At 34.4% G+C, this 57,671-nt stretch carries 57 protein-coding genes and 1 pseudogene (1 of these 58 running past the window's edge); 48 read left to right on the plus strand and 10 right to left on the minus strand.

Annotation, left to right across the window (positions count from 1 at the left end):
- Nucleotides 1-126: pseudogene (gene araD, locus F5ESL0230_RS00975) on the plus strand (L-ribulose-5-phosphate 4-epimerase); the annotation flags it as partial.
- A gap of 48 nt (nt 127-174) precedes the next feature.
- On the opposite strand, the gene F5ESL0230_RS00980 reads toward araD, so the two are convergent.
- Entirely contained in the window at nt 175-834 is a 660-nt protein-coding gene (locus F5ESL0230_RS00980; protein ID WP_122021233.1) for a hypothetical protein, read from the minus strand.
- 62 nt (nt 835-896) lie between these two features.
- Between F5ESL0230_RS00980 and yaaA the strand changes: the two genes are divergently transcribed.
- The 11 genes from yaaA to F5ESL0230_RS01035 all read left to right on the plus strand — a co-directional run bounded on the left by yaaA (nt 897) and on the right by F5ESL0230_RS01035 (nt 9,139).
- Nucleotides 897-1,664 carry a peroxide stress protein YaaA gene (gene yaaA, locus F5ESL0230_RS00985; RefSeq protein WP_122021234.1) on the plus strand — a complete coding sequence of 256 codons (768 nt, stop codon included), beginning with the start codon at nt 897-899 and terminating at the stop codon, nt 1,662-1,664.
- A 25-nt stretch (nt 1,665-1,689) separates the two neighbouring features.
- On the plus strand, nt 1,690-2,295 hold the full coding sequence (locus F5ESL0230_RS00990) for a histidine phosphatase family protein (RefSeq protein ID WP_122021235.1): 606 nt from the start codon (nt 1,690-1,692) through the stop codon (nt 2,293-2,295).
- A 91-nt stretch (nt 2,296-2,386) separates the two neighbouring features.
- Entirely contained in the window at nt 2,387-2,908 is a 522-nt protein-coding gene (locus tag F5ESL0230_RS00995; RefSeq protein WP_122021236.1) for a TetR/AcrR family transcriptional regulator, read from the plus strand.
- On the plus strand, nt 2,908-3,969 hold the full coding sequence (locus tag F5ESL0230_RS01000; protein WP_122021237.1) for an ABC transporter permease: 1,062 nt from the start codon (nt 2,908-2,910) through the stop codon (nt 3,967-3,969). The genes F5ESL0230_RS00995 and F5ESL0230_RS01000 overlap by 1 nt, the downstream gene beginning before the upstream one ends.
- A gap of 1 nt (nt 3,970) precedes the next feature.
- Entirely contained in the window at nt 3,971-4,648 is a 678-nt protein-coding gene (locus tag F5ESL0230_RS01005; RefSeq protein ID WP_122021238.1) for an ABC transporter ATP-binding protein, read from the plus strand.
- Nucleotides 4,649-5,121: 473 nt separating this feature from the next.
- Nucleotides 5,122-5,343 (plus strand): hypothetical protein, encoded by a 222-nt coding sequence (locus tag F5ESL0230_RS01010; protein WP_122021239.1) that lies wholly within the window; start codon nt 5,122-5,124, stop codon nt 5,341-5,343.
- A 128-nt stretch (nt 5,344-5,471) separates the two neighbouring features.
- Nucleotides 5,472-6,092, plus strand: coding sequence for a TetR/AcrR family transcriptional regulator (locus F5ESL0230_RS01015; RefSeq protein WP_122021240.1), 621 nt, complete (start codon nt 5,472-5,474; stop codon nt 6,090-6,092).
- Between the two features lie 139 nt (nt 6,093-6,231).
- Nucleotides 6,232-6,771 carry an NADPH-dependent FMN reductase gene (locus F5ESL0230_RS01020; protein ID WP_122021241.1) on the plus strand — a complete coding sequence of 180 codons (540 nt, stop codon included), beginning with the start codon at nt 6,232-6,234 and terminating at the stop codon, nt 6,769-6,771.
- 11 nt (nt 6,772-6,782) lie between these two features.
- Nucleotides 6,783-7,331, plus strand: a complete 549-nt coding sequence (locus F5ESL0230_RS01025; RefSeq protein ID WP_122021242.1) for an NADPH-dependent FMN reductase — start codon at nt 6,783-6,785, stop codon at nt 7,329-7,331.
- A gap of 85 nt (nt 7,332-7,416) precedes the next feature.
- The gene (locus tag F5ESL0230_RS01030; protein ID WP_122021243.1) at nt 7,417-8,208 is read left to right on the plus strand and encodes a tyrosine-protein phosphatase; all 792 of its coding nucleotides are present in this window, start codon (nt 7,417-7,419) and stop codon (nt 8,206-8,208) included.
- Between the two features lie 7 nt (nt 8,209-8,215).
- Nucleotides 8,216-9,139: an FAD:protein FMN transferase gene (locus F5ESL0230_RS01035; RefSeq protein ID WP_122021244.1), complete on the plus strand. Its 924-nt coding sequence runs from the start codon at nt 8,216-8,218 to the stop codon at nt 9,137-9,139.
- A gap of 67 nt (nt 9,140-9,206) precedes the next feature.
- On the opposite strand, the gene F5ESL0230_RS01040 is transcribed toward F5ESL0230_RS01035, so the two are convergent.
- Together F5ESL0230_RS01040 and F5ESL0230_RS01045 are read right to left on the minus strand one after the other, a co-directional pair.
- On the minus strand, nt 9,207-10,139 hold the full coding sequence (locus F5ESL0230_RS01040; RefSeq protein WP_122021245.1) for a C39 family peptidase: 933 nt from the start codon (nt 10,137-10,139) through the stop codon (nt 9,207-9,209).
- Nucleotides 10,140-10,432: 293 nt separating this feature from the next.
- Nucleotides 10,433-10,969, minus strand: coding sequence for a CvpA family protein (locus tag F5ESL0230_RS01045; RefSeq protein WP_122021246.1), 537 nt, complete (start codon nt 10,967-10,969; stop codon nt 10,433-10,435).
- A 156-nt stretch (nt 10,970-11,125) separates the two neighbouring features.
- Here F5ESL0230_RS01045 and rsmG point away from each other — a divergent pair, with 156 nt between their 5' ends.
- The 14 genes from rsmG (at nt 11,126) to F5ESL0230_RS01115 (ending at nt 26,533) form a co-directional block, all read left to right on the plus strand.
- Nucleotides 11,126-11,848, plus strand: coding sequence for a 16S rRNA (guanine(527)-N(7))-methyltransferase RsmG (rsmG, locus tag F5ESL0230_RS01050; protein ID WP_122021247.1), 723 nt, complete (start codon nt 11,126-11,128; stop codon nt 11,846-11,848).
- A 17-nt stretch (nt 11,849-11,865) separates the two neighbouring features.
- Nucleotides 11,866-12,714 (plus strand): nucleoid occlusion protein, encoded by an 849-nt coding sequence (gene noc, locus F5ESL0230_RS01055; protein WP_122021248.1) that lies wholly within the window; start codon nt 11,866-11,868, stop codon nt 12,712-12,714.
- A gap of 15 nt (nt 12,715-12,729) precedes the next feature.
- The gene (locus F5ESL0230_RS01060; RefSeq protein ID WP_118896590.1) at nt 12,730-13,509 is read left to right on the plus strand and encodes a ParA family protein; all 780 of its coding nucleotides are present in this window, start codon (nt 12,730-12,732) and stop codon (nt 13,507-13,509) included.
- Nucleotides 13,487-14,374: a ParB/RepB/Spo0J family partition protein gene (locus F5ESL0230_RS01065; RefSeq protein ID WP_090093728.1), complete on the plus strand. Its 888-nt coding sequence runs from the start codon at nt 13,487-13,489 to the stop codon at nt 14,372-14,374. Before F5ESL0230_RS01060 ends, F5ESL0230_RS01065 begins: the two co-directional genes overlap by 23 nt.
- Complete coding sequence (locus tag F5ESL0230_RS01070) at nt 14,367-14,642, plus strand: DUF951 domain-containing protein (RefSeq protein ID WP_090093727.1); 276 nt, start codon at nt 14,367-14,369, stop codon at nt 14,640-14,642. The genes F5ESL0230_RS01065 and F5ESL0230_RS01070 overlap by 8 nt, the downstream gene beginning before the upstream one ends.
- A 25-nt stretch (nt 14,643-14,667) precedes the next feature.
- Nucleotides 14,668-15,768, plus strand: coding sequence for a redox-regulated ATPase YchF (gene ychF, locus F5ESL0230_RS01075; RefSeq protein WP_118898266.1), 1,101 nt, complete (start codon nt 14,668-14,670; stop codon nt 15,766-15,768).
- Nucleotides 15,769-15,777: 9 nt separating this feature from the next.
- Entirely contained in the window at nt 15,778-16,560 is a 783-nt protein-coding gene (locus tag F5ESL0230_RS01080; RefSeq protein WP_122021249.1) for a DUF1129 family protein, read from the plus strand.
- Nucleotides 16,561-16,711: 151 nt separating this feature from the next.
- Nucleotides 16,712-18,436 (plus strand): ABC transporter ATP-binding protein, encoded by a 1,725-nt coding sequence (locus F5ESL0230_RS01085; RefSeq protein ID WP_122021250.1) that lies wholly within the window; start codon nt 16,712-16,714, stop codon nt 18,434-18,436.
- Between the two features lie 36 nt (nt 18,437-18,472).
- Nucleotides 18,473-20,302 carry an ABC transporter ATP-binding protein gene (locus F5ESL0230_RS01090; RefSeq protein ID WP_122021278.1) on the plus strand — a complete coding sequence of 610 codons (1,830 nt, stop codon included), beginning with the start codon at nt 18,473-18,475 and terminating at the stop codon, nt 20,300-20,302.
- A gap of 256 nt (nt 20,303-20,558) precedes the next feature.
- Nucleotides 20,559-21,923, plus strand: a complete 1,365-nt coding sequence (locus F5ESL0230_RS01095) for a DHA2 family efflux MFS transporter permease subunit (RefSeq protein WP_122021251.1) — start codon at nt 20,559-20,561, stop codon at nt 21,921-21,923.
- Nucleotides 21,924-22,313: 390 nt separating this feature from the next.
- Nucleotides 22,314-23,000: a response regulator transcription factor gene (locus tag F5ESL0230_RS01100; RefSeq protein ID WP_090093716.1), complete on the plus strand. Its 687-nt coding sequence runs from the start codon at nt 22,314-22,316 to the stop codon at nt 22,998-23,000.
- Between the two features lie 4 nt (nt 23,001-23,004).
- Nucleotides 23,005-24,153, plus strand: a complete 1,149-nt coding sequence (locus tag F5ESL0230_RS01105) for a cell wall metabolism sensor histidine kinase WalK (RefSeq protein WP_090093715.1) — start codon at nt 23,005-23,007, stop codon at nt 24,151-24,153.
- A gap of 50 nt (nt 24,154-24,203) precedes the next feature.
- Nucleotides 24,204-25,775: a UDP-N-acetylmuramoyl-L-alanyl-D-glutamate--2,6-diaminopimelate ligase gene (locus F5ESL0230_RS01110; RefSeq protein ID WP_122021252.1), complete on the plus strand. Its 1,572-nt coding sequence runs from the start codon at nt 24,204-24,206 to the stop codon at nt 25,773-25,775.
- A gap of 11 nt (nt 25,776-25,786) precedes the next feature.
- Nucleotides 25,787-26,533, plus strand: a complete 747-nt coding sequence (locus tag F5ESL0230_RS01115) for an aspartate/glutamate racemase family protein (protein WP_122021253.1) — start codon at nt 25,787-25,789, stop codon at nt 26,531-26,533.
- Between the two features lie 95 nt (nt 26,534-26,628).
- Here the strand turns inward: F5ESL0230_RS01115 and F5ESL0230_RS01120 are convergent, their stop codons facing one another.
- From F5ESL0230_RS01120 to F5ESL0230_RS01130, 3 genes are read right to left on the minus strand one after another with little or no spacing between them, the layout of a single operon-like run.
- Nucleotides 26,629-27,432: an ABC transporter ATP-binding protein gene (locus tag F5ESL0230_RS01120; protein WP_122021254.1), complete on the minus strand. Its 804-nt coding sequence runs from the start codon at nt 27,430-27,432 to the stop codon at nt 26,629-26,631.
- Entirely contained in the window at nt 27,425-28,327 is a 903-nt protein-coding gene (locus F5ESL0230_RS01125) for an ABC transporter permease (RefSeq protein ID WP_122021255.1), read from the minus strand. The genes F5ESL0230_RS01120 and F5ESL0230_RS01125 overlap by 8 nt, the downstream gene beginning before the upstream one ends.
- Nucleotides 28,328-28,354: 27 nt before the next feature.
- Nucleotides 28,355-29,320: an ABC transporter substrate-binding protein gene (locus tag F5ESL0230_RS01130; RefSeq protein WP_122021256.1), complete on the minus strand. Its 966-nt coding sequence runs from the start codon at nt 29,318-29,320 to the stop codon at nt 28,355-28,357.
- A gap of 525 nt (nt 29,321-29,845) precedes the next feature.
- Here F5ESL0230_RS01130 and F5ESL0230_RS01135 point away from each other — a divergent pair.
- A complete protein-coding gene (locus tag F5ESL0230_RS01135; RefSeq protein ID WP_122021257.1) occupies nt 29,846-32,392 on the plus strand; it encodes a sigma 54-interacting transcriptional regulator in 2,547 nt (848 codons plus the stop codon).
- A 68-nt stretch (nt 32,393-32,460) separates the two neighbouring features.
- Here F5ESL0230_RS01135 and F5ESL0230_RS01140 read toward each other — a convergent pair whose 3' ends face one another.
- Nucleotides 32,461-33,402, minus strand: a complete 942-nt coding sequence (locus F5ESL0230_RS01140) for an aldo/keto reductase family oxidoreductase (protein WP_122021258.1) — start codon at nt 33,400-33,402, stop codon at nt 32,461-32,463.
- A 188-nt stretch (nt 33,403-33,590) separates the two neighbouring features.
- Between F5ESL0230_RS01140 and F5ESL0230_RS08600 the strand changes: the two genes are divergently transcribed.
- Nucleotides 33,591-33,719 (plus strand): hypothetical protein, encoded by a 129-nt coding sequence (locus F5ESL0230_RS08600; protein ID WP_255409251.1) that lies wholly within the window; start codon nt 33,591-33,593, stop codon nt 33,717-33,719.
- 25 nt (nt 33,720-33,744) lie between these two features.
- Here the strand turns inward: F5ESL0230_RS08600 and F5ESL0230_RS01145 are convergent, their stop codons facing one another.
- Entirely contained in the window at nt 33,745-34,659 is a 915-nt protein-coding gene (locus F5ESL0230_RS01145; protein WP_122021259.1) for a proline-specific peptidase family protein, read from the minus strand.
- 161 nt (nt 34,660-34,820) lie between these two features.
- On the opposite strand from F5ESL0230_RS01145, the gene F5ESL0230_RS01150 reads away from it, so the two are divergent.
- The 17 genes from F5ESL0230_RS01150 to F5ESL0230_RS01230 all read left to right on the plus strand — a co-directional run bounded on the left by F5ESL0230_RS01150 (nt 34,821) and on the right by F5ESL0230_RS01230 (nt 53,566).
- Nucleotides 34,821-35,507 (plus strand): PAS domain-containing protein, encoded by a 687-nt coding sequence (locus F5ESL0230_RS01150; RefSeq protein WP_122021260.1) that lies wholly within the window; start codon nt 34,821-34,823, stop codon nt 35,505-35,507.
- 193 nt (nt 35,508-35,700) lie between these two features.
- The gene (locus F5ESL0230_RS01155; RefSeq protein ID WP_118898278.1) at nt 35,701-36,150 is read left to right on the plus strand and encodes a DUF3290 domain-containing protein; all 450 of its coding nucleotides are present in this window, start codon (nt 35,701-35,703) and stop codon (nt 36,148-36,150) included.
- Between the two features lie 12 nt (nt 36,151-36,162).
- Nucleotides 36,163-36,798 (plus strand): DUF421 domain-containing protein, encoded by a 636-nt coding sequence (locus F5ESL0230_RS01160; protein ID WP_199688754.1) that lies wholly within the window; start codon nt 36,163-36,165, stop codon nt 36,796-36,798.
- Nucleotides 36,799-36,811: 13 nt separating this feature from the next.
- Nucleotides 36,812-37,639 (plus strand): Sir2 family NAD-dependent protein deacetylase, encoded by an 828-nt coding sequence (locus F5ESL0230_RS01165; RefSeq protein ID WP_122021261.1) that lies wholly within the window; start codon nt 36,812-36,814, stop codon nt 37,637-37,639.
- Nucleotides 37,639-38,592: an exonuclease domain-containing protein gene (locus F5ESL0230_RS01170; protein WP_122021262.1), complete on the plus strand. Its 954-nt coding sequence runs from the start codon at nt 37,639-37,641 to the stop codon at nt 38,590-38,592. Before F5ESL0230_RS01165 ends, F5ESL0230_RS01170 begins: the two co-directional genes overlap by 1 nt.
- Nucleotides 38,593-38,687: 95 nt before the next feature.
- Nucleotides 38,688-39,551 carry a DNA/RNA non-specific endonuclease gene (locus F5ESL0230_RS01175; RefSeq protein ID WP_122021263.1) on the plus strand — a complete coding sequence of 288 codons (864 nt, stop codon included), beginning with the start codon at nt 38,688-38,690 and terminating at the stop codon, nt 39,549-39,551.
- 348 nt (nt 39,552-39,899) lie between these two features.
- On the plus strand, nt 39,900-40,985 hold the full coding sequence (locus tag F5ESL0230_RS01180) for an ABC transporter ATP-binding protein (RefSeq protein ID WP_122021264.1): 1,086 nt from the start codon (nt 39,900-39,902) through the stop codon (nt 40,983-40,985).
- Nucleotides 40,985-41,851, plus strand: coding sequence for a carbohydrate ABC transporter permease (locus tag F5ESL0230_RS01185; protein ID WP_122021265.1), 867 nt, complete (start codon nt 40,985-40,987; stop codon nt 41,849-41,851). The genes F5ESL0230_RS01180 and F5ESL0230_RS01185 overlap by 1 nt, the downstream gene beginning before the upstream one ends.
- A complete protein-coding gene (locus F5ESL0230_RS01190; protein WP_090093678.1) occupies nt 41,851-42,675 on the plus strand; it encodes a carbohydrate ABC transporter permease in 825 nt (274 codons plus the stop codon). The genes F5ESL0230_RS01185 and F5ESL0230_RS01190 overlap by 1 nt, the downstream gene beginning before the upstream one ends.
- Nucleotides 42,659-43,954, plus strand: coding sequence for an MBL fold metallo-hydrolase (locus F5ESL0230_RS01195; RefSeq protein ID WP_122021266.1), 1,296 nt, complete (start codon nt 42,659-42,661; stop codon nt 43,952-43,954). Before F5ESL0230_RS01190 ends, F5ESL0230_RS01195 begins: the two co-directional genes overlap by 17 nt.
- A 49-nt stretch (nt 43,955-44,003) precedes the next feature.
- Nucleotides 44,004-45,314, plus strand: a complete 1,311-nt coding sequence (locus F5ESL0230_RS01200) for an extracellular solute-binding protein (RefSeq protein WP_122021267.1) — start codon at nt 44,004-44,006, stop codon at nt 45,312-45,314.
- A 294-nt stretch (nt 45,315-45,608) separates the two neighbouring features.
- Nucleotides 45,609-46,913 (plus strand): extracellular solute-binding protein, encoded by a 1,305-nt coding sequence (locus F5ESL0230_RS01205; protein ID WP_122021268.1) that lies wholly within the window; start codon nt 45,609-45,611, stop codon nt 46,911-46,913.
- A gap of 108 nt (nt 46,914-47,021) precedes the next feature.
- Nucleotides 47,022-47,939, plus strand: coding sequence for a magnesium transporter CorA family protein (locus F5ESL0230_RS01210; RefSeq protein ID WP_122021269.1), 918 nt, complete (start codon nt 47,022-47,024; stop codon nt 47,937-47,939).
- A gap of 14 nt (nt 47,940-47,953) precedes the next feature.
- The gene (locus tag F5ESL0230_RS01215; protein ID WP_122021270.1) at nt 47,954-48,856 is read left to right on the plus strand and encodes a serine hydrolase; all 903 of its coding nucleotides are present in this window, start codon (nt 47,954-47,956) and stop codon (nt 48,854-48,856) included.
- A gap of 136 nt (nt 48,857-48,992) precedes the next feature.
- Nucleotides 48,993-49,556 carry a TetR/AcrR family transcriptional regulator gene (locus F5ESL0230_RS01220; RefSeq protein WP_122021271.1) on the plus strand — a complete coding sequence of 188 codons (564 nt, stop codon included), beginning with the start codon at nt 48,993-48,995 and terminating at the stop codon, nt 49,554-49,556.
- A gap of 14 nt (nt 49,557-49,570) precedes the next feature.
- Nucleotides 49,571-52,435, plus strand: a complete 2,865-nt coding sequence (locus F5ESL0230_RS01225; protein WP_122021272.1) for an MMPL family transporter — start codon at nt 49,571-49,573, stop codon at nt 52,433-52,435.
- A 129-nt stretch (nt 52,436-52,564) separates the two neighbouring features.
- Nucleotides 52,565-53,566, plus strand: coding sequence for a zinc-ribbon domain-containing protein (locus F5ESL0230_RS01230; protein WP_122021273.1), 1,002 nt, complete (start codon nt 52,565-52,567; stop codon nt 53,564-53,566).
- A gap of 42 nt (nt 53,567-53,608) precedes the next feature.
- Here the strand turns inward: F5ESL0230_RS01230 and F5ESL0230_RS01235 are convergent, their stop codons facing one another.
- Nucleotides 53,609-54,985 (minus strand): NAD-dependent succinate-semialdehyde dehydrogenase, encoded by a 1,377-nt coding sequence (locus F5ESL0230_RS01235; protein WP_122021274.1) that lies wholly within the window; start codon nt 54,983-54,985, stop codon nt 53,609-53,611.
- A gap of 82 nt (nt 54,986-55,067) precedes the next feature.
- Complete coding sequence (locus F5ESL0230_RS01240; protein WP_122021275.1) at nt 55,068-55,844, minus strand: alpha/beta hydrolase fold domain-containing protein; 777 nt, start codon at nt 55,842-55,844, stop codon at nt 55,068-55,070.
- Nucleotides 55,845-56,017: 173 nt separating this feature from the next.
- Between F5ESL0230_RS01240 and F5ESL0230_RS01245 the strand changes: the two genes are divergently transcribed.
- The 3 genes from F5ESL0230_RS01245 to serS form a co-directional block, all read left to right on the plus strand.
- Nucleotides 56,018-56,623 (plus strand): TVP38/TMEM64 family protein, encoded by a 606-nt coding sequence (locus tag F5ESL0230_RS01245; protein ID WP_182431376.1) that lies wholly within the window; start codon nt 56,018-56,020, stop codon nt 56,621-56,623.
- The gene (locus tag F5ESL0230_RS01250; RefSeq protein WP_122021276.1) at nt 56,623-57,156 is read left to right on the plus strand and encodes a GNAT family N-acetyltransferase; all 534 of its coding nucleotides are present in this window, start codon (nt 56,623-56,625) and stop codon (nt 57,154-57,156) included. Before F5ESL0230_RS01245 ends, F5ESL0230_RS01250 begins: the two co-directional genes overlap by 1 nt.
- Before the next feature lie 368 nt (nt 57,157-57,524).
- A protein-coding gene (serS, locus tag F5ESL0230_RS01255; RefSeq protein WP_122021277.1) for a serine--tRNA ligase crosses the window boundary here: on the plus strand, nt 57,525-57,671 show its 5' portion. Its footprint extends 1,161 nt past the window's final position; only the first 147 of its 1,308 coding nucleotides appear in the window; its start codon is at nt 57,525-57,527; its stop codon lies off the right edge, out of view.

Consider the following 57,671-nt stretch of genomic DNA (forward strand, 5'->3'; position numbering starts at 1 on the left):
TTAACTAGAGCAGATAGTCATGTGCCCCAGTATTTATTAGATAAGCATTACTATCGAAAGCATGGTCAAGGAGCGTATTACGGGCAAAATAATGCCCAGTCGCAGACCCATGCGAAAAGAAAATAACCTATAATAATAAAGAAAGGCTAGGTGAACCTAACCTTTCTTTTTGGTTTAAAATTTAGTTTCTTTAATATCATCTTCAGGCCGATGTTGTTGCACACGGATAATCTGCCATGGGAAATTACTGTTTGTTGCGGTTTCTAAATTAATAATTAAGCTACCATTTTGATAACTAAAAGTTAATGGTGTACGATTTTCAATCATTTCAATCCGATTAGGTTCTTGAGTAAGACCGTTAACTTTAATTTTTTGGGGGAATGATTTTTGGACATAAATATAATTTTGATAAGGCATATGCCGATTTTGTAAAATGAAGCTATTACCGTCAACCGTAAGATTGCAAGGTGTGCTTTCATTAAAAGCATGCCCAAAAATATGCATCCAGCTATTAATCTGTTCAAGCATCTCTTTAGTAGCTGCACTAAAGCTACCATCACTATTAACAGCAATGTTGATTATAGATGCTTTACCAACTTTACGGTTTTGGACTAATGTTTCAATAATATTTGTTGTAGCTAAATCTTCACCAGTTGCAATAGTAACTAAGTTAATGGAATATTTGGCACAAGGAATTTGTAATTCATTTTCTAAGTGGTCAGCAGCAATTGCCCGCACACCAATATTACGGGCCGTTTTAACTAAAAAGTCCGTATCTATCTCTTGGGCATTTTTTAGTTTAAAATTTAGGATGATAGCAAAATCAGGATTCATTAATTCTCTCTCCTTAGTATATATAGTATTAAGTTTAACCTAAAAGGAGGTAAATACGAAAGATGAAAATTATTATTTCCCCGGCAATGAAAATGAAAGTTGACCATGAAGCTTTTTTAGCTCAGTCGCAGCCAAGCATGATCAAAAAGGCTCAAGAATTAGTTGATTTTCTTAAGCAGTGCAGTTTTTTGGAGTTGAAAGCAATTTGGCAAGCTAGTGAAAATACAACCAAAGAAGGACAAGAACAGTTAAAAGTTATCGACCTAAAGCAAAACACGGAGTTAACTCCGGCAATTATTTCTTACTCCGGTATTCAATATCAATATATGGCACCAGACTTGTTTACTCAGCCAGCGCTTAAGTATTTACAGAAAAATGTGCGAATTTTATCAGGACTTTATGGCATATTACGCCCCTTTGATGGTGTTTGGCCTTATCGTTTAGAAATGAAAAATAAAGTTCGCGGCTTTAGTGAGCCTAATCTTTATAAATTTTGGGGTAGTACCTTAGCTGATAACCTGTTTAGCAATGATGATGTAGTGATTAATTTAGCTTCTAAAGAATACTGGTTAAGTATTAAGCCTTATTTAACTAGTCTAAGACAAATGATTACCATTGAATTTCAAGAAAAGAAACAGGGAAAATGGCAGACTGTTGGGGTTCATGCCAAGATGGCGCGGGGCGAGATGGTTCGCTTTATTGCAGAACATCAACTAACTGATCCCCTCGACTTACAAAATTTTAACGATTTTGGCTTTGAATTTGTTCCAGAAGTTAGTAGTCCAACTACATATGTTTTTAGAACAGAATTTGATTTTAAACGACGTTAAGTAAAAAACGGAGGTAATCGCAATCATGGAAATCGTTTTTATACGTCATGGTGAAACAGAATTAAATAAAACAGGTAAGATTCAAGGTGCTTATTTTGACTATGACTTGAATTCCCAAGGTAAAGCTTATGCCCAAAAAGCCGCTGCTGTTTTTAATCCGGGTAATTTTGATGTGGTTTTTTCAAGTCCAATGAAAAGAGCATTGACAACTGCTAGAATTTTTACTAAGGGACAAAAGGAAATTAATATCGACCAACGGCTAGTTGAACATAACTTTGGTGAATGGGACGGGCAACTGCTGTCTGAATTAGGTAAAAAGTACCCTGATGCTGTTGATCCCTGGGGTAAGGCAAGTGCTAGTTATGTTAAATATGCACCTAGTGGTGAAACTTTTGCTGAGCTAAATGAACGGTGCGCAAGTTTTTTAACTGAAATGCAGGAAAAATACGCTAATAAGAAGGTATTGGTTATTTGCCATGGTACATTAATTCGGATGATGTTTGCTCATTACTTTACAGCTGGTGATCTGAATTACTTTCAGACCATTGATAATTGCGCATTAGCTAAAATTTCTTATTGTAATCAAACGCCACGGATAAATTATTATAATCGCTTATTAGCGCCACAATAAGACCGTGCATTTTAATTGACGTAAATTAAATTTAAAAGTATGCTAATTATTAAAGTGACACTGTGTCACTTTTAAAAGAAAGTGTCAACAAATGGTCAAGTCAACTTTTATCAATTTGCCACAGGCAAAAAAAGATTTAATTCAACAGGCCTTATTAAATGAGTTTGGTACCTATCCCTTGCAAGAAGCACAAGTAGCTCGAATTGTAAAAGATGCCGGCATTGCACGGGGAACTTTTTATAAGTACTTTATTGATTTAAAGGATGCCTATCAGTATCTTTATCTTTGTGCTATGGCGGAGCTACATATACCGATCCAACATACTTCAGCTTACAAGCCACAACTTATTTATAATATGGTGGTAGATTTCATTAAGCAAACACAATGTAGTAAATATGTTAATTTAATTAGAATTCATATTCTATATAACGAAAGTATGGTCAATCACCCTTTTCCTAGTGCGCTACTAAGTCAATTAAGTGCACAAAACTGGAGTGCAATGGTCTTAAGTCATGGAGCAATTCGAATGATTTTTGAAAATCCGCAGCAAGAAAAGGTAGTATTAGAACGCTTTAGGTCTGGACTTGAATTATTAGAAAAAGGAGCAAATTAGTGTTTTTAGCAATTAAGGAAATTAAGCGAGAAAAATTACGATATGGCTTAATTATTTTGATGATTTTTTTAATCAGCTATTTAATTTTTATATTATCTTCTTTAGCAGTTGGATTAGCCAGTCAAAATACTCAAGCTTTAGAATCATGGGATATTAGGCAGGTGGTTTTGAATAAAAATGCCAATGTCAATATGAGTCAGTCTGTTTTAAATGAAACGGATTTAAAACATGCTAATTTAACTAAAGATGAAGCTTTACTAGGACAAACACCCGTAGTTGCCAAAAGTAAAAATAGACCACAAGTTTCAGCACAGTTTATTGGGATTAAAAAAGCGCAGTTTATTTATCAAGACCAAGAAATTATTGCTGGTCGAAAAGCTAATAATAGTAGTGAAGTTGTTGTTGATCAAGCATTTAAAGTTAAAGGCTATCAGCTAGGCGATTATTTACAGTTAAATAATTCAAAGAAAAAATATCAAATTGTTGGTTTTGCTAAAAATGCGAAGATTAACATTGCCCCTATAATTTTTGGTACTTTGGCAACGTGGAAAACTTTGCGTCAAGGAATGCCTAATATGCAAGCGTCAGCAATTATGTCAAGGCGCACTGATTACCGCAATAATCATGGCAACAATAAGACATATACAATTAAATACTTCATTAATAAATTACCGGGCTATATGGCCCAGAATATGACTTTCCAACTGATGATTGGCTTTTTATTTGTTATTTCTCTTATTATTATTGCCGTTTTTTTATATATTTTAACCATGCAAAAAATGCATAACTTTGCGGTAATGCGGGCCCAGGGTATTCCAAGTGCTACCTTAATTAAAGCAACCATTAGCCAAGCATTAATGCTAGTTATCATCGGCGTTATACTAGGGCTTTTGGCAATGACTTTAACAGCTAAACTACTCCCTGCAGCTGTACCAATGAGCTTTACGTCTGAAATTGTGTTAAGTGGTACTATTGGAATGATGATAACAGGCTTGATTGGTAGTTTGATTCCGATTAGATCAATTTTGAAAGTTGATCCAGTAAAAGCAATAGGTGGATAAGATGGCAGTGATTGAATTAAATAATGTACAAAAGGTTTACGGTAAAGGGGCAGCTAAAGTTGTAGCTCTTAAAGATATAAATTTTAAAGCGGATGAAGGCGATGTGGTCCTTATCATGGGGCCTTCTGGTGCAGGTAAAAGTACTTTTTTAACAATTGCTGGTTCGCTACAAAAGCCTACTTCTGGTCAAGTTATAGTAGGCGGAGAAGATATTTCCCATCTTTCAACTAAGCAAAGCAATAATTTAAGATTAACGCGTATAGGCTTTGTATTACAGGCATATAACTTAGTTCCTTTTTTAAAGGTAAAAGAGCAATTTCAACTAGTTGATCGGGTTAAAAAAGATAATAATATTAGTCTTGTAGTGCTAAAAAAATTATTAAAGCGATTAAAAATTAGTGATTTAGTTAATAAGTATCCAAATGAATTATCTGGGGGACAACAGCAACGAGTAGCTATTGCTCGCGCACTATACGCGAATCCGGAAATTATATTAGCTGATGAGCCAACTGCCTCACTAGACAGTGAAAATGTTGATGAAGTGGGCCAATTATTTAAAGAGTTAGCCAAGGATTATCATAAAGCAGTCATTTTGGTAACTCATGATCCGCGATTAAAGAAATATGCAGATTATATATATGAAATGATGGATGGAAAAATAGTAAATAATAATAAATAGGCAATAAAAAGTATTCAAACAAAAAAGCCCTAGTTTTTTAATGATTAAAAACTAGGGCTTTTTTGTTTAATAACATATATAGATTACTTATAAAATGAGAGGCTAATTTTGTTAGTTAAGATATCAATTTTAGAAAGCGCTTATCTTTATGATAAATGGCGCTATTTCAATTCAGAAAACGTGTTTTGTTCTTGACAAAGTAGTTTAAAGTTTACTATTCTAAGTATTAGATAATTAATTGTTATTTTTTAAAATCATATGGATAGTAGGCTGTAAAAAGGCAAACTTTCACGGTAAGCAATCTATTAGTGATTAAAAAGGCATAGAATTAAAGTTTATGCCAAAATAACAAGAAATTATAAATGTGTGTTTGTGTTAAATGTGTTACTTTGTACTTTTATCTATTGAACTGTAGCTTGTATAGTTTGGCGGGATGAAAAGTTTATTTGAGTTTGTTTTGATGAGGTATAACAATGAATGAAATTCCAGAAGATAAATCAGTTGAAGTATCAACTGATTATGAAAATCAAAGTATTAATATGAGATTTTCGGAAAACTTAACTGATGATCGTGAACGCGGTTATATTTTATCTGCTGCTTTCTTTTCCTTTTGCGCATCTCAAGGATTAAGCAAATCTGAAATAATCGATATGGTTTCATCTTATTATGATGAGTTTTTAAAAAATAATGCCTAAACTCCCGTTACATTGCTGAAATAATTTAATTATACTGTTTCAGTATTTGTTTTATAATTTTCTTTTATAAGTGAAACAGGACAAAAAATAAAAGAACAGTCACTTGGGTTAATTAAGGGAAAACCAAAATGGCGAGAAAAAAAGAAATAGGAAGAAATAAAATATTAAATGTTGCTTATAAGATGGTTGTCAAAGATGGCATAGAATGTCTTACTGCCCGTAATATTGCAAAAGCGGGCCATTTTTCAACGCAACCAATATATCTAGAATTTAGTAGTATGGAAGAACTACGTAAAGAGGTTCTGCGAAAAATAGCTAATAATTTAAAGAACAATATTTTACAAAAGGAATATACTAATAAGCCTTTAGTTGATATGGATTTATCTTATATTGATTTTGCTCAAGACCATGAAAAATTGTTTCGGGCAATGTTTGTTGATGGGAAATTTGGTAGTAAAATTATTTCTGATACATTAATTAATCTAGGAATTGAAAAATTTAAGCAACAATATGATGATAATGGTTACAGTAAGACTAAAATTAAAAATATCGTGATTGCTAATTGGATTACTACAATAGGTCTTGCTTCATTGATTGTTAATAAAATTGCTGCTTTTTCACAGTCTCAGATTGTTAACGTCTTAAAAGCACAAGTCAATGACGCAATTCGGAATGATTGGCTTAGCAGAAATGATAATATTTCATTATTTGATGTTGATGACACTAAGACGGAGAAAAAGGCAAGATAATTAGACAAGCGTTAACGTGAATATTTAATTTTTGGCATTTCTTTAAAATGCAGTAATTTGAGTGCAAGTTTATGTAAAATCAATATCAAAAATGTTACAATTATCTAATAGAAGTTAGTTTTCTGAAAGGTGGTTTTTTATGAAAATCCTTGCATTATCTGGCTCAAATGCCAATAATTCGTTTAATGAGGCATTGCTTAAGTATATTACTAAGCATTTTGCTGATAGATATGATTTTAAACTGGTGACAGTTAAAGGATTACCAATGTTTAAAGAGGGTGAAGAGATCCCCGCAGCTATTCAAAGTTTAAGTGAAGAAATTAAGGCCTCTGATTTAGTCTTAATCGGTTCACCAGAGCAACAACACTCGGTAACTAGCGCTATGAGTAGTGCACTTGAATGGTTATCGAGTTCTACACGTCCTTTTAACGGTAAGCCAATTGTTATTGTGTCAACTTCACCAATGCCTCAAGGTGCTGCTCGTTCCCAAAGCCGGTTAAAGAGTTTGTTGTCTGCACCAGGTTTCAATGCCCTAGTGTTTAATGGTGATGAGTTTATGATGGGCACTGCACCAAGCCAATTTGATGAAAATGGTGACTTAACTAATGAGTCTACTGTTGAATTCTTAGGTCACTTCTTCGATGAAGTTGACGAATGGTACGCACAAATTACTAAGTAGGAGGACCAAGAATGAAATTATTAGCAATTGTTGGTACAAATGCACCTTTTTCATATAATCGCTTTTTAGCTAAATTTATTGCTAAGCATTATGGTGATAAAGCTGATATTGAAGTAAAAGAAATTGATAAGCTAACCCCATTTTGTAGAACAGAAATGGCTGATGAATCAATTAAAGCTTGGATTGAGGACATTAAGAGCGCTGATGGTATTGTAATTACTACGCCGGAATATGATCATACTATTCCAGCTGCTCTAAAGAGTAGTCTTGAATGGCTGGGTTCACATGCTGGTCCAAATGTAATGAAAATGAAGCCAGTTGCTGTAGTTGGGGCTTCAGTAGGTGGCCAAGGTAGTAGTCGTGCGCAAGAAGATATCCGTGAAATTCTTCTTTCTCCTGATATGAGTGCTAATGTTTTACCAGGAAACGAAGTTTTAATTGGTCAAGCAGCAAGTAAGTTTGATAAAGAAACTGGTAACTTGACTGATGAAGCGACTATCAAGCAATTAGATGGTATGATGGACAGTTTCTTTAAGTTTGTTGAACAAGCAAATAAATAATTTTTTGCTAGATTGATTAGCAGAGAGTAAAATAATCGGATAGAAGTAACTATCCGATTATTTTTTTATTAGTAGAGGTATTAGTATGTCTGATCCAGTTGTTTTACCAGTCAAGTCTGTTCGCAACCCACGTGATTTAGGCGGATACGTTGGAATTGATGGAAGAAAAATCAAGTTTCATCGTTTATTAAGAGCAGGTAATTTTAGTAAAATAACTTTAAAGGACGAACAGTTTTTGTTGAACTACGGCTTAAAAAAAATAATTGATCTGCGATCACCGACTGAATGTAAAAAAAATCCTGACCGGAAATTACCAGGTGTCAAACATTATCATTTTCCACTTTCTGATGAAGCTAATTCTGGTGGCAGTAAGTTAGATATGCAAAAAGAATTTGCTAAGTATCGCTGTGATCAATATGCTGGCTTTAAATTGATGTGTCAGCGTTATCATAATCACGTGCTGACTAAAAGAGCGCAAGCTAGTTTTCACCAGATTATACAGACTATCAGTAAAACAGACACAGGGGCTGTCTTATATCATTGCTCAGAAGGTAAAGATAGAACGGGTTTAGTTACGATTTTACTTTTATATATTTTAGGCGTAGATATGGAAACGATTAGATGTGACTACCTATATTCAAACTATTTACTTAATGAATATAGGGCAGTACGTGATCAAAGCTTTAAAGAAAATGGCGAAAATGAAATGTTTCGAGCCAATATGCGTGTATTAGGGTCAGTGGCGAATACATATTTTGACACTAGTTTAATCGCAATTAATAAAAAATATGGTAGTTTGGATTCATACATCGTTAACCAATTAGGCATTGATCATCAGATGCAAGAACTGCTTAGAGAAAAATATTTGGAGAAATAAGAATAAAATGATTGAAGAATTGGCATTAGAACAAGCAGTGGGACAGCATCATGCTTTAGGCACAACCATTACTTTACAAATTTTTGGTACCAAAAAAACTAATATTATCGATAAATCCTTTGATTTAATTGATTATTATGAAGATTTATTAACAGTTAATCGGGATAAGTCTGAGGTAATGAGTATCAACCATGCTGCAGGAAAAAGTGCGGTGCAAGTATCTAGTGCAACTTACGATTTAGTTAAGTTGGCGGTAAATGAAAGTCGCCAAAATTATGGTTTCAATGCCTTAATTGGGCCACTTGTCAAATTATGGTCAATCGGCTTTAAAAATGCGCATGTACCGACGAAGGAACAGATTACCCAAAAAAAACAGTTGATTAATCCTTTTAATGTTGACTTAAATGATACTGATCAAACTATATTTTTACAGCAACCTGGTATGGAACTTGATTTAGGTGGGATAGCCAAAGGTTGGATTGCAGATCGCATTCGTGATTATTGGCGTGCTTTTGGTGTACATGCAGGTATTATTAATTTAGGTGGAAATATTTTATTGGTAGGTAAATCACCTAAACGGGCTAATGGACAATGGGTAGTTGGGGTACAAGATCCTAAAGCAGCTCGTGGTAAAAATATTACCTCGGAAATGGTACCAGAATGCTCAGCTGTAACAAGTGGTACGTATGAACGTTACCTTGAAGTTGATGGACATAAATATCATCATTTAATTGATCCACGAACTGGTTACCCTGTTGAAACTGATTTAGCGGGAGTGACTACTTTTACCAAAACTTCAGTTCAAGCTGAAATTGAATGTAAGCGATTATTTTTTGCGCAGCACCCGATTGACAAGTGGCACGATGACCCTAGTCGAATAGGAGCAATTTTTGTTTATAATGACGGACATCTTGAACGTGACAATTTTTAAAGTAGTAATTTTTATGTTGAAAAAGCCTAGGATATTTAAAATCCTAGGCTTTTTTGTAAAATAATAATTATTTGAGTGTAATTGCTTTATGGCAGAATTCATTTTGTAAAGCGGCTTTGGGTACCCAGGCAATCGCACCGTGGTCATATGCCATGTTTTTGCCACCACTACCAGCACGATCATTTCTAGAATAGTAGAGAGGGTCATAGACACGAAAATCCCCATGACGATAGCCAGTGATTACCTTACAGTGATTACGGACATAATCACCAGGCTTTTGGTATGAAGAAAAGCCGTAAAATAAAACAGGTTTTCCAGCTTGAAGATACATTTTAATATCATTAAGAGTTAGATTTTTTTTAGAAATATTAATAACATTCTTGCCTTTATCAAAAGTACGAGCATACTTACTTAATGCGCCTGGTTGAATTACATAGCCAAAGCCTACGCCAGTGTATACATTGCCTTTTTGACCACCTTTTGTTGGTTGCATTGGTAAATTATCCTGAATTTTTTGCAGTAAACTAGTAGTAATTTCTTGTCCTTGTGAGCCTAAGAGCATTGCCATTGAAGCACCAGCACATCCCCAAGGTGTTTTAACGGGGACATACTGGCTTACATAAGGAACCTTAATTAGTTTACTTTGGTTAGGTTTAGCTACAGCGTTTTGATTAATATAACCAATTGCGGGCTGATTTTTTTTGCTAATCCAGTAATACTTTTTACCATTATGAGTAGAAACATGCGAAACTACAAAATTTTGGTGGAAGTATTTGGCACTGGATTTTTTATTTTCAAATAATCCCTGATATACGCCATAGTTCTTTTTGATAACGGCCACGTTAAAAGGTTTAACCTTTTTAGAAGCTAGTTCAGTAGTTGGAGCTACTGAATCGGCACTAACTTTAGAGATTAAACTGTCATTAGCAACTGGAACATATAGCAGTAAAGCTACGCTGATAGTAATAATCTTTTTTAATATTTGCTTTTTATTCATCATAAATCTCTATCCTTTCTATATGTAGTTTACCTTAATTATTTGAGTTATGCATAAAAACTTTATTGTTCGTTTGTTTTAAATCATAAATACTTGGATCCATTCTAATAGTGCAAAAAATTAAGGTGAATTTTATAAAAGTGCTACTGCTAAATACGCTAAAAATTTATAAGAAAAGTCTTGGGGGCATTAGTAGTTAAAGTATATAAAAAGCAAGTAGAAAAACTACTTGCTCTGTCATAAGCTAGCCATATTTATGAGTTTAATATTCTGTGAGTGAAAAGCATAGTGCTCCATTATGCTGCCGTGCGACTAATGCTAAAAATCATGTTAAACATTCCGTTAGATAGTATTGGAGTATTGTAAATAATAAACCGGATAAATGCTGAATCGAGCGTTTGCTGAATAAACCAAGGATTTTGGAGCGCATTTATCATCGATAAAATAATGTAAACAAAGAAATAACTAGCAAATAAAGAAGCGATCCCGCCTAAGACGCCATCTAAAATAGTACCAAAGCTAGTTGAATGCGGGTTTTTATTTGGAACCCAACTTTTAAAGATTTTACTAATCCATTTGCCAACGAATAAAATGATGAAAAAGGCTAAGAAACGAAATAACATTAAGTTGGTTGCTGGGGTTAAAGTTGTTTGAATATTTTGTCCAGTAATCTGACCATAAATCCAATTGCCTAAAGGATTTTGAAAAAGAATAGCCATGATAAAAACGATGGCCGCAAAAATTAAATTAATAATTAGCTTGGTAAACCCAGTTTGATAACCTTTATATGTCTTAAAGGCTAAGTAAGTCAGAACAATTAAAGTAACAATCATTTTTTTCTCCTTTGAAGCTATTATAGCTTATTTTATGTGTTTAGACTTTGACGACAGTCAAAAAATATTCCATAATTATAGGGATGTATGGCTTTACAATAAGTCGTTTTTAGCGTTAAATTTATAGGGTGTGAAACAAGGTTTCACGGGTGAAAAATGAATCCTGAACAATTTGTCCAAGAATTATCAAAATGTAATTGTAAATTAAATGAAAAGCAAATCAACCAATTTAAGCAATACTTTACTAACTTGGTTGCTGCTAATCGGCATGTTAACCTCACGCGGATAACTGCTGAAAGTGATGTTTATTTGAAGCACTTTTTTGATAGTATTACGCCATTGTTGGTTTTTAACAATATTTTCAAAAATGAAAGTAAGATATGTGATGTAGGTGCCGGAGCAGGTTTCCCATCAATTCCACTTAAGATAGTGCAACCAGAAATTAAAGTTACAATTGTTGATTCATTAGGTAAAAGATTAACTTTTTTACAAAACTTGATTGAACAATTGAAGCTTAAAGACGTAACTCTTGTTCATAGTCGCGCCGAAGATATTGGTCAAGACAAGCTTTATCGCGAGCAGTTTGATATTGTAACGGCAAGAGCAGTGGCTAATATGGCAGTTTTAAGTGAATATTGTTTACCATTGGTCAAAAAAGGTGGTTACTTGGTGGCATTAAAAGGCCCAAAAGCTGAAAGTGAATTAAGTGCGGCTAAAAAAGCTATTGCTTTATTAGGAGGAAAATTGCTAGAAGTAAAAGATTTACAATTACCCAATAGTAGTGAAGAACGAACCTTAATTCTAGTACAAAAAACGAAGGAAACACCTAAAAAATATCCACGACAGGCGGGGACCCCACACCGCAAACCGATTCACTGATTAGGGAGGATTATTACATGTCATTTTTTTCTTCTTTACGGCATCATGATGAGATTCCTAAAGATAAACAAATTCAAGATATTACATTAAAAGAGATTGAGCCTAATTCGTACCAACCGCGGCATGAATTTTCAGATCAATCAATTCATGAATTAGCGGCAACGCTTGCTAAAGACGGCTTACTTCAGCCAATTATTGTGCGTGAAAAAGGTGAAAAGTACGAAATAATTGCTGGCGAGCGGCGTTTTAGAGCGGCGCAACAATTAGATTGGAATACCATACCAGCTATTGTTAATAATATGACTGATAGTCAAGCTGCTTCACTGGCTTTAATTGAAAATTTACAACGTGAAAATTTGAACCCGATTGATGAAGCACAGGCTTACAATAATCTAATGAAGATGAATAATTTAACACAGACTACTTTAGCGCAAAATATTGGTAAGTCGCAATCTTATGTAGCTAATAAATTGCGCTTATTAAAATTAACGCCTAAAGTCCAAAGTTATTTGATAAGTGGAGAAATAACGCCGCGGCATGGCCGTTGCTTAGTTGGGTTGAGTGAAAAAGACCAGGGTCGGGTTTTAGACGAAATTTTAGCTAATAATTTGAATGTTAGTGATACCGAAAAGATTATAAAAGATGTTGATGGCTATTTTGCCAGTAAAAAAGTTAAAGCGCAGGAAAAGGATGAAGCTGAAAAAACGCAGCGGGCAGTTAACCGAATCCCTAAAGATTTGAAGGTCCAAATTAATACCATCAAACAAGCGGTAAAATTAGCTAAAGACTCAGGGATTAAAGTTAAAGTTAAAGAAAATAATAATCCTGATGATTATAAAATTACAATCGAATTAAAAAGAAAGTAGGAAGGCATGGAGAATATGGTAAGTGTGATTTCGGTGGCTAACCAAAAAGGTGGGGTTGGCAAAACGACGACGACCATTAATTTGGCAGCTTCGATTGCCAAACGTGGCTATCACGTATTAATTGTTGACATTGATCCTCAAGGCAATGCAACTTCTGGGTTAGGAATTGAAAAGTCAGAAATCGATGAAGATATCTACAGTGTTTTAATTAACGATGTACCACTAAAAGACACGATTTTCCATACTTCAACTGCCAAACTAGATTTGGTTCCGGCTACAATTAATTTGTCAGGAGCCGAAACTGAATTGATTAGTATGATGGCTCGAGAAACGCGCCTGAAGTCCGCTTTAGATACAGTAAGTGGAGACTATGATTTTATTTTTATCGATTGTCCCCCGTCTTTAGGGCAATTATCAATCAATGCTTTCACAGCTTCTGATTCTATTCTGATTCCCGTTCAAAGTGAGTATTATGCAATGGAAGGCTTAAGCCAGCTGCTAAATACAATTCGATTGGTTCAAAAGCATTTTAATAAAGATTTGGGTGTTGAAGGCGTACTTATGACAATGCTAGATGCGCGAACCAACTTGGGAGCAGAAGTAGTTAAAGAAGTTAAGTCGTATTTTTCAAATAAAGTTTATCAGACGATTATTCCAAGAATTACTAAGCTAGCTGAAGCTCCCAGCTATGGTGAAGCAATTACTGAATATGCCCCTAATTCACGGGGGGCAAAAGTTTATGATGATTTGGCTAGGGAGGTGCTGAATAACCATGGCAAGAGACTCAAAAAGTAAGGAAACCAAAAGACATGGCGGTTTAGGACGGGGCATCGAGGCTTTATTTGAGGATGAGCCGCAGATTGAAGAAGCTGAAGAGGAAATTCAAGATCTTGCCTTAAGTGAGATTAGACCGAATCCATATCAACCTCGCCGTAATTTTGACGAAAAAACTTTGAAGGAACTAGCTGATTCCATCAAAGAAAATGGAGTTTTTCAACCGATTATTGTGCGTAAATCTGTAAATGGCTATGAAATTATTGCAGGTGAAAGACGTTGTCGGGCATCTAAGATTGCTAAAAAGACTACGGTTCCAGCAATTGTTCGTGCTTTTACTGAAAGCCAGATGATGGAAGTTGCTGTTTTAGAAAACTTACAACGTGAGGACTTGACCCCGCTTGAAGAAGCTCAAGCGTACGATATGCTTCAAAAAAATCTCGGCTTGACACAAGAAGAAGTCTCTAAGCGTATGGGTAAGTCACGTCCATATATTGCCAACTATTTACGCTTATTGACCTTGCCTAATAAAACTAAGCATTTGTTACAGCATGGTGATTTATCAATGGGGCAGGCTCGGACCTTGCTCGGGTTAAAGAATAAGGACAAAATTGATGAAGTAGCCAAACAGGTTGTTAAAGAAGGCATGCCTGTGCGTAAAGTTGAAGCACTTGTTGCCAAATTGAACTCACAAAAAACGCATAAAAAGGCAGTGCAAAAATCAGCGTTTATTAAGGCTAGCGAACATCGTTTAGCTGATAAGTTAGGTTCGAATGTTAATATTTCTGAAAGTAAAAAGGGCAGCGGACGTTTAGCTATCTCTTTTTCTTCTGTTGATGAATTGAATCGAATTCTTGATATTTTAGGTGTTGATCTTGATGAATAAAAATATTCAATACAATTTAGCTGATACTGTATTGATGAAGAAGCCACATGCTTGTAAGATTAATAACTGGGAAATCTTGCGATTAGGTGCGGACATTCGTTTGAAATGTATGGGCTGTGGTCATATTGTTTTGATGCCACGCTCAAAATTTGTCCATAATTTCAAAAAAATTTTGGCTAAGGCTAATGATCCGGTCAATTTGAAAAATGAACAATATGAGCTAAAAAATACAATAGTTCAACCAAATTTAATCCAAGATAATAAGTGATTTTGATAAAAAGAAGAGGATAAATATGTCATTAACTGCTGGAATTGTTGGCTTACCTAATGTCGGGAAGTCTACTTTATTTAATGCAATTACTAAAGCTGGTGCTGAGATGGCTAACTACCCATTTGCTACCATTGAACCAAATGTTGGGATGGTTGAGGTACCGGATAAAAGATTAGCTAGAATCCAAGAATTAGTTCCTGCTAAAAAAATTGTCCATACTACTTTTGAGTTTACTGATATTGCAGGGCTGGTCAAAGGCGCATCTAAGGGTGAAGGACTAGGCAATAAATTTTTAGAAAATATTCGCCAAACTGATGCAATTATCCATGTAGTCCGGTCATTTGAAGATGATAATATTACTTCAGTTACTGGCAAAGTTGATCCTGAAGAAGATATTAATACAATCAATTTAGAATTAGCGATTTCAGATTTAGATGCAGTTAATCGGCGCATTGATAAAGTTAAAAAGTTAGCGCAGCAAAAAGACAAAGAAGCTAAGGCTGAATTACAAGTTTTACAAAAGATTAAGCCCGTTCTAGAAGAAGGTAAAGCGGTACGCTCAATTAGTTTTAATGATGAAGAAGAAAAAATAGTAAAGGGTCTATTTTTGTTAACCGCTAAGCCGGTAATTTACGTTGCTAACATTGCAGAAGAAGCAATGGCTAATCCTGAAGCTGACCAATATTACCAAATTGTAAAAAAGCATGCTGACAGTGAAAATGCTGGTTGCATTGGTGTTTCTGCAGCAACTGAAGAAGAAATTGCTGGTCTAGATGAGGATGAAAAAGCTGAATTTTTAGAAGCCGAGGGTGTGAGTGAGTCAGGATTGGATCGACTAATTAGAGCAGCTTATCATCTTTTGGGATTGCGTACGTTCTTTACAGCAGGTGGACCAGAGACACGAGCATGGACCTTTCATGAAGGCATGAAGGCACCCCAAGTTGCTGGTGTAATTCATTCTGACTTTGAACGAGGCTTTATTAGGGCAGAAGTTGTCTCATTTGCTGATTTAAATAAATATGAGACCATGCAGAAGGTCAAGGAAGCTGGTAGGTTGCGTCTTGAGGGGAAAGATTATGAAGTGCAAGACGGTGACATTATTGAGTTTAGATTTAATGTTTAGGAAAAGATAATGGCTGAAAATAAAAATGCTGAGCAAACAAAAATTGATGCAAATCAGCAAGAAAAATTAAAAGAAAAAGTTGCGGTTCAAAATAAAGATGATCAAATTAAACAGATGAGTTCCCAGGAACTGCGAAAAGAACTTAGTAAAAAGAATGCTGATTATATTTTTCGTTTACAAAAAGAGTTAGAAACCCAAGGTAAAATGAGCCAAGAAGAAGCGCAAAAGCGTATTGACTTACTGTTGCCTGAAATAGTGCTAGCACAACACCATGGGCGACCAGCTTCTAATTTTTATACAATGTCGCCAAAATTAAAAGCAGCTGATTTAATTAAGCCAAAAGAGAAAACAGCTGCAGATATTCCCTTTTGGCAATATGCAGTTGATGGTGCATTAATTTATGTGGTACTTTTTGTTGGTATCTTTGGGGTACTAGCACTCTTTCAGACTAATTCTAAAGCCAATGCACAAATGGGCATTTTAACTTTAATTAGTGTCGGCGCTGGTATGGGAGCACTGATGACCAAATATAATGAATTAATTTTGCCTGCAACTGGTAAAAGCAATAAAATTCCTTGGTCTAAGTTGATTTTAGGTCTAGTGACAATGATTTTAGGGTTACTAGCTTTGATGTGGCTATTGTCGCTACCTGCACTAAAAGTAATAAATCCAATATTACCTGGTGCAGCTAATATTATTATTGCAATTGTTGTTTATGGTATTCGTTGGTTATTTAGAAGACATTATGAACTGATTGGTTCGGTCTTTTCACCAGTAGCCAGAAACAAATAAAGTGCTTTTTGTCAAGAAAAGAGCTATACTTAAATAACTTTATATATAAAAAGGATAAACAGACACCGATGAGTCTGTTTATCCTTTTTAAAATAAATTGCTCTTAGAAAAAGTATAAATGTCATTTTGACTTAATAGAAAGAGGTATTTAATGATTAATACGCTGCGTAAATCTATTAGGCAATACAAAAGATTGTCTTTGCTGTCGCCGCTATTTGTTACCGGAGAAGTTATTATAGAAATGCTGATTCCATATTTAGTTGGTATTTTAATCGATAATGGAATTATGAAGGGTAATATGCCATATATAACTAAGTGGGGTTTGGTGCTGTTTGCAATTACAATTACTTCTCTTATTTTAGGAGCGAGTGCTAGCTATGTTTCGGCCCATGCTGCGGCTGGGTTTGCTGCTAACCTGCGCAAAGATATGTTTTATCATGTACAAGATTATTCGTTCGAAAATATTGACAAATTTTCTAGTGCGAGTTTAGTAACGAGAATGACAACTGATGTTAATAATGTCCAAATGTCATATCAAATATTAATTAGAATTGCAGTTAGAGCACCAATGATGCTAGTCGTTTCCATAATTATGTCATTAATTATTAGTCCACGGCTATCATTAATTTTTGTGGTAATTGCTCCAATTTTTATTCTTCTACTGGCCTTGGTTATCAAAAGTGTTAATCCTTATTTTCCCAAAATATTTAGGGGATACGATCGGATGAATGAAGTTGTGCGTGAAAATGTTCGGGGCATTAGAGAAGTTAAGACTTTTGTGCAAGAAGAGCAACAAACAAACCAGTTCAAAAAAACGTCAGGTTTTATTTATAAATTATTTTCTACAGCGCAAAAGATTATGTCGCTCAATTCAATGATTGTTATGGCCGTTTTGAATATTTCTAATTTAGCTATTTGTTGGTTTGGAGCGAAAGAAATTGTTGGCGGTAGCTTACAACCAGGACAACTTATTTCAATGTTTTCCTATTCCAATTCAGTTTTAAATAGTTTAAATATTTTAGCAATGATTTTTACCCAATTAGTTATTTCGGCAGCTAGTGGGCGAAGAATTGCGGATGTAATCAATGAAAAGCCATCAATTGAAAATCCACGTAAACCACTAACGCATTTAACTAATGGTGAAGTAATCTTTGATCACGTCAACTTTAAATATGATCAAGAAGATAAAAATTTAGCTTTAAGTGACATTAATTTAAATATTAAGTCAGGCGAAACTCTTGGTATAATCGGTCGAACAGGGTCTTCAAAATCCACGCTAGTGGCAATGATACCGCGGCTTTACGATACAATTTCAGGAGCTGTCAGAGTTTCTGGGCACAATGTTAAATCATATGATTTAAAAACACTGCGTGATAATGTAGCGATGGTTTTACAAAATAATGTTCTGTTTTCGGGAACGATTAAAGAAAATTTAAAGTGGGGTAATGAAAATGCAACTGATGAGCAGATTTTAGCTGCTGCGAAAATTGCTCATGCAGATGATTTCATTAGTGAAATGCCCAATCAATACGATACAATGGTTGAACAAGGTGGTAGCAATGTTTCTGGTGGACAAAAGCAGAGAATTACGATTGCTCGTGCCCTCCTTAAAAAACCCAAAATTTTGATTTTGGATGATTCAACTTCAGCAGTTGATACTCAAACGGAGCGAGAAATCAGAGAATCTCTAGCTAAAAATATGCCAGATACTACCAAGATTATTATTTCACAAAGAATTGTTTCAATTAAAGATGCAGACCGAATTGTAGTAATGGATGAAGGTAAAATTCAGGATATTGGCACGCATGATGAATTAATGGAACGTAATGATTTATACAGTTCAATTGCAAAATTCCAAGAAGAACAGAAAAAGTAGGTGATAAATTTGGATAAAGCAGTAGAAACTAAGAAGATGACTGGTAAGCGTTCAACCACCTTATTACGGTTGCTTAAATTAGTTGCCAATACCAGTCCCTGGATGCTGATTACGTCAATAATTGCGATTATTTTGTCAGCTGGATCAACCGTTATGGGTTCTTTATTCATTGAACGTTTAATTAATGAATACATAATGCCGTTACTTAAACAATCTCATCCTGATTTTGGTCCTTTATGGCAGGCAATTGTAGTAATGTTTGGCTTTTATGCCATTGGCTTTATTGCTAGCTACTTTTTTACGATGTTAATGGGAGTTTTAGCTCAAAAGGTGCAATATCGCGTTCGTAACGAAATGTTTGAGCATATGGAAATATTACCAATTGCGTATTTTGATGAAAATGATTTTGGCGATATTATGAGTCGTTATACCAATGATATTGATACCTTAATGCAAATGATTTCGCAATCAATTCCACAATTTATGAATTCCTTATTAAATATTGTTTTCGTGTTAGCAGCAATGATTAGCTTGAGTTGGCAGTTAACGATTTTTACTTTGATAATTTTTGCATTATCAATTGGTGTTGTACGATTTTTGACGTCACGATCAGCGCATTATTTCCAATTACAACAAAAAGAATTAGGTCAAGTTAATGGTTATAATGAAGAAATGCTTAACGGCTTGAAAGTTATCAAAGTTTTCAGTCATGAACCAGAAGTAGAAGCAGATTTTGAAGTTTATAATAAAGAGCTAGAAAATGCAGCTGGTAAGGCTAATACTTATTCAACGGTTTTATTTCCAATTATGGGTAATATTGGCAACTTGTTATATGTACTAATTGCGGTTATTGGCGGCGCAGTTGCCATTAACCATATTGCACCTCTATCACTAGGTGTTATTGGGGCCTTTTTACAGCTATCTAAACAATTTGCTATGCCAATTGCACAAATTTCTCAGCAGTTAAATTCAATAGTTATGGCTTTAGCTGGTGCAAAAAGAATTTTTGATTTAGAAGATCAACCAGTTGAACTAGATGATGGCGATGTAACAATAACTAAAGATGAAAAGGTTAAGGGCACCTGGTATTGGAATGTGCCACAAAATGATGGAACAGTTAAGCAGGTAACTGTTAAAGGCCACATTGTTTTTGACCACGTAGACTTTAGCTATGCTCCTGACAAACAAATTTTATATGATATTTCGCTAGATGCAAAACCAGGGATGAAGGTCGCTTTAGTTGGTGAAACTGGTGCAGGTAAAACAACGATTTCTAATATGGTCAATCGCTTTTATGAAATTGATTCAGGAACTATTACTTATGATGGTATTCCAATTAAACGGATTAAAAAAGATGATTTACGTCATTCTTTATCGATTGTCTTACAAGAAACGCATATGTTTACAGGAACGGTAATGGACAATATTCGCTTTGGTAATATGAATGCTAGTGATGATGATGTCTATCAAGCAGCTCATTTGTCTCATGCCGATGAATTTATTCATCACTTAGATGAGGGTTACCAAACTGTTATTGATGGTGAAGGCGGAGATTTGTCGCAAGGACAGATGCAATTATTAAGTATTGCGCGAGCAATGATTGCAGATGAGCCAGTAATGATTTTAGATGAGGCAACCTCAAGCATTGATACACAGACAGAGCAGTTGATTCAATCGGGGATGGACAATCTTCTTGCTGGTAGAACAAGTTTTGTTATTGCGCACAGATTATCTACAATCGTTAATTCTGATTTGATTTTAGTACTTGATCATGGTCATATTATTGAAGCAGGTAATCATGAGCAACTGCTGAAGCAAAAGGGCTACTACTACGAATTGTATACTGGTAAAAAGGAAATAGAATAAAAATTATTTAATTAAGGGTCAAGCTCTCTAAGAGTTTGATCCTTTTATAGTGGCTTTTATCTTACTATCTTGTTAAAAGTAATTTTTAGCTAGTAAAGCCTGACTTTGATGCTAGAATATGATTTTTAATTAAATAAAAAACTTACGAAGAAATTTTCTTTTTGATAAGATAATCAAGTTGCGCTTAGAAGCACAAAATGTAAAAGGAGTTTTTTATGGAAAATAATCAAGCAAAGTTCAGCGCCCTTGGTTGGCAATGATGAGTATGATTATAGGCGCCTTTGTGGGCATGCTATCAGAGACCTCATTAAATATTGCACTACTACAATTAATGAAATCATTTCAGCTAAATTCAGGTACTATTCAGTGGCTGGTTACCGGCTATATGTTAGTAATTGGTGTCATTTTGCCTTTTTCAAGTTTATTAACTAAGTGGTTTTCTACCAGACAAATCGTAATTATTGGTTTGCTGGATTTTATATTTGGCGTCATCATAGCTGCTACAGCACCTAATTTTATAATTTTATTAATAGGTCGAATGATTCAGGGATTAGGGACAGGGCTAATCTTGCCCTTAGTGTTTACAGTAGCGATGCTAATTTTCCCGTCATCTAAAATGGGGACTGCGGTGGGTGTTTGTGCCCTAGTCATTATGCTAGCGCCAGCGATTGGCCCTACTATTACTGGTATTATTTTGGGTAAGTTAACTTGGAATTGGATTTTTTGGTTTTTTATGCCCTTTTTAGTAGTAGCCTTAATTTGTGCTATTATTGGCTTACCCAATACTGGTAAAATTACTCGACCAAAGGTAGATATTCTTTCATTACTTGAATCCGTTGTGGGATTTGCTAGTTTAGTAATGGGAGTCAGCTTTGCTTCAAATATGGGCTGGACGGCGCCAACTGTTTTATTAATGTTAGCTATTGCTGCGATTGTTTTATTTCTATACACATATTGTAAATTACATTTAGAACAACCAATTATTAATCTTCACGTTTTTAAGAAATTAGCTTTTGCACAGGGGGCAATCTGTGTTATGTTGGATTTTGCGATTATTTTATCAGCAATGTATTTGTTGCCACAATATTTGCAAAGAAGTCTATTGTTGCCTGTTGCCCTGACAGGAATTATTATGTTACCTGGTGGAATTATCAACGCCTTAGTGTCAGCTTTTGCAGGTCGACTATATGATTCTGTAGGAGCAAAAATACCTGCTGTATCAGGTTTTACTATTGCTATTATTGGGCTAATCATGTTAATTTTTTCAAATCCCACTTCAAGTATTATTTATGTTATTGTAACTCATATTATTATAATGATTGGTTGTCCCTTAGCGATGTCCCCAGCACAAACCCATGCTTTGAATGCTTTAAAAGGGACAGAATCAGCTGATGGCAGTACTATTTTAAATACTATGCAACAGATTATTGGCGCCGTTGCCACCGCTCTTGCGATTAGTTTTTTAAGTTGGGGTCAAAATACTTACCAAGGCACTGATAAAGCCGCACAATTTACTAATGGTGTACATTATGGCCTATATTTCACTTTGATTTTGGCAGTTATTGGCTTAGTTGTCGCATTTACTCTAAAGTCAACTCGGCATGTTGAAAATAAAAATTAATGCCTATAATATAAATTAAGGGTTAATTATTAAATTTTATAATTACATGGTAACTGTTAAAGTTAATTATACTTTGGTCTTAACCTAATTAAGCGGCAGATTATTTAATAATTTGCCGTTTTTTAATACTTTAAACTACTTAATAGGTTAACTTTTAAGGATTATTGAATAAGTAACTAAATTATTATCAATTTATAGCTTAGGTATAAGTTGCTTTTGCTATAAATTTTGAGTATCATTTAAAGAATTTTATAAAAAGCTAAAGATAAGTATGAATAATTAGATGTTTCTTGTTAAATAAGCTAAAATATTAGCCAAATTCTGCTACACTATAGGTGAGTATGAATTAAATAAGAATAATTATGCATAAAAGAGAAGGGAATGACCCTGATGAAAATTTTAGTAGTTGATGATGATAAAGAAATTGTTGAATTATTAAGTATTTACCTTAAAAATGAAGGCTATACGCCAATTGTTGCTTATAGTGGTAAAGAAGCGATAACTAAACTCACCACTAGTTCTGATATTTCTTTAATGATTTTAGATGTAATGATGCCCAATATGAGTGGAATTGACGTAATTAAGGAAGTTCGTAAAGATTCCGATATCCCTATTATTATTGTTTCAGCTAAGACAGGCGACATGGACAAAATTCAAGGATTGATAACTGGTGCTGATGATTATGTTTCTAAACCATTTAATCCACTTGAAGTAATGGCACGGGTACGTTCGCTTTTGCGGCGTAGTCAAAAGCAAGTTAAAGACGATGAACCTGATGTATTAGAAATTGGTCCGCTAGTTATTAATCGTGACTCCCATGAGGTAAAGACCATAGCGGGTAAGGATATTCAATTGACTGCGCTAGAATTTGGCATTTTATATTTGCTATCTAGTCATCCTAATCGTGTTTTTTCTGCTGATGAAATTTTTGAACGAGTTTGGCAACAGGAATCAATCGTTTCAGCTAAGACTGTAATGGTTCATGTGTCACATTTACGTGATAAAATTCAAAAAGCAACTGATGGTGAGGATGTGATTCAAACAGTTTGGGGCGTTGGCTATAAGGTTGAGGCTTAAGTAGATGAAAAAAGAACGTGTTAAGCTGACGGCCACAGAAAAAAGTGAGTTGTTTGCTGAAGGCGTAATAACAGTAGTCTTGTTACTATTATTAAATCTGTCAGTTGATATTTTAATAAATTTAACGATTTTACAAAATAAAAGTTTGGCTAATGGCATTTACTTTTTAAAAAAAACCGTCACCTTTGCTGGTGGTCGTCATTTGTGGTCTTGGCAAAATACTTTTTTGGTTATTATGGGTCTGGGTGATTTATTAGTATTATATTGGCGTTTAATCAGACGTTATCACCAAATGCAATTGCGTCATGTTATTTCAGAACTGCATTATATTGCTCAAGGTCATTTTGATCATACGATTTCATTTAAGGTAAAAACAGATTTACAAAAAGTAATTGATTCCATAAATTCATTAGTAGCTAGTACGGTTAACGCAATTAATGAAGAAAAAGCAATCGAAAATTCAAAAGATGAATTGATTAGTAATGTATCTCATGATATTAGAACGCCTTTAACATCTATTATTGGCTATTTAGGGCTTTTAAAGTCAGGTGTGGCTAATCCAGCCGACCAACAAAAATACTTAAATATTGCTTATATGAAAGCAGAACAAATGAAATCATTAGCACATGATTTACTTGAGTATACAACGTTGAAATCAACTAATATTAAACTGCAACTTGCGCCCTTACATATTTATTCAATGTTGGAACAAGTTGCAGCTGGCTTTGAATTTGAAGCGCACGAAAAGGGCATAACTTTTAATATTGAAACTAGACCTAAAGATTTGACAATTCAGGCAGACCCAGAAAAATTGGTACGGGTCTATAACAATTTAATTGCTAATGCCTTAAAATATGGTACAGATGCAACTCAAATCAATTTGATTGCTAATTTAGTTAACAATAATGAAGTTGAGTTACGTGTTGAAAATAATGGTGCAGCAATTCCTGCAGATTCCTTGAAAAAAATTTTTGAACGATTTTATCGGGTAGAGCCTTCACGTAATACACAGACTGGTGGCACTGGTTTAGGCTTATCTATTACCAAGAGTATTGTTGATTTACATCATGGTAAAATTGTTTGCGAATCTAATGATAAGTGGACGCGATTTATCATTTATTTACCATTAAATCCAAAGAATACAAAAAACTGATAGTTAGCTGTGTTATAATTTTGACTAAGACAAAAATGAAGGGGCATAACATGAGTATTTCTTTAAATACCTGTATTTTAATTTTAAAAGAACATCATTTACTTAAATCAAGTGCAGTTCAAGATACGGTTAGAACCAAGATGGAATATGTTTCCTATGATTCACGTGACATTAAAACGGACACTTTGTTTTTCTGTAAGGGGGCAGGTTTTCGTCCCACATATTTATCAATGGCTAAAGCTAATGGGGCTAATTGTTATGTAGCTGAACAACCTTACCCAGAAGGCAAGGGCATGCACGCATTAATTGTACGTGATGTTTCCAAGGCAATGGCATTATTATCTGCTGCTTTTTTCCGATTTCCGCAAGATGACTTATATGTGGTTGCAGTAACTGGTACAAAGGGTAAAACTACTACTGCCTACTTTTTAAAAGGGATGCTAGATCAAATTAATGATGGCAAAACGGCTTTAATTTCTTCTGTTAACAACGTTGTGGGTCAAAAAAAAGTTGATACGTTTAAATCAAGCTTAACAACTCCAGAGTCTTTAGATTTATTCCGTGATATGCGCACAGCAGTAGATAATGGGATGACTCATCTAGTCATGGAAGTTTCTAGTCAGGCTTATAAGAAGAACAGGGTTTTTGGTTTAACCTATGATTTAGGCTTTTTCTTAAATATTTCGCCAGATCATATTGGTCCCAACGAGCATCCTAATTTTGAAGATTATTTACACTGTAAGTTACAATTATTGGTTAACGCGCGTAAATGTATTATTAATGCCCAGACCAACAATTTTAATGAGGTATATGCAGCAGCCACTACTACTACTGCACCAGATAGTATTTATTTATTTGCTGATGAAAATTATACTAATCCAGAATTAAAACATCCGATTGATTTTCGTTACTCTTCGGAAGAAATTGATATGGCTCGGACTAAATTTAAAGTACTTTGTGTTAGTGATAAGGCTAAAGAATTACCAATTGCTGGTGAATATCAGTTAAAGATGTTAGGTGATTTTAATGAGTCGAATGGGACAGCAGCTGTAATTGGCGCGGGATTAGCTGGGATGGCACATGATGACGCTGCTAAAGGAATTAGTACTGTAACAGTTCCAGGAAGAATGCAAACGGAAATTACTGCAAGTCATGGTGTGGTTGTGGTTGATTATGCGCATAATGAGGCATCAATGATGGCCTTAATGGGCTTTATGCGCCGAGAATTTAATAATCCTAAGATTATTGTGGTAGTTGGAGCTCCTGGAGATAAAGGAGTATCAAGACGACCAGGTTTTAGTAATAGCTTAAATGCGTTTGCTGATAAAGTATTCTTGACAACTGACGATCCTGGATTTGAGGATCCTAAGGAAATTGCTGAAGAGATTGATGCAGGAATTGATCATACCAAAGTAGATGTAACAATCGAATTAGACCGACTTAAAGCAATCAATGATGCTATTAGTATGGCAAACAAAGGTGATGTCGTGCTAATTTGTGGTAAAGGAGAAGATGGTTTTCAAAAAATTCGAGGTGTGAATACGCCTTATCCATCGGATATTACGGTTGCTCAGCAAGTGATTAATGAATTAGAAGACCAGAATGGTCACTTTTATAGTTAGAGAATAGTAAAATGAAGCATTTTTTTACAATTATTGGTGGAATGGGAACGATTGCAACAGAAAGCTTTATCCGTTCAATTAATCATCGAATGGAAATTACTTGTGATCAGGATTATTTGAATTATATTTTAGTTAATGATGCGCAAGTCCCTGATCGAACAACTTATATTAAGGATCATACTAAACCGAACTTCTTTACTGCTTTGCGGGAAGACTTTTTGCAACAGGCCACATTGCAACCCGATTTTTTCGTAATGCCATGTAATACGGCACATTATTTCTATGATGACTTAGCTAATTTAACTGATATTCCATTTTTGCATATGATGAGAATTGCGGTACACAATTTCGTGGAAAAATTTCCTGAGCAAAAGAAGATTGGACTTATTGCAACTGAAGGGTCAATTTATGATCATCTGTATGTAGATGAGCTAAATAAAGTGAATCGTAGTGCTGAACTTGGTGGTCCAGAGATTCAGCCTCTAGTTACGAAACTAATTTATTCTAATATTAAACAAAAGGGCGTAGTTGATGCTGAATTGTATCATTCCATCTTGCGCAAGATGCATGATGAATATGGTTGTAATGTTATATTACTGGGCTGTACCGAGCTTTCTTTAGCACAGGAACAGGCTCCCAATCATCCATATCAGGTAATTGATCCGCAATCAATTATGGCAGATGTCGTAATTGAACTTGAACTGAAAATCAGAGCAGGTAAGGATCCTAAACAGGTTATTCAAAAATATTTATATTAATTAAAAAAGATAGATAAGGCATCCATAAAAGCTTTAACAACAAAAAATAACTCCTAAAAGTATTACTTTTAGGAGCTATTTTTTATCTAAGTTTATTATCTAAGTAACATTGCATCATCTTCTAGTTTAGAGCCAACTTGCTTTTGGAACAGGTCCATTAATTTGGAAACAGTCAAACTTTGTTTTTCTGGTCCAACTAAGTCTAAAGCTACACGTCCTTCATGGAGCATGACTAATCGATTGCCATAATGAATAGCATCTTCCATATTATGCGTCACCATAAAGGCAGTTAATTTTTGTTCGCTAATTAATTTTTTGGTAAGTTCCATGACTGTAATTGAAGTCTTAGGATCAAGAGCCGCGGTATGTTCATCTAATAATATCAAATCAGGACGTTGCAGGGTAGCCATTAAAAGGGTAATGGCTTGTCGTTGTCCCCCAGAAAGTAACCCAATTTCAGTTTCGAGTCGATTTTCAAGGTTTAAATTAAGTTGTGCAAGTTGTGTTTTAAAAAATTCACGATCTCGCTTGTTAACTCCATTATGAAAACCGCGACGTTTTCCCCGTTTCATTGCCAAAGCGAGATTTTCTTCAACCGTTAACCTAACTGCTGTCCCCATTTTGGGATCTTGAAAAACACGGCTAATATTTTTTGAACGCTTAGTTACAGTTAGCTTACTGATGTCAATATCATTTAGAATAATTTGTCCCTCTTGCACAGGTATAGTTCCAGCAATACTGTTTAGTAAAGTTGACTTACCAGCACCATTACTACCAATGATAGTTACAAAATCACCAGCATTCAATTCAAGATTAACGCCACGTAAGACCGGATTTTCATTTACAGTGCCACGACCAAAAGTTTGATGAAGATTCTTAATTTGTAATACTTTAGGCATTTTTCTTTTCCCCCTTAAGATTGCGTGGCAAGTGAAAATTAGGCAAAATTAAGCAAATTACTAAAACCAATGCTGAGGCCAGTTTGGCATCAGAAGGTTCAACATTCATTTGAAAGACTAGTGCTAAAATGAAGCGGTAGATAATGGCACCTAAAACCAATGTAATTAGCCGCTTTCCCAGTGGCAAGTGGTGCAAAATAACTTCAGCAATAATAATTGAAGCAAGTCCAATAACAATTGTTCCAACTCCTGAATTAAGGTCGGCAAAGCCATTATTTTGAGCTAAAAGAGCACCGGAAAGAGCAATACAGCCATTGGAAATCATATAACCTAAAATTTTCATTCTTTGTGTTTTAATCCCGTTAGCTGCACTCATTTCAGGGTTATCACCCGTGGCCCGCATGGCAAGACCAATCTCAGTTTTGAAAAAGATAATTAAGAGGCTAATAATAATTAATGCGATAATTAGCCCTATAACAATAACAGCATTATTACGAGATAGGCCCCAATTCTGGGCGATAGTAAAGAGGGTCTCTTTACCTAAAAGTGATACATTGGCCGCATTGTTCATTATGCGAGAAGTGATAGAATAGAGCCCCGTCATGGTAATAATCCCTGCTAATAGGGAAGGAATTTTTAATTTAGTATTTAAAAATCCTGTGACAAAACCCGCAATCATCCCACCAGCAAATGCAGCAATTGTAGCTAAGATTGGGTTAATCCCATTAATTAAACACATTGTGGCGATTGCTCCGCCTAAGGGAAAACTCCCTTCAGCCGTCATATCAGCTAAATCTAAAATTCGAAAAGTTAAATAAACACCAACTGCCATTAATGACCAGAGCAAACCTTGTGAGGTGGATGAGAGAAATAAATCCCAAAAAGTATTTAACATAATTATACGTTCACGTTACCTTCCTAATTACTTGGGAGCTTTAATAGATTTAGGATTAATACCTAAAGCTTTAGCCATTTCTTTATTAACGACTAAATTCAATTGATTGGCTTTTTCCACTGGCATATCACTTGGCTTGGCTTTACCATCTAAAATTTTAGCTGCCATTTTTCCCGTTTGCTTACCTAATTCTTCATAGTCAATACCGATTGAAGCTAAGCCACCATGCTTAATTTGATCAGTCGAACCGGCAACGAGTGGAATCTTTTTTTCTTTTACTACTTTACCAATGATTGAAGCTGCAGAAGCAAAAGTATTATCTGTTGGAACATAAATTCCTTGAACTTTATTTGCTAATGTTTCAGTAACTTGTTGGACATCGTTAGTAGTATTAGCAGTTTTAACTAAAACTTTAACGCCAGCTTTCTTTAAGGCAGCAATGGCTAAATCAGCTTGAATTTTTGAATTTGATTCACCAGCGTTGTACATAACTCCGATTGTTTTAGCTTTAGGCACAATTGATAGTAATAGCTCAATTTGTTTGTCAATTGAAACCATATCGGTTGTGCCAGTAACATTTCTGCCAGGCTTAGAATTAGAATTAACTAGTTTGGCTGCCTTTAAATCAGTTACTGCGGTGACAACTGTTGGGATATCTTCAGTGGCATTGGCAATACTTTGTGCTGCTGGAGTAGCAATTCCTAAAATTAAATCAGATTTGTCATTAATCAATTTTTCACTCATACTTTTAAGATTATCTTGACTATTTTGTGCATTTTGATAATCAATTTTTAGATTTTTACCCTCGGTGTAGCCGCCCTCTTTTAGTCCTTTTTTGAAACCTTTGTAAGCTTTATCTAGCGAGGGATGTTGAACAACTTGTAGTACACCAACATGCTTAATTTGTGAATGATTATGAGCTTTTTTGCTACATCCACCTAAGAGTAGAAGTCCGGCTAAACTAATCCCTACTACTATTTTTTTAAATTTCATCTGATTTCCTCCGAATAATAATCAAAAATAAGACAATAAAACAATAAAAAATACCCACCAATTCCGAGTGGGTATACATTAATTATCTTTTATTAAGTAATCAATTGCGGCTAACCACTCAGAAGTTATGTGGCTAACCGTAATTAAAAGGGCTTTAGCCATCATAGATAAATTCAAACTAGAACTGTGTTTGAATTCATCTAGATGAATTCAAACTTTATCTAAAATAGCTAAAGTAATAACGGTTATTCAGCTGTAAGTTACAATTTAAATTAATTTTCATTAAAAAATACCTCCAACTTTAAGGAAAAGTATAAAATAACTTTAGAATATTGTCAAGCCTAATGTTTATATTTTAAAGTCAATAAATAATAAGAAAAAGCAAATTGTAGTATATTATTTAAATAATACATGTATAGCATATTTCATTATGCAAACCTAGACGAGAACACAAAATTGTATAGAAAATAAATTTATAATTAGCTATAATTATAAATAAAGAGAACAATTTTGGAGAGATGGATAATGAGTTGGGCTGAAGAAAGAGTTTTAAATAAGATAAAGAATTTACCTGGTAATGATGTAATTAGTACTAGTGAACTGGCAGCAGAATTAAATTTATCTAGATCTGTTGTTAGCCATTATCTAAATCAACTTGCCAAAGAAAATAGAATACAAAAAATCAAAGAGCGACCAGTTAAATGGCGCAAAAATTCGATTAATAAAACGACTGATTTATCATTTGCCAGTGTTATCGGTAGTCAGGGATCATTAAAAAGAGTAGTAGAACAGTTATGTGCTGCTGTAATTTATCCACCAAATGGTTTAGATGTATTAATTACTGGTAATACTGGCGTAGGTAAAAGTTATTTAGCTGAAAGATTGGTCGCGTATGCCAAAGAAGTAGGAAGTATCAAAGCTAATGCACCATATTTATGCCTAAATTGTGCTAGTTATGCTGGTAATCCTGAACAAATTACTACTTTATTATTTGGGTCTGCTAAAGCAAGTGCTACACAAGCAAAAGGTTTAATTGAAAAGGCAAATGGGGGTTATTTATTTTTAGATCAAGTTGATCGATTAAGCAATGTTAATCAAGAAAAAATTCTAAATTTTATTGATTCTGGGCAATTTTATAAAGTGGGCGATAATGTTCACCATGTTAAATCTAATGTTCGCTTAATAATGGCAACAACAAAAGATCCAGAAAGAGTATTGTTGCATTCTTTCTTAAGAAAAATACCTGTTCAGGTTAATTTGCCTGATTATGCTAAAAGACCAATTGATGAGCGCTTAGAAATATTACGGTCATTTTTTTACGATGAAGGACAGAGAATTAATAAGAAAATAGTAGTCGATGAAGAGGTTGTTTCAGCACTATTACAAATTAATCATAAAGATAATGTTAGCTATATAAAGAATATAGTTCGGGCGTCATGTTCGGCGGCTTATCATGATTGGTTTAGTTCGAATACAATGTATTTAAAGCTAAAGAACCTTATTCTTGATTATTTACCACCATTTAAAAACTATGGTTCAATTGTTGTTGATCCTGCACTTGTTATTAGATATTCTGAAAGTAAAAGCTTAAATAAAAAATTAACCAATATTTCTCAAGAATTAAAAAAGGTGATTAATGCATTTTCCGATACCACTTTAAGTAATTGCCGTTTAAGAATTGAAGCAATAAACAAGCTAAATGAAACAAGTTCCCAAGCGTCAGGACTACATGTGCAACATAAACAACTATTTGCTGAAATAATTGAAAAGAAATATGGGCTGGCTAAGGCTGCATATTTAGAATTAACAATTTATTATTTATATGAGCATCATTTTAAACCAGATTGTGATATTGAGAAATTAAGAGCAGTTGTTCTCAAAAAACTACCACGAGCATATCATGTGGCTCGAAGTTTTTATAGCAAATTGCCAATCTTAGATAAGGATAGTCATCAAGGCCTAACATATATATTTGCTATTCTATTAAGCGAATATATCGATGAAAATGTTAAATTACATGGTCTGTTAGTTGGTCATGGTGAAAATACAGCTACCAGTATTCAAGCAGTTGTTAATTCGCTTTGTGGTAACTATATTTTTGATGCAATTGATGTTGCAATTGATGCTGATACAACTACCATGATTAATGCGATTAATAACTTGGTTTTAAATTATAATGCGATAAATGGCCTGGTCTTAATGGTCGATATGGGCTCTTTAAATAAGTTATATAGTGAAGTTGGTTCGAATTTAAATTGTGATTTACTGGTAGTTAATAAATTAACAACTGTAACCGCATTAGATTTAGCTTCTAAAATGAAGCAAAATTTAGATTTTACTAGAATTGCCAGTAGTGCTGAACGGGAATACCAAATAAATGTAAAGTACTATAATGGTTTTTCCCAAACAAAAAATATTCTGGTATCTTGCATTTCTGGTTTAAAAGTTGCTGAACAAATAAGTGAAATTCTGCGACAATATTTGCCAGCGGATATAAAAATAATTCCTTTAGGGTACAATGACTTGAAGGAAAAAATTGTTACTAAGCAGTGGGCTTATTTTGAGCAAACATTATTTTTGTTAACCACTTTTGATATAACAGAAAAAATCAAGTTTAAATATATGAACTTATACGATATTTTAGCGATTAGTGGTGAAAAAAAATTAAAACTTTGGCTGCAACCATATTTAAACCAACAACAATTAACAGATTTAAATAATAAATTATTGTGTTTCTTTTCTAAGGAAGGAATTGCTGAACGCTTAAATTTCTTGAATCCAAGTGTAGTAATAAAAGAGGTTGAAGAAATTAATAAAAAATATGAAGATTTCTATAATTTGGAATTAGATGGCAAAATTAAATTGAATCTTTATATGCATGTTGCCCTGATGATTGAACGAGCTGTCATGCGGAATAATGTAATTGAGGTTCAGCCTAAATCTGAAAAAGAAAAAGCTTTCTTTAAAATAACGCGTACCATTTTCCAACCAGTTGAGTTAAAATATAACGTCACAATTTCAAATTATGAAATTTCTTTATTATATGATTTGTTAAAGCAATATATTAAATAGATGATAATGATGTTTGATTACTAAAAAAGTCATAGTCGAATTTGACTATGACTTTTTTAAAAAATTATTTATGGTAAATCGTTGCCAGCAGCTAAATAAAGGTCATACCATTCTTGGGCACTTAGTTCAATATCGGCTCCCTTGGCACTATCAATAATATGTTCGGGTGTCATGGTACCAATAATTACTTGAATATTAGCGGGATAGCGCAAAATCCAGGCGGCTGCAATTGCATTTTTAGAACACCCTTTTAACTTGGCTAATTTCTCTAAGGTATCATTAACTTGCGGAAATTTTGGATTACCAATAAAGTTACCCTCGATTTGACCGTATTGAAAGGGCGACCAAGCTTGAATAGTCATTTGATGCAGTCTTGAATAATCAAAGATACCGCGGTCATGGTCAATACTGCGATTGTCGGTCATATTAGTATGAATATTAAAATCAATCGGTCCGGTATGCATGATACTGAATTGTAATTGGTTGATTAGTAATTTTTGGCTGATACCAGCTTGTAATAAGTCAACTTGGCGGGGATTGAAATTTGAAACTCCAAAATGACGCACTTTCCCATCTTGTTGCAATTCGTCAAATGCAGCCCCGACTTCTGCAGGATCCATCAAGGCATCAGGACGATGCAAAAGTAAGCCGTCTAAATAATCAATTTGCATTCTAGATAAAATGCCATCGACTGACTTTATAATGTAGTTTTTTGAGAAATCATAACGTGTAGTTTTGTAATTAAGCGTGGGCTCTTCATAAATACCAGTCTTTGATTGAATATAAAAATCTTCTCGTTTAAGGGAAGAATTCTTTAAGGCATTTCCAAAAACTGTTTCCGACTTTCCATGACCATAAACATCGGCTGAATCAATATAATTAATACCAACATCATGCGCTGTTTCTAATGTCTTGACCGCGCTATCAATATTTAATTTGTTCATCCGCATAATTCCTAGTGCAAGCGCTGAACTAGAAAACTCCGTATTACCAATTTTAATTTGTTTCATAATTTGCCTCCTTTCTTAAGTATACGACAAATTTGCTTAAATAATTTGGAAACGATTGCAAACAAATATCCAAGTAAAGTAAAAATAGTTGCCGTTTTTCAAAAATTAATAGTGAATATATTATCTTTTAGAGTTAATATAATAAAAACAATAACTTGAATTTGCTATTTTTAGAAGGGAGTCTTGTAATGACTAAATTAAATGATGATTATATTTTAGGTCTCGATATCGGGACTAATTCTTGTGGTTGGGCTGCTAGTGAATATCAGGTTTTAGATGGTAGTCAGAGCATATTAAAAGAACTCAATTCGCAATGACGGAATTGAGTTTTTTTAACTGATTTTATTTACCTAAAAACTGATTACTTTCAACTTCACGGATAAAGTCGGCCAGGTGCTTGTAATAAACATCTGGATTATCAACCATGTGGTGGTGCCCACCATCTGGCGTAGTTACAAGTTGGGCGTTAGGAATTTCTTTTTGCATAATTTTGGCTGTTGCAATTGGCATGGTTTCATTCTCACCAAAAGTAAGTAAAGTTGGTACTTTAATATTTTTTAATTGCTTTCTAAAGTGCCAGTCTTTCAATTTTCCAGTAATGACAAATTCATTATCGCCTTGAAAAGCATTATAAACAGCACTACCGCCAATATCTTGTAAATGGTAAAGTTTTGATGGCTGCCGCCGATCAACAAAATTAATATTAAGAATATTAACATCTTCTTGGTAACGTTGATTGTCATAATCATTGCTAGCTTCACATTCATGCATAAAGTCAATTTCAGTTTGGGGCAAAATTTCTTGACGACGGCGATTAACAGCGGCAACATATTCATCAATTTCATCGACCATTGACGAAATAATTGCTCCCTTCAAGTGTTTACCATACTTAACTGCATATTCTTGAACCAGCAAACCGCCCCAACTCTGACCAATTAAGTAGAAGTTATCTAAGCCTAATTTGTTGCGAACTTCTTCTACTTCATCTAAAAAATATTCATAAGTTAAATATTTGTTAGCAATTTTGGGGTCTGTATAATCTGGTTGATCCGAGTAAAGCGAGCCCAATTGATCATACATTGTAACTTGTACATTAAGCCCCTGCTTTTTCAGTTGCTCAGCCGTGTCTTCCCAATATTCGTGATTACCGCCCGGTCCACCATGTAGAGCTAATAAATGAATATCGCCTTGTCCTTGCGTATTGGTCCATAAGTGATAGCCATTATCTAACGTAATAATTTTAGTGCCAGTTTTCATAGTTTGCTCCTTTATTTTTATAATTTTACTTTTAAGCTTATCATAATTAAGATAAAAAGCACGAAGCTACAAATTAAATTGCTATGTATACCATATATTAGCGCTTTCATGCTATAATTGTTTTAAAAAAATAGTTACTTGTCGGGAGGAAAAAGGAAAAAATGACCGAACCCAAATGGCTTAAAGACATGGATAGAGCTGAATATTTAGAGGAAGATTTTGCGGCTAGTGGTAAGAGTAGGTATACTGTCAGTGGAATTGATAAAGATGATCCAGATTGGTTAGAAAAGGCAGCAGCAAAAACTAATGCGGCAAGTGGTGACGATTACGTCAAACTTGATTGTGGTTTATTAACAGTTAATCAACTTAATTGGATGTTGCGGAATACGATTGGTGAACTAACTTTTGTTGATGATAACAACCAATTTTTATGGTATAACCGTCCAGTTGATGAGCAGGCTAAGATGAAGGCTAAACGAGTACCAGCACAAGTAGGGAGTTCAATGGGCGCGGTGCATCCGCATATTGGTGAGGTGATTCCCGCAGCTAAAAAAGTAGTTCAGGCTTTACGTCATAAACAAGCTGGACATGATGCGGTCTATATGCCTGTACCGACTGGTAATTTACAAGAACTTATTTTGCACTATTATAAGCGAGTTGAGGATGATGAGGGACACTACGTTGGCATTTATGAATGGGTACAAGATATATACCCTTTAGTTAAATACTTTTGTGAAACTACTGGTCAAAAATTAGTGATTGATGAAGATACAAATACAGGTGCAACTTACCGGAATAATTCAAAGGCAGATGGTCATACTGGCGCATCAACTAAGGCTGGTAATTAAAATTAAATATTTCTGAGTAGTGAGCAGTACCTGTCTGCTCACTTTTTGTTATACTATTACTATATGTGATTATTAACTTGGCTAATCAAACTTAAATAACTATAGGCTTTTAGAGATGGTTAAATAGTAAGATTAGTTTTAAGCGTATTATTGGGAGTTATCTAGAGAAAATTTTAGCAGAGGTGGAATTATTATGGTTTTTTACACGCTTAAGTATATTGAACAAAATCAAAATACTAATAAAACAATCTTATATGCGTTGATTGCGATTGCAGCACTTACTTTAATTGCTTTTACTGCACTTTATTTGCGACATCGTTTTGATACGCGTTATCGTGATTTGGGGATAATAGCTTTATTGTTTCTCTTATTATTTGTGGGTACTCAATATGAAGAATACGTACAAACTAACTTAGTTAAATCACAGTCGGAACAAATTGCTCCATTCATTAAGTCTGTAGCTAAAGATAATGGTGTGGCTGTTTCTGATGTTTTGGTAAATTCAACAACATTGCAAGATGGCATAATTGTAAGAATTAATTCTAAAGATATTGACTATCAGTTAGAACTGAATAATGATAACAATACATATTCTTTGAAACAAGCTCATGTAATTAACCACGACGTTAATATAAAAGACTAGGAGGCAATCAGGATGGATTATACGCAACTTTTTATTAAATTTGTTTTAGGTGTGGTAACATTAATCTTTCAAATTAATGTTTTCGGTAAAAGTAACATTGCTCCAACTACTGCCTTAGATCAACTGCAGAATTATGTTTTAGGTGGCATTATTGGTGGCGTAATTTATAATGCCAATATTAGTGTATTGCAGTTTTTATTAGTTTTAATCGTATGGACACTAGTAGTCTTTATTTTAAAATTTGCCCGTGAGCATAGTAACTTTGTGCGAACAATAATTGATGGCAAACCTATCCAAATCATCAAAAATGGCAAAGTACTGGTTAAAAACTGCTTGACAGTTGGAATATCTGCCAATGAGCTAATGTTTAAGCTCCGTAGTCAAGGAATATATTCTGTGGATAAGGTTAAAAACTGTATCTTTGAAAAAAATGGACAGCTTACTGTAATTAAAAAGGATGAAAAAAATCTTCATTTTCCGCTTATCAATGATGGCCAAGTTAATGAAGATGCATTAGAATTTTTGAATAAGGATGAAGCTTGGTTAAAACGAAAGATTAAAGCAGCAGGCTACCAGGACTTTAGTGATATCTTTTTAGCTGATATTGAAGATGGTGAGGTTTCTTTTACTGATTACAAGCAAAAATAGAAAAGAGCTCTGAATGGAAAATTTGATTAAAGCGCAACAGCTAGTTAACGAGGCCGAAGTAATAATTGTTATTGCTGGAAATAAGTTTGCTAAATTAGAAGGACTGGATTTGTTAGGACAAGATAGCTTTGACCAAGACTTTCCGTTAATTGCCAAAAAGTATGACGTTCATTCAATTGGTTCAGCATTAGATTTAAAGGAATTAGCCTGGTCTGAAAAGTGGTTTATTTGGAGTCAGTTAATCAATAAGTATTCGCTCATGTATAAACCCAGTGCGACAATGAAACAATTAAAAGAGCTTCTGAACAAGAAAAAGTACTTTATCGCTACTGCTTCATTTGGTAATTTTTTTGAAAAAGCGGGTTTTAATCAAAATCGAATCTTTAACATTTTTGGTAATTGGACTAACATGCAGTGTTCTGGTGGAATTAATCATGGTTTAAAAAATGCGACCAAAGTTGCTACCCAAATTGCGGCAACTACAGTTTTAACAGATATTGAAAAACTTATACCTAAGTGTGCTGTTTGTGGTCAACCGCTGGAAATTCATCTGCCAATTACTTCACATTTTTATCCTGATAGTGATGCTAACGCTCGTTTTCGTTGGTTTTTAACTGGGAATGAAGCTACAAAAACTGTTTTTTTAGAGCTCGGCGTTGATGAAACAAGTCCGCAATTATTTGAACCAATTATCCACTTAGTGGACGAATATAAGCAATGGTCATATGTTGCAGCAGATTATACTCAAGCTATGTTGCCGTTAACATTGCAAAACCGTAGTGCCGCTGTTAATACTGATTCAGCTAGCTTAGTTCAAGCTTTAATTGAGGGGAACAAGTAATGAGTATCTTTATTGCGAATGGTATTTTACATGTTTCAGATGCCCAAAACAAATTGCGCGCTAAAGGGCAAGAACAGCCAGCATTTATTGATGATTATACTTTACTAGATATTGAAACCACCGGGCTTAATCCATACCGTGATCATGTAACCGAACTTGGGGCAATTAAAGTTAGAAATAACAAAGTCGTTAATCAATTTAGCCAATTAGTGGTTTATCCGCGGTCTAATCATGTGCCCACTTTTATTACTAATTTAAATGGAATTACCGAAGAATTGCTATGTAGTAAAGGTGTACCAGTAAAGACAGCGATGGCGGAATTTCGACAATTTATTGGTGAGGACATTATTGTGGGCTACAATGTTAATTTTGATTTAAATTTTCTGTATGATTTAACCCAAAAGTTTAACTTGCCGCGCCTCAATAATGATTATGTTGATGTTTTACGTTTAGCTCGTGTTTATTATCCCTTTAAACGTAATCGATTGCTAGATTGTATGCAGCGAGCAGGAATTGCAGAAGTTGAAGAGCACCACGGTTTGGCTGATTCGCTTGCTACCAAAAAAGTTTATGATGACTTTCGCATGCACTTTACTGATCAATTATTAATGAAGGCACAAGCTAAGCTAAAAAATATTGATTTATTAGGACCTAAATTGGCACCAGCGGATCTAGGAATTCATCCTCCAATTAATAATAAAAAAATTGTATTTAGTGACGAGATGAGTATGAGTAAGTCTGAGGCTATCCAGATGGTTAATAATTTGGGTGGCCAAGGGCAAATTGCAGTTCAAGCTGATACGAACTATTTAGTTTTAGCAGATGAAGGATTTTTTAGTAAAAATAATTTTTTGTGGCAGCAAGCACAGAAATATAATCGAGCAGGAGCTAAAATTAAGCGCTTGTCTGAAAGCTACTTTTTAAATATGATTGATGAATGGGCTAGAAGTTAACTGAAAAGCAAAGCATTGCAGCTTTGCTTTTTTGCTGTTGCAAACAAAAGTTCGATTAGATATACTTAACTATTATTAGTTCAAGGAGTATTTGAATGGCACGTAGGCGAAAAAAAAATAGTAGTAATAATGACTTTTGGGCTCTAGTAATTATTATCTTATTTTTAGTTTGGTTTGTTATAACTAAGGGTGGGACCGATCCTAGTGGTCACCAGACAATCAACCAATTTACTCAAAATGAGCAACCAAGTGATAATAAAATTGACCATACCAAACCCGCAGCAAAGGCATATGGAGGTTTAGCTAAAGAAGATTATGATAAGTTAGCAAGGATTGATTTTAAAAGTGGCACAGCAGCTTATATACCTGTCAACGGCAATCATTCGACGTTAATTAAGGAGGCCTGGAAGGTTAATCGAGTCATTTATTCAAATTTAGATGATTTAAATCGAACTTCCCACTCTAATACTGCTTTTTTAGAAAAAAGAAACATTGCCAATGGTGAATTTCGGACGCGGCAATTTGTGGCGCCAACCGGTTGGCATTACAATCGCCGTAACGGCAGTCAAATTTATAATCGGGGGCACTTGATTGCTTATTCAATTTCTGCTGGAATTGACGCAGAGGGAAATTATAATCCTGATACTATGACTGGTGATCAAAATAACCCTAAAAATTTATTTACCCAATCGGCTTTTTCAAATCAAAAAGTGCAAACTATTTTTGAAAGTAAGGTTAGACAGGCGTTAAGACAAAGAAAACGCGTTATATATCAAGCAACGCCGATTTTTCGTGGCGAAGAATTAATGGCTCGCGGTATCAATTTACAAGCTATTTCTACCGATAATAGTTTAGATTTTAACGTTTATTTGTTTAATGTTGAACCTGGCTACTCCTTTGATTATAGCGATGGACGAGCAAGGATAAATCATGAAATGCAAGTGAGACAGGTATATTAATTATTTTTATAATTTTATTTTTGCTAATTTCTGTGAAAATAATAAAAAGATGGTAATTGTTCGGATAATCTGACTAATAATAAATAAGCGTAAAAATTAAAGCAGCATTATGGGATGTTGCTTTTTTATGTATTTTCATGTAGCAAAAATCAGAACATTTACTCCAAAAAAATATTAATAACTCCCTGTTTGAGAAGTTAAAACGAATATTATTAATAGGTGTTGGCCATTTTTGGGGTATAAAACGAACTATTAATGCAAAGCCTTAGTTGTATTAAAACCGATTTTATTTTAAAATTAAGTAAAGAAGAGAAGTAATATGATACAAATTGATAGTGGTACAAATTTATGGATAACAACAAATTCGTTGAAGTAAAAAATCTGAGAAAGGTTTATGATAATGGTCACGAGGCGATTAAGAACGTAAGCTTTTCTGTTAAAAAAGGTGATTTGGTCTGTCTTCTAGGACCTTCAGGCTGTGGGAAAACTACTATCTTAAATATGTTAGCTGGCTTACTTAATCCAACTGCTGGTGAGATTCTTTTTGATGGTAAATCGATGGTTAAAGTTGCACCAAAAGATCGCCATATTGGGTATGTTTTCCAAAACTATGCTTTATATCCTCATATGACAGTTTTACAAAATGTAATGTTTCCTTTAACAGTTGGCAAGAACAAGCGCTCTAAAGCTGAAGCTAAAAAAGTAGCACAAAAGTATATGCAATTGACGCAGATTATGGATCTTGCTGATCAAAAGCCAGGTAATTTGTCAGGTGGACAGCAGCAGCGCGTAGCTATAGCTCGTGCTTTAGTTCAAGAACCAAAGATTCTTTTAATGGATGAGCCATTAAGTAATTTAGATGCTAGATTACGTTTAAAGATTCGTGAGGAAATTCGCTCATTAGTTAAATCAGTTGGCATTACTACTTTGTTTGTAACTCATGATCAAGAAGAAGCATTGTCAATAGGCGATAAGATTATCTTATTTAATGATGGGGTCATTCAACAAGATGATTTAGGGCAAAATTTCTATTTGGAACCAAATAATTACTTTGTCGCAAATTTTATCGGCAACCCAGTAATTGATAATTTTAAAGTTATTAAAACAGATCAGGAATTGCGTTCAAGCCAATTCACCATCCCACTTGCTTTGCTTGATGCCTCCCGCTTTAAGCGCAATTTGCCAAACGGTGAATATATATTATCAGTACGTCCTGAAAATATTACGCCCCAAAAAGATGGATTTTTGCATGTTAAAGTTGATGATGTTGAATTAATTGGCCGGGAGCGAATCTTAAAGTTCACCTATGATCAAGTGCAAGCTCGGTCATTGATTAATTTAGAAGAGTCGATTCAACCGGGTAATGAAGTGACCTTACAGCTGAAGTTTGACCGCATATTTATCTTTACACCAGATGGGGAGCGCGTTTACTAATGGAAACAAATCAGAAAAAAGCGTGGCTATTTTTAGCGCCAACCATTATTTTTGTTACGCTATTTAGTATTTATCCCATTCTGCGTGCATTGGGAATGAGTTTTCAAAGCGGCTCATTGATTGACTTACATTGGAGCGGTTTAAATAATTATCAGTATATTTTTCATGATCCTGAATTTTGGCTTGCACTTCGAAACACTGCTTTATATGCCATTATTTCTGTCCCACTTGGTTTGGTTATTTCGATTATGCTGGCTTGGATTATTTTTGATAAAGTTAAGCATCAATCATTTTTTGAAACCACCTTTTTTATGCCCTATGTTACCTCGACAATTGCCATTGGGATAGTATTTCGTTATATCTTTAATGGTGATTATGGCATGCTTAACTTTATTTTACGCTTATTGCATTTACCAGCTCCTAACTGGATTGATGATCCTGCTTGGTCATTGGTAACGATTATTATCTTTGGTATTTGGACATCACTAGCCTTTAATATTGTCATTTTAATGGGAGCATTACGTAATATTGACCCTAATTTTTATACCATTGCTGATATGTATGGTGCTAGCGACAAAGATAAATTTTGGCGGATAACTATGCCAGAATTGGTACCCACTCTAGCATTTTTACTAACAATGAATATTATTGGTGCTTTTAAAATTTATACTTCGGTTTATGCCTTATTTAATGGTCAAGCAGGAATTGGTAACTCAGGTACTACAGCTGTTTTTTATATTTATAATAAATTTCAAATTGTCGGTACTCCTGGTGTAGCAATGGCAGCAACAGTAATTTTATTTCTCCTCATTTTGTTTGCTACGTTCTTGCAACGGAAAATGATGAAGAAGATTGGAGAAAATTAATGAAACGAATTCGTTTTGGGGTTTTGATCAGTTACCTCATTTTGTTTATCTTTGCAATAATTACTGTTTTTCCTTTTGTTTATATGATTTTGGGTGGATTAATGAGCTTTCAGGAAACAACTTCAATTCCCCCGACCTTAATTCCGCATCATTTTGAGTGGAATAATTATGCGAAAGTTTTTGCTAGAGCGCCCTTTGCTCGGTACTTTTTTAATACAATTTTAACTGCAAGTGTGACAACTTTGGTTAGTTTATTTAACTCACTTTTAGGTGCCTTTGCGATGGTTAATTTGCGCTTTAAGGGTAAAGGCCTTGTGCAAATGATTTTACTGTCATTATTAATGGTTCCAGGAGAAGCAATAATTTTTACTAACTACAATACTATTGCAAAAATGGGCTTACTTAATACTTATATAGGCCTGGTCCTCCCCTTTTTAACTTCGATTTTTTATATGTATTATTTACAAAGCTATTTTGGGTCAATTTCAACAACTATTTATAAGGCGGCAATGATTGATGGTGCAAGCGATTGGGACTATATTTGGAAAATTCTTGTGCCCATGTCTAAAAGTGGTTTGTTCACAGTTGGCTTATTAAGTTTTATTTCTGGTTGGAATTCCTTTCTTTGGCCATTATTAGTAACTAATGAAGATACAATGCGCTTACTCAATAATGGCTTATCTTCTTTTGCTTCAGATGCAGGTAGTGAGACGCAATTGCAACTAGCTGCAGCTACTTTAACTGTTTTGCCAGTTTTAGTTTTGTATTTCATTTTTAGAAAACAGATTATTAAAGGGGTGGTGCGTAATGACCTTAAAGGATAAAACAACCATTACTTTTTATAATGGGTTAACAACAATTGGCGGACCGATGATTGAGGTTGCTTATAACAAGTCACATGTTTTGTTTGACTTGGGTGAAGTATATCGGCCGGAATTAGAATTGCCGGATGAAAGTTATTCAACGCTAATTAAAAATCAGTTGATTGGGGATGTGCCTAACTTCTATGATCCATTACTTACTGGCCAGCCAATTGATCATCAACGTTGGGAGCACGCTGCAGCATATATGTCGCATTTACATCTTGATCATAGTAAAGCTCTGAATTTTTTAGCTCCAGAAATTCCGCTTTATGCTGGTCCACTTACAGCCCGGTTATTACCTGTTTTAAATGAAAATGGAAATTTTCTTTTGCCAGCAGTAGGGCACAAACCTAATTATACTAGGCCAATTATTGCGGCTAAGTATCAAGTACCAATTCATATCGGAGAAATAACACTAACCATTTGGCCCAGCGATCATGATGCATATGGTGCAACTGGTTTAATTATTACTACTCCCAATCAGACCTTGGCTTATACGGGGGATATCCGATTGCATGGTTATCATCCTGATTGGGTACATCAATTTTTAGCTGCTGCTCGGGGCTGTGATGCGTTAATTGTTGAAGGGACTGGAGTTTCTTGGCCTGAGGAAAAGCAGGTTCAACCTAGTGCAGAATTTACTGGTCCCAGAACTGAAATTGAGTTAACTGACCAAATCATCCAGCTTGAACGAGTTAATGAAAAACGGCAATTAACTTTTAATACCTATCTAACTAATGTAGAACGGTTGTTACGTTTGCTTGAACTTTCACCGCGCAAGGTAGTGCTGCATGCTAAGAGAGCACATTTACTAAAGGAAAGCTTGCAACAAGATTACTTGTATTATTACTTGCCAGGAGAGCAGAAAATTGCAAATTTAAATCCGCAGTTGGCAGTTGATTATGAGAAACTGCTCGCTGATGATCATGAGTATCTCTGGCAAGTAGTTAAAAATTATGGTGATTTGCAAGTAGGAGGTTTATATATTCATTCTAATGCTGAACCACTAGGTGATTTTGATCCAGCTTATGAGCCTTTTATACAGACATTAATGGATAGAAAGATTGAATTTAAAGCTTTACGTTGCTCAGGTCATGCGGATGAAAAAGAGCTTAAGCAAATTATTAGCGAGGTTCAACCTAAAGCACTTATTCCGGTGCACACACTGCATCCGGAGCTTGAGGAGAACCCTTTTGGAAAACGGATTTTACCAAAGCGTAATCAAACAATTACGCTTTAGTTAATCAAAAACTTGTTGTTTAATTTTTATTTTTGGGGAGGTTTACCAAATGAAGTTTAGTAAAAAAATTATAGCAGCCTTTGCTGCTGGTATGGCTTTGATCGGGACTGCTGCTTGTTCTAATGGTAGTCATTCGTCTTCGTCATCTAGCACCGATAATTCTGAAAAAATTGCTAAAGTAACTAAGCAAACTAATATTGTTTTTTGGCACGGAATGACAGGTGTCCAGCAAGAAACGCTTAAGGGTTTAACTAAGGAGTTTGAAAAAGAAAATCCAAAGATTAAGGTTAAGTTGGAAAATCAGGGTGCCTATAATGACTTGCAGGCCAAGATTAATTCGACCTTGCAATCACCTAATAACTTACCAACAATTACCCAGGCTTATCCTGATTGGCTTTATACAGCTGCTAAGAATAAAATGTTGGTTGATTTAACGCCGTACATTAATAACAAAGCTGTTGGTTGGGGTGGTAGCAAAGCTTCTAATATCAAGCCAGCCCTACTTGATGGTGCCAAAATCGCAGGTACGCAGTACGGCATCCCATTTAATAAATCGATTGAAACTTTGACTTATAATGCAGATATTTTTAAAAAATATGGTATTAAAAAGGCACCGACAACAATGGCTGAATTGAAACAGGATGCTGAAATAATTTACAAAAAGAGTAATCACAAAGTTGTTGGTGCTGGTTTTGATTCATTGTCAAACTACTACACTTTGGGAATGAAAAATGAAGGAGTCGACTTCTCAAGTAAGATTGATTTTACCAGTCCTACTTCAAAGAAGGTAATTAACTACTATGCCGACGGTATTAAGGCTGGTTACTTCAGAGTGGCTGGTTCAGAACACTATCTTTCAGGTCCATTTGCTAACCAAAAGGTAGCAATGTTTATTGGTACCTCGGCTGGTGAAGGTTTCGTTAAGCAAGGTGTTGGCGATAAGTTTACTTATGATGTTGCTCCTCGTCCTGGAAAATACACAATGTCACAAGGAACAGATATTTACATGTTTAATCATGCAACAGCTGAACAAAAAGCTGCGGCATTTACATACATTAAGTTTCTAGTTTCTAAAGCTAGTCAACTTAAGTGGGCTAATGCAACTGGGTACATTCCAGTTAATCATGCAGCTGCTGATGCAACTGAATACAAAGATAATAAGCAGATTAAACTTCCGGCTAAGTTAGAAGATGCCATGAAGAATCTTTACAGCGTTCCAGTTGTTAAAGATGCCGGGGCTGCATATGGTCAACTTAATCCAATTATGCAAAATATTTTAGCTGCTGCGCAGAAGAAGCAAGATGTAGATAACGCAATTAATTCGGGTAAAGCAAAATTTGCGGCTGCTTGGAAACAATAAAAATTAAATAGCAATTAATTTAAAAACTAATAAGCCCTAAAAGTGTCTCACTTTTAGGGCTTATTAGTTTTTAAATACTTAATTATTAAGATGAACAGGCAATGGTGTATAAAAGATATATTTTATGTAAACGCATAAAAAGCGAACTTTATTATTGGATAAGGGTATTAAATACAAATAAATACGAATTTTATTGTGATTTTAATTGTAATTTAACCATTATTGCTTTACAATAAACAAGACTTGGATTTTACTAAGTTTAATTAAATATAGATAAATTTTGGAGGAAATAATATGAACTTTGCTAAAAAGCTAGCGACTTTTATCGTTGCTAATTTAGCTTTATTTGTAACTACAGCTTGCTCAAGCAATAAGCCATCCTCAACCGTTGATTCCAATAAAATTCCGAAAATAACAGAAAAGACTACGGTAACTTTTTGGCATGGGATGCAGGGAGCACAAGAAAATACTTTAAAAAGTTTAGTTCAGGATTTTGAAGAAAAGAATCCCCAAATAAAAATAAAACTTGAACAACAAGGAAATTATGATGATTTGCAAGCTAAATTAACGGCAACTTTGCCATCTCCTAAAAATTTACCAACAATTACTCAGGCCTATCCAGGTTGGTTACAAAGCGCTGCCCAAAATAAAATGCTTCAGAATCTAGCTACATATATAAATAACAAAGATGTTGGTTGGGGCAGTAGCCAAGCTTCTGAAATTAAGCCAGAATTACTGGATAGTGCCAAAATTAATAACATCCAATATGGAATTCCATTTAACAAATCAATTGAAGTGCTTGTCTATAATCCAAAACTGCTGAAACAATATGGCATTAATAAGGTGCCAACAACGATGGTTGAATTAAAGCAGGCTGCCCAGACTGTTTATGAAAAGAGTCACCAGCAAGTTGTTGGGGCAGGCTTTGATAAGTTAAATAATTACTATGTATTAGGAATGAAAAATCAAGGACAAGCTTTTTCAAGTAAAATTGATTTTACAGGTGAAGAATCAAGTAAAGTTATCAATTACTTTGTTGCTGGTGAAAAAGAGGGTTATTTTAGAATGCCCGGTTCGGATAAGTATCTATATATTCCGTTTGCTAATCAAAAATTGGCAATGCTGATAACATCATCATCTACGGAAACTTGGATTAAGCAGGCTAGTAAAAAGGGTTTAACCTATGATATAGCAGCTCGGCCGGGAAAGTATACTTTGCAGCAAGGAACAGATATTTATATGTTCAGCCGTGCTAGTGCAATGCAAAAAGCAGCCGCCTTTAAATTTATGAAGTTTTTAACTGCTAAAAATAGCCAATTAAAATGGGCTAAAGCAACTGGATATATTCCAGTTAATCAAAAGGCGGTTCAGGCTGATAGCTATCAAGCTAATAGTGAATTTAAATTACCAGCTCATTTAAATGAGCTTATGAATACCAACTCCTTATATAGTGTTCCTGTAATTAAAAATGCAAATGCAACTTTTGGTCAGTTAACACCAATTATGCAATCGATTTTAGTTGCTGGTCAAAAAAATCGAAATGTTGAACAGACTATTAGAACCGGTAAAATCAAATTTAATGCTGCTTGGCAGCAATAAAAAGCAGGCTAATGCCTGTTTTTTATTTAGTGTTTTTTTACTTGAATGGTAAGATAATATTGTTATAAAAATCTACTAATTGCTTAACTAAATAGCCAGGGGTGAAAAATGATAAAAGAGCAAAAATTTCCAGTAGCAACTAAATATAAATGGTTTGATATCAATAATTTAAGTGAAGATGATAGTGAAAAGCTACAAGATGATTTCAATTTTACTTCTGATATGATTTCATATATTTCTGATCGGCATGAGCGACCACATTATGACTACGACACTTATACAAAAATCCATTTATTAATCTATGACGTACCAATTTGGCCTACGCAAGTAATTAAACATTTTACGGCGCATCCCATTACTTTTTTAGTATCTGGAGAAAATATTTTTACTTTCCATACTGAAGCAACTGGTTATGTATTTGACGAATTTAATGATTATGCAATGCGACGAGAATTATCCAATTCTCAAGATGTGACTGAGTTATTAATGAAATTTATGTTATATGCCACACAATATTTTCAAAGAGCAATCACGCAGCTTGATGATGAGCGCAATAGTCTTGATAAAAAATTATCAGGAGATATTAATAACAAGGACTTAGTGGAATTATCAAATATTGAAAAGAGTTTAGTCTATTTATCTAGTTCAATCCAAACTAATTCAATGATGATTCATAGCTTAAAATTATCAGAATTAGAATTCACTAAAAAAGCACGCGAAAGTCTTGACGATGTTTTAATTGAATCAAATCAAGCCGCCGAAATGGTTAAAATTTCGCAGCAAGTAACAAAAACTTTGTCAGCTACATCCAATAATATGATGAATAATAATTTAAATGATACGATGAAGTTTTTAACTGTCTGGTCATTAGTTTTAACGATTCCAACAATTTTAACGGGCTTTTATGGCATGAATGTCAGTTTACCAGTAGGGCATAGTTCTTTGGACTGGGTAATAATTATCGTATTGACAGTTTTATTGATGGTTTGGCTAATTGTTCTAATGAAACGTCATCATTTTTTCTAAATTGAGGTAAATTTATGAAAAATAAAGTATTTGTTGGATCAATTATTACAACTTTACTAGCCTTTATGCTTTATACTGTTAATTTAAAACAAACTAAAAATGCAGATATTAAAATTATTGGACAAAGTCAAAAAAGAAATGGTAATAAGTCTAAGTCGATAAAAGAACCACATACTGCAGAAATAGAATATCCGCGCGAAGTTAAGATTACGGGTGGTAGTAAGCTGGTCTGGGCTAAAAAAATAAAGCAGACAATGGGTAAAAAGCAAAGTTACCAAGTTTATTTAAAGGATCTTAATAATAATCAATTTGCTCAAGTTGCTAACATTTCCAAGGCCCACAGTGTTAATTCGGTTAGTCGCTTGTTTTTATTATTAACTATTTATTATCAAGAGCAACACCATAAATTATCTAGTAAAACGGTTATTAAGGTAAAGAAAGCAGATGTGGTAAAAGATGAAAAAATATTGCAACCAGGAATCGGCTATGGCATTACCTATTTAAGACAGGCAATGATGAATGGCAGTCAAACAGCCACTAATGTACTTTTAAGAAAGGTAAAACTAACCCAAGTTAATTTTGTTATCAAAAAAATGGGTTTAGTGGATACTAAAGTGAAACCCAAGTTTGTTGCAATAACCACAGCTAAAGATCTGGCTCAAATTATGATAAATCTTTATCAAAATAAGACCTTGAATAGGCAATACTCTAACCGGGTTTTAGGTGTCTTAAGTTCAGTTAAAAATAAGCCCAAAATTGGACCAACAGGTAGTGGCTTAATTTATGCTATCGGTGACAAAAAAGCTAATGTTGCTCTGATTCAAATGGGTGGGCATACATACTGTATGGCTATTTTAAGTAATAGTGATCATAATTTTAGTCAGTTAGGTAAAGTAGTTAATAAATTTTTTAAATAGTTTAATAAAAAAGAATTCAGTTTTTGAATTCTTTTTTATGTTATTAAGGATCTTAAAAATAATTTACAGCTTGTAGATTGTATTCTTCAATGTGTAGTGCTATATTATTCACTATGCCGTAAAAGGAGGAGTGAAATTGGTAAAAAAAAGAAGTCTTGACCTGGATAAAATAATTGCTAAGGCAACTGAATTAATTGCTCAGCGGGGTCTATCTGCTACTACCTTACCTAATTTAGCTAATGAATTAGGTGTTCGTTCACAATCTTTGTATCACTATGTATCGGGACGTAAGCAATTGTTATCTTTAGTTGGTGCGAACCGAATTAAAGTTATGATTACTGTGTTAACAGATAGTTTAATAGGTCTATCGGGTAAGGAAGCATTGCTTAAATTTGCTGATATTATTCGCAACTTTATTTTAAATGACCCAGCACTATTTAGTATCTTGTATCATTTGAATGAATATCAACAAGACGATGCGATTACACAAGAAATTATGAATGTAATTGCATTGGCTGATAAATTACATTTACGCAGTGACAGTACAGTTTCACTCCATTCTTTAATTGGCGCAGTTTTGGGTTATGTTTTTCTGGATGTTTCGGCATCGTTTGTTGGTGAAACTAGTGCCCAAGCTGATCAAGGTTATCATGAATTAGTTTTACAGTTAGTTCAGCCGAAAAATATTTTACAAAATTAGAAAGGAAAAGTAGAGTGCAAAAACTACTAAAAAATCATATTTTTTCATTAATTGCATGGATTTTAATTTTAATTATTTCTGTTGTGGCTTTGCCAGATATTACTGGGTTAACGCGCGAGCACTCGAATGTTTCCCTGCCACAAGACGTTCAAAGTGAAGTAGCTCAATCAATTCAGAATGACTGGGGTCCAAAACAAAAAAATACCTATCAAATTGCGGTTGTTTTCAATAAAAAGAAGGGCACGATATCAGCGGATGATAAAAATGCGATTAATCAAACTGTAGCCAAGCTTAAAAACAACCAGGATGACTATGGTATTAAGCAAATATTGGCTCCTGATGATAACATTGCAACTAAGAATAAACTGAAGTCTAAGAATAATAAAACTTGGATTATGCAGATTAATGTTGCTAAAAATCACGCGCCAATTAATGAAGTAGAAAAAGAATTGACTAGTGCAGTTAAGACTAATGGCGTTAGAACTTATATCACTGGTGCAGATGTCTTACAAAATGCTTTTTCTAATTCGATTCAAGAAGGAATTAAAAAGACTGAAGCAATTACGATTGTCTTTATTTTTATCGTGTTGATTATTGTCTTTAGGTCACCAATTGTACCGTTAATCTCATTATTAACAGTTGGCGTATCCTTTATTACTTCTTTTTCAATTGTAACTAACTTAGTCAAATATCAAAATTTCCCATTCTCGAATTTTACACAAGTCTTTATGATTATTGTTTTATTTGGAATAGGTACAGACTACAATATTTTACTCTATGATAAGTTTAAAGAAGATTTGGGTTTGGGTCTAAACCGTTATGAAGCGATGAAAAATGCGCTAAAAGTTGCTGGTAAAACAATTTTATATTCGGGATCATCAATTTTAATCGGCTTTTCCGCTTTAAGTTTAGCTAATTTTTCTATTTATCAGTCTGCAGTTGGAGTTGCAGTTGGGGTCGCTGTTTTATTAATCGTTTTGTTAACGTTAAATCCATTCTTTATGGCTGTTCTAGGTAAAAAAATGTTTTGGCCAGTAAAGCAGTTTACTGGTGAACATGAAGATAAGTTATGGCATGGTATTTCTAAAGGAACGTTAGCCCATCCAATTGTTTATTTACTTGTTTTAGCAGTAGTAGTTACTCCTTTTGCTTTAATGTACTCGGGCAATTTGAATTACGATGATACTGATGAAATTGAAAATAGCGTTCCAGCTAAGGCTGGAATGCTAGTTGTTGAAAAAGACTTTTCTAAGGGAATGGCTGAGCCATCGGTTCTTTATATTAAGAGTAAGCATCGATTAGATAATGAAGCAGATTTGCGCCTGTTAGATCAGTTAACTAGGCAATTACAGGCTTCAAAAGATGTATCTTTTGTAACCTCGGTTACCCAACCGTATGGCGAAAGTATAGATCAGTTATATGTAAAGAACCAGTTGGATACTGTTAATCAAGGGGTTGATCAGGCACGTGCTGGTTTAGGCAAATTGAGCCAAGCATCAAAAAAAGTTTCTGCTGGGGCTAGCCAATTAGCTAATGGGACCAGTCAATTGCAAACTGGTACTGGTCAACTTCAAAGTGGAGCTGGTCAATTGCAGACTGGTACTGCGCAAATGAGTAGCGGTCTTAATCAGTTGAATTCTCAATTACAAAGTGGGACGCAAGGACTAGCGGGTGCGCAACAACAGACTAAAGCGACCTTAGAGCAAAGCTATAAGGCCAATTTATCTAAAAGCATTGGTAGCTTACCTGGCTTAACAGCACAGCAAAAAATGGCTGCTATGCAAGCTGCAGGTGCTGCTCTTGAAAAATCATGGGCGCAAGCTTCAGCTTCAATGCCAGATGTTTCCGGACAAATGGGTCAATTACAGTCTGGTGTTGGACGTTTAGCCTCGGCTTCTGGTCAACTTAATACCGGAGCTACCACTTTAAATGGTGGAATTGGTCAATTACATTCAAGTGTTGGTCAATTAGATTCTGGAGCTAACCAATTAGCTTCAAGTACCCCTAAGATTACTAATGGTGTTGATGAAGTTAACAGTGGCTTAGGCCAGGGTGCTACTTACTTGACTGGACTAGCGAGTTCGTCTGCAGCAGATACCTTTTATATTCCCAAGGAATTTATTAAAAACGATACTTTCCAAACGTCAATTAAAAATTATCTTAGTCCTGACAAAAAATCAGCAATGTTAATGATCGTCTTTAAGTCTAATCCAAGTGGCACTGAAGCAACTAAAAAAGCCCAAGATTTAAGTTTAATGGCTGAAAAATCATTTGCTGGAACGCGCCTTAAAAATGCAGTAGTAGCAATGGGCGGCGAAAGCTCAAAAATTGCTGACATTAAGGAAGTTGCTAATAAAGATTTCATTAGAACGGCAGCTATTATGCTGATTGGAATTGGGATTGCCCTGATTTTTGTAACTAGATCTTTGTTACAACCGATTTATATTTTGGGCACATTATTGATTGCTTACTTCTGCTCATTATCAATTAGTGAATGGGTAGTTAAAGCAGTTCTAAATAAAGACATGATAACTTGGAATACGCCATTCTTTGGGTTCATTCTTTTGATTGCTCTGGGTGTTGATTATAGCATTTTCTTGATGACACGTTACCGTGCTCTGGAGGGCAATAGACCTAGTGACCGCATGCTTAAAGCTTGTGGAATTATTGGAACAGTTGTTATTTCTGCTGCAATTATTCTTGGCGGTACTTTTGCGGCATTAATTCCATCTGGTATACCAACTTTAATCGAAGTTGCTTTAACTGTAATCATTGGTTTGATCATTTTGGTCTTTATTATGCCAATCACTTTGTCTGCTGCAGTTAAGTTGACTTATGAAGGAATTTCAATGAAAAAGAATAGACGGGTAAAGGATTAATTTAACCAAGTCTTTTGAGAAGTAGGAATTATTAAATTAAGTAAAAAAGTACGATAAAGAAATTTTCTTTATTGTACTTTTTGTTTTATGATAAAGGTAACAAATATTATGTACAAAAGGGTGCGTGTTATGACTACTTGTCCAAATTGTAATCGACCAATTACTGATAATGATAAAATTTGTCCTAAATGTCATTTTGATTTACAAAAATATCGGGATACTTTTTTTACTGATAAACATTTACAAGCAAATTATGAAAATGATAAAACTGGTGAAAGAATTGCTAGTCGCAAATTATACCGGCAAGAATTTTATCCCCAAAAACAAAATCTAGTTGTGCAAAAGATGTTAGAATGGTTACGCGTCAATAGTATGATAGTCATGCTTTTAGGAATTATATTATTGATACTTATGAGCTTTTCACGCAGTATCGGTTGGATTTGCTTTTTTGCTTTATTAGTCTGGCTTTATGTAGTTTGTATCCGTAGTGAAAAAATTGAGCGCTATACTGTTGATCGACGCCTAACTGAAAAAGTCAATCAAATATTTTCTAATACCTTTAATAGTGTTGCAAATTCCAAACGAAAGGTTATAAAAAATAGAGGACAACAAGCAAACCAAGAGGCCTTTAGTAAGCAACATTACGGTTATAGCCAACTTTTAGTTATTTTAATGGCCGTAATTAATTTAATTGTAATGTTTGCTGGCTCAGGTGCTTCGATATCCGATGTTACTTATACGGGAAAAATGTCAATTACGCGGGTTATTTTTCGGTTAGCAGGGCATCTATTTTCTTCAGGTGAGACAAGACTTTCAGGTGTATTACTTTGTTTAATTTGGTTATTAATTGTTTTAATTCCATTGAGTATTATTTACAGTACCTTGAAAGACAACAGGAAAAGACGTTTATTAGCATTCAGTTTATCTTTACTTGAATCAATTTTCTTAATTTATTTGATTATTAGACTTTCTAGTATTAGTGTTGCAGGTAAGGGACTTTTGAAAAATATTACTAATGAATTTTTGCTTTATGCTGTTTCGGTTGGTACCTCGACGTATTTTTTGATTTTATCCAGTATTATGACAACTTTTTTAACAGGTTATAATTTGATAAGAGAAAAATTGCGGTAATAAAAAAGCAGGACTATGCGTCCTGCTTTTTATTATTGTTAATTATTTTGCCGGCATATCGATAACTAAGTGTTCGTTAACAAAGGCCAGCAAACCTAAATTGCTAAGTTCACGACCATAGCCTGATTTTTTAATACCACCAAAAGGCAATTCACCTGAACTAATCCAAGTTCCGTTGATCACGGTCATTCCAGTTTCGATTTGTGCGGCAACGCTACGGGCATGGTCAGTGTTTTTACTAATAATAGATGAACCAAGCCCATAACTTGAGTCGTTTGCTAAAGCAATTGCTTCAGCTTCATCGTTAACTTCATACACAATTGCCACGGGACCAAAAAATTCCTGATCGTATGCTGGATTATTTTTGGTGACATTGGTTAGGATGATTGGCCTGAAAAAGGCACCGGTTGAATTTATTTCTGGATATTGATAAAAAATTTTAGCGCCATTAGCAACTGCTTCTTCAACTTGACTAGTTAATTTTTCTTTAGCGATGTATGAGTTCATTGGCGCTAAAGTTGTTTTACTATCTAATGGATCACCAGCAGATAAGCTTGAGAAGGCATCCTTTAATTGAGCTAAAACCTCTTTATATTTAGACTTAACAGCGATAATTCTTTTGGAAGAAGTGCATACTTGGCCGGTATTATAGGTTCTAGCCGAGTAAAGTAATTGTTTTAAAATTTTTGAATCAGCATCTTCTAGTACAATAAAGGCATCGTTACCTCCAAGTTCCATAGTAGCTTTTTTTAAATTTTTACCAGCATTTTCAGCGACTGCAGCTCCGCCACGTTCTGAACCAGTTAAAGCAACGCCTTGAATACGTGAATCAGCCATAACTTTATTTAATTGATCATAATTTAGATAAAGATTGATCAAACTACCTTCAGGTGCGCCAGCCTGTTTAATAATTTTTTCAATTAAAGCAGCAGATTGTGGTACATTGTGGGCATGCTTAAGTACAATCGGGTTACCAACTATAAAGTTAGGAGCAAAAACCCGAATTACTTGGTAAAGTGGAAAGTTCCATGGCTCACAAGCCAAGACAACTCCAGTTGCTTGCTTTAAATAATAGGCTTGACCCAGATTAGAATTAATAGGCTCGGGGTTTAGCATCTCAGCACCATGCTCGGCATAGTAATCACATATTTTAGCGCAGAGTTCAACTTCATGATTGGCTTCAGTGATTAATTTTCCCATTTCCTGGGTCATAATTTCAGCCATTAATTTTTGCTTTTTATATAAATTATTAGCAATTTCATGTAAAGTTTTTGCTCGACTGCTTGGTGCTTCGTGACGCCATTTTTGGTATAAAGCATGAGCCAAACTAATAGCATCCTCAACTTGCTCTGCTGTAGGGTTGCTAAACGTTGCCAAGACTTCATTAGTATATGGATTAATTGATTGATATTTAGCCATAATTATCTCCTTAATTTTAATTATACTTTTTAACATATTATAAATCGCTTTCAAGCTAAAGGTACGGTGTAATTACAAGAAATTATTCAGTGATTTTGATTAAATAGTTAATTGATTCATCAAGATATTGTTTTGAATAGGACATAGCATGCTTAGAGCCAGCTATCAATTTAAGATCTATACCATGATTTTGTTGGGCTAAAGTTGCAATAAAATCAAGTAAGTCTTGGGTTGCAACTAATTCCGTAGTTGAATTAATCATTAATAATTGGTGTAAATTTTGGTAATTGTATGATGCAGCATCAAGCTTTTGCAGGACGGTTGTATCACTTGATCCTGCATATGTTAGGGTGAAAAATTTGTAAAAAGCATCATTAATATCGTTTAGTGTTGTTAAACCCAGTTCTTTTTGGGCATTTTTTGCCGGCTTGACTTTGGGATGATTTTTTATCCAAGAAGAATAGCTGACTGGTGCTGACCAAGTAACAGTTGGAAAGCCGTATTTACCAGCTAGATAAAGTGCAATTGTGCCACCACTACTTGCGCCTATTTGTGTAATGGTTGTGTCTGAATTGGTATATTTACTATTAAATAGCCATTTAACAAACTTGTTGCTATCAGTGTGAGCAGTGGGGAAAGTAGATGCCGGCGCAAGTGAATAATTTGGTGCAAATACTAAAAATCCGTGTGTTGCTACTTTAAGACATAATAGTTTTAGTTCGCTTTTATCGCCGCGAAACCAACCTCCACCATGCCAAAAAATCAAAATTTTGTTTGTAACGGGCATTTCTGGTATATAAAGGTCAACAGTTAATTTTTTTGAGTTATCGTAAATAAGATTATTTAGAATTTGAGTCATATTATAACCTCCCAATATATTGTATAACATGTATATAATTGTTTAGAATATAATTACAATAGCTATTTAAGCCAAATCTTTAAAATCTTTAAAACATTATCCTTAATTAACTAAAAATGAATCAATTAGATTAGTTTTTTGGTAGAATGAAAACTAATAAATGGAGGTAAATTATGCATTTGTCAGCTAAAGCCAGTCGAAGATTGATTAATATTCTGACCATTGTCAGTGCGATTGTTATTATTCTTTTGTGTATTTATTGGTATCGCTTAGGAATTTTTACTAGTCAAGCTAAAATGAAAGCATATTTAGCTGATAAAAGAATCAGTGGACCGATAATTTTTGTTTTAATTCAAATTATGCAAGTTGTTTTCCCAATAATTCCTGGAGGTGTATCACTTTTAGGTGGTGTGGTCTTTTTTGGTCCACTTGCAGGGTTTATTTATAATTATGTTGGTGTTTGTATCGGATCAATCATTGACTTTTTTTTAGCCAGATTTTATGGTAAACCGTTTATTTTACATATTGTTTCAGAAAAGACTTTTGATAAATATATTAAATGGACAGAAAACCAACGCAAGTTTAATTGGTTCTTTGGTATTTGTATTGTTGCCCCGATGGCCCCTGACGATGTTCTTTGTTTACTTGCCGGATTAACTGAAATGAAGTTTTCAACTTATTTTTGGATTATAGTTTTAGGTAAACCTTGGACTATAGCTGCTTATAGTTTTGCTTTAATGTTTGGGATGGATTGGCTTTTAAAACTGGTTGGTAAGTGATGGCTAACAGAGTTTATTTACGTTCGTTTGAACTAACAGATGCACCGACAATTTTAAAGTGGGGCCAAGATCAATCTTATCAAGATGCGGCTGGCTTTCAATCTTATCAAGACTTAAAGCAGGCCCGAGTAGCAGTTAACCAATACATTAATCGGCAATATAGCTATGGAATTTGTTTGAGGCAAGGCAAGCAATTAATTGGTTTGGCTGAATTATATGAACGAGGAACTAATGAAGCTGATTTGTTAAAGACAAAAGAGGTCGGCTTTTTATTGGATAAAGAATATACTGGACATGGCTATATGACTGAAGCATTGACGATGTTATTTGACTTGGCTTTTAATCAACTTAGGCAAGAAGAAATTTGGGCAGGTACATTTACAAATAATGTAAAATCACAAAATTTACTTAAGCGTTTGGGCTTTCATTATCAGTATGAAATTGATTTGCATAAAATTAATCCTTTATTTACGTACAAAGAAAAATATTTTTTACTTAAAAAAGCAGAGTGGCTTAAGACTGAGTTGAATTGATTTGAGTTAATAGTTCTTTTAACTATCTAAGTTATTAAAGGGCAGTAATATATGACAAGTATAAAAATTTAAAATTACAAATAATTACTATTTGCGTAAAGAAGCAGAATAGCTTAAAATAAACACAAACACGGAGTCCTAAGATGGTTTTTAGAGAGTTCGCACTGTGGTGGAAGCGAATAACTGTCGTTTCCAGACTTCAATGATGTGGGTAATTAAGAGTTACACGGAAAAGGGCACCGTTATCGCCATTTTAATTAAGTGCAGTTGCTAATGCAATTGAAACTGGGTGGCACCGCGAAGACATGTATTGAGCTGATTCGTCCCAATTTAGGGATGAATCAGCTCTTTTTTATGGAGGGAAAATTATGTTAGATATCAAAGTGATACGTGATAATTTAGATTGGGCAAAAGATAAGCTGGCTAGACGTGGTGTTAAGCCAGCAGAATTGGACGATTTAATTGCTATTGACCAAGAACGTCGTGAGGACTTGAATCAAAGTGAACAATTAAAG

The sequence above is a fragment of the Lactobacillus sp. ESL0230 genome (genome assembly GCF_003692805.1).
In the GTDB taxonomy this organism is placed as follows: domain Bacteria; phylum Bacillota; class Bacilli; order Lactobacillales; family Lactobacillaceae; genus Lactobacillus; species Lactobacillus bombicola.

Bases quoted from the DNA above. Each gene is read 5' to 3' on its own strand.
- F5ESL0230_RS01105 (WP_090093715.1), top strand. From the start codon at position 23,005: ATGAAAAAAGAACGTGTTAAGCTGACGGCCACAGAAAAAAGTGAGTTG.
- F5ESL0230_RS00990 (WP_122021235.1), top strand. From the start codon at position 1,690: ATGGAAATCGTTTTTATACGTCATGGTGAAACAGAATTAAATAAAACA.
- F5ESL0230_RS01025 (WP_122021242.1), top strand. From the start codon at position 6,783: ATGAAATTATTAGCAATTGTTGGTACAAATGCACCTTTTTCATATAAT.
- F5ESL0230_RS01045 (WP_122021246.1), bottom strand. From the start codon at position 10,969: ATGATTGTTACTTTAATTGTTCTGACTTACTTAGCCTTTAAGACATAT.
- F5ESL0230_RS01080 (WP_122021249.1), top strand. From the start codon at position 15,778: ATGGCTGAAAATAAAAATGCTGAGCAAACAAAAATTGATGCAAATCAG.
- F5ESL0230_RS01135 (WP_122021257.1), top strand. From the start codon at position 29,846: ATGAGTTGGGCTGAAGAAAGAGTTTTAAATAAGATAAAGAATTTACCT.
- F5ESL0230_RS01095 (WP_122021251.1), top strand. From the start codon at position 20,559: ATGATGAGTATGATTATAGGCGCCTTTGTGGGCATGCTATCAGAGACC.
- F5ESL0230_RS01175 (WP_122021263.1), top strand. From the start codon at position 38,688: ATGGCACGTAGGCGAAAAAAAAATAGTAGTAATAATGACTTTTGGGCT.
- F5ESL0230_RS01230 (WP_122021273.1), top strand. From the start codon at position 52,565: ATGACTACTTGTCCAAATTGTAATCGACCAATTACTGATAATGATAAA.
- F5ESL0230_RS01085 (WP_122021250.1), top strand. From the start codon at position 16,712: ATGATTAATACGCTGCGTAAATCTATTAGGCAATACAAAAGATTGTCT.
- F5ESL0230_RS01030 (WP_122021243.1), top strand. From the start codon at position 7,417: ATGTCTGATCCAGTTGTTTTACCAGTCAAGTCTGTTCGCAACCCACGT.
- F5ESL0230_RS01090 (WP_122021278.1), top strand. From the start codon at position 18,473: ATGACTGGTAAGCGTTCAACCACCTTATTACGGTTGCTTAAATTAGTT.
- F5ESL0230_RS00995 (WP_122021236.1), top strand. From the start codon at position 2,387: ATGGTCAAGTCAACTTTTATCAATTTGCCACAGGCAAAAAAAGATTTA.
- F5ESL0230_RS00980 (WP_122021233.1), bottom strand. From the start codon at position 834: ATGAATCCTGATTTTGCTATCATCCTAAATTTTAAACTAAAAAATGCC.
- F5ESL0230_RS01100 (WP_090093716.1), top strand. From the start codon at position 22,314: ATGAAAATTTTAGTAGTTGATGATGATAAAGAAATTGTTGAATTATTA.
- rsmG (WP_122021247.1), top strand. From the start codon at position 11,126: ATGAATCCTGAACAATTTGTCCAAGAATTATCAAAATGTAATTGTAAA.
- F5ESL0230_RS01245 (WP_182431376.1), top strand. From the start codon at position 56,018: ATGCATTTGTCAGCTAAAGCCAGTCGAAGATTGATTAATATTCTGACC.
- F5ESL0230_RS01125 (WP_122021255.1), bottom strand. From the start codon at position 28,327: ATGTTAAATACTTTTTGGGATTTATTTCTCTCATCCACCTCACAAGGT.
- F5ESL0230_RS08600 (WP_255409251.1), top strand. From the start codon at position 33,591: ATGACTAAATTAAATGATGATTATATTTTAGGTCTCGATATCGGGACT.
- F5ESL0230_RS01205 (WP_122021268.1), top strand. From the start codon at position 45,609: ATGAACTTTGCTAAAAAGCTAGCGACTTTTATCGTTGCTAATTTAGCT.
- F5ESL0230_RS01005 (WP_122021238.1), top strand. From the start codon at position 3,971: ATGGCAGTGATTGAATTAAATAATGTACAAAAGGTTTACGGTAAAGGG.
- F5ESL0230_RS01210 (WP_122021269.1), top strand. From the start codon at position 47,022: ATGATAAAAGAGCAAAAATTTCCAGTAGCAACTAAATATAAATGGTTT.
- F5ESL0230_RS01040 (WP_122021245.1), bottom strand. From the start codon at position 10,139: ATGATGAATAAAAAGCAAATATTAAAAAAGATTATTACTATCAGCGTA.
- F5ESL0230_RS01235 (WP_122021274.1), bottom strand. From the start codon at position 54,985: ATGGCTAAATATCAATCAATTAATCCATATACTAATGAAGTCTTGGCA.
- F5ESL0230_RS01195 (WP_122021266.1), top strand. From the start codon at position 42,659: ATGACCTTAAAGGATAAAACAACCATTACTTTTTATAATGGGTTAACA.
- F5ESL0230_RS01120 (WP_122021254.1), bottom strand. From the start codon at position 27,432: ATGCCTAAAGTATTACAAATTAAGAATCTTCATCAAACTTTTGGTCGT.
- F5ESL0230_RS01020 (WP_122021241.1), top strand. From the start codon at position 6,232: ATGAAAATCCTTGCATTATCTGGCTCAAATGCCAATAATTCGTTTAAT.
- F5ESL0230_RS01140 (WP_122021258.1), bottom strand. From the start codon at position 33,402: ATGAAACAAATTAAAATTGGTAATACGGAGTTTTCTAGTTCAGCGCTT.
- F5ESL0230_RS01185 (WP_122021265.1), top strand. From the start codon at position 40,985: ATGGAAACAAATCAGAAAAAAGCGTGGCTATTTTTAGCGCCAACCATT.
- F5ESL0230_RS01065 (WP_090093728.1), top strand. From the start codon at position 13,487: ATGGCAAGAGACTCAAAAAGTAAGGAAACCAAAAGACATGGCGGTTTA.
- F5ESL0230_RS01250 (WP_122021276.1), top strand. From the start codon at position 56,623: ATGGCTAACAGAGTTTATTTACGTTCGTTTGAACTAACAGATGCACCG.
- F5ESL0230_RS01170 (WP_122021262.1), top strand. From the start codon at position 37,639: ATGAGTATCTTTATTGCGAATGGTATTTTACATGTTTCAGATGCCCAA.
- F5ESL0230_RS01200 (WP_122021267.1), top strand. From the start codon at position 44,004: ATGAAGTTTAGTAAAAAAATTATAGCAGCCTTTGCTGCTGGTATGGCT.
- F5ESL0230_RS01010 (WP_122021239.1), top strand. From the start codon at position 5,122: ATGAATGAAATTCCAGAAGATAAATCAGTTGAAGTATCAACTGATTAT.
- F5ESL0230_RS01110 (WP_122021252.1), top strand. From the start codon at position 24,204: ATGAGTATTTCTTTAAATACCTGTATTTTAATTTTAAAAGAACATCAT.
- F5ESL0230_RS01115 (WP_122021253.1), top strand. From the start codon at position 25,787: ATGAAGCATTTTTTTACAATTATTGGTGGAATGGGAACGATTGCAACA.
- yaaA (WP_122021234.1), top strand. From the start codon at position 897: ATGAAAATTATTATTTCCCCGGCAATGAAAATGAAAGTTGACCATGAA.
- F5ESL0230_RS01190 (WP_090093678.1), top strand. From the start codon at position 41,851: ATGAAACGAATTCGTTTTGGGGTTTTGATCAGTTACCTCATTTTGTTT.
- F5ESL0230_RS01180 (WP_122021264.1), top strand. From the start codon at position 39,900: ATGGATAACAACAAATTCGTTGAAGTAAAAAATCTGAGAAAGGTTTAT.
- F5ESL0230_RS01035 (WP_122021244.1), top strand. From the start codon at position 8,216: ATGATTGAAGAATTGGCATTAGAACAAGCAGTGGGACAGCATCATGCT.
- noc (WP_122021248.1), top strand. From the start codon at position 11,866: ATGTCATTTTTTTCTTCTTTACGGCATCATGATGAGATTCCTAAAGAT.
- F5ESL0230_RS01165 (WP_122021261.1), top strand. From the start codon at position 36,812: ATGGAAAATTTGATTAAAGCGCAACAGCTAGTTAACGAGGCCGAAGTA.
- F5ESL0230_RS01145 (WP_122021259.1), bottom strand. From the start codon at position 34,659: ATGAAAACTGGCACTAAAATTATTACGTTAGATAATGGCTATCACTTA.
- F5ESL0230_RS01130 (WP_122021256.1), bottom strand. From the start codon at position 29,320: ATGAAATTTAAAAAAATAGTAGTAGGGATTAGTTTAGCCGGACTTCTA.
- F5ESL0230_RS01240 (WP_122021275.1), bottom strand. From the start codon at position 55,844: ATGACTCAAATTCTAAATAATCTTATTTACGATAACTCAAAAAAATTA.
- F5ESL0230_RS01160 (WP_199688754.1), top strand. From the start codon at position 36,163: ATGGATTATACGCAACTTTTTATTAAATTTGTTTTAGGTGTGGTAACA.
- F5ESL0230_RS01070 (WP_090093727.1), top strand. From the start codon at position 14,367: ATGAATAAAAATATTCAATACAATTTAGCTGATACTGTATTGATGAAG.
- ychF (WP_118898266.1), top strand. From the start codon at position 14,668: ATGTCATTAACTGCTGGAATTGTTGGCTTACCTAATGTCGGGAAGTCT.
- F5ESL0230_RS01015 (WP_122021240.1), top strand. From the start codon at position 5,472: ATGGCGAGAAAAAAAGAAATAGGAAGAAATAAAATATTAAATGTTGCT.
- F5ESL0230_RS01060 (WP_118896590.1), top strand. From the start codon at position 12,730: ATGGTAAGTGTGATTTCGGTGGCTAACCAAAAAGGTGGGGTTGGCAAA.
- F5ESL0230_RS01215 (WP_122021270.1), top strand. From the start codon at position 47,954: ATGAAAAATAAAGTATTTGTTGGATCAATTATTACAACTTTACTAGCC.
- F5ESL0230_RS01150 (WP_122021260.1), top strand. From the start codon at position 34,821: ATGACCGAACCCAAATGGCTTAAAGACATGGATAGAGCTGAATATTTA.
- F5ESL0230_RS01155 (WP_118898278.1), top strand. From the start codon at position 35,701: ATGGTTTTTTACACGCTTAAGTATATTGAACAAAATCAAAATACTAAT.